Genomic DNA, 57,671 nt, shown 5'->3' with positions numbered 1-57,671 from the left:
CCCTGTGAGCGCCACACTCGAACCCCCGCCCCCACGTGACCCCCTGGCGCGCCGGGCGCGTGCGATCACCCTCGGCCCGGTCGCGATCCCCCTCCGCCCCCGCCTGGTCGCCGTCGGAGCGCTCACGGCCCTGGCGATCCTGGCCCTGACCGGGCTCAACCTGTCCGTCGGAGACGTGTTCGTCACCCCCGCCCAGGTGTGGGCCAACGTCGTGGGCACCAGCTACGACGAGTACTTCACCATCTGGCGGGTGCGCATGCCGCGCGTGGTGGTCGGCCTGCTCGCGGGCGCCGCGCTGGCGGCGGCCGGAGCCATCACCCAGGCGATCATGCGCAACCCCCTGGCCAGCCCCGACCTGCTCGGCGTCACCCACGGAGCCAGCGCGGGCGTGGTCGCGGTGATGGCCTTCGGCGGGAGCTACGGGATCGTCAGCGGTCCGCTCGCCCAGATCGGGGTCCCCGCCCTCGCCCTGATCGGCGGACTGGCCGCCGGGGTGCTCTGCTACGGGCTCGCCTGGCGCAACGGGATCGACGGCTTCCGACTCCTACTGGTGGGCGTGGGCGTGTCCACGGTCCTGATGAACGTCACCATCTGGATGCTCACCCTCGGCGAGGTCAACGACAGCGGCCGGGCCATGGTCTGGATCGCGGGCAGCCTGTCCATGCGCACCTGGGCCCACGCGCTGCCGGTGGCGCTCGCCCTCGCCGTCCTCCTGCCGCTGGCACTGGTGGGCGCTCGCACCCTGGACGCCCTGTCCTTCGGCGACGACGTCACCCGAGGTCTGGGTGTGCGCGTGGAGACCGCCCGCACCGGCATGCTCGTCCTGGCCGTGCTCCTCGCCGCGTTCGGCACCTCCGCGGCCGGGCCGATCCTCTTCGTGTCGCTGGCCGCCCCACAGATCGCCCTGCGCCTCGGCCGTGCCGCACGGCCGCCGGTGCTGCTCTCCGCCCTGGTCGGGGCCGCTCTGGTGGCCGCCGCCGACCTCCTCGCCCGCAACCTCTTCGGCACCGTCCAGCTCCCGGTCGGCATCGTCACCGGCTGTCTGGGCGCCCTCTACCTCGTGTACCTGCTCGTCCGCGGCAACCGAAAGGTCCAGGCGTGACCACCGAACAGACCCACCCGGGCCCGCTCCTGCCCGTCCCGGCCGACACGAACACGCCCCGGACCCGGCTGAGCGCGCGCGGCCTCACCCTGGCCTACGACGAACGCACCATCGTGGACGGCCTGGACGCCGACATCGTCGAGGGCACCGTCACCTGCGTGATCGGCCCCAACGGCTGCGGGAAGTCCACCATGCTGCGCGCCCTGGGCCGCCTCATGCGCCCGCGCTCCGGAGTGGTGGAGCTCGACGGCCGCGACATCCACCGGGTGCCCACACGAGAGGTCGCCCAGGTACTGGGGGTCCTCCCACAGCAGCCGACAGCCCCCGACGGCCTCACCGTCGCCGACCTGGTCGCGCGGGGTCGCCATCCGTCCCAGCGGTGGTACCGGCAGTGGTCGGGCGACGACCACCAGGCAGTCTCCGCCGCCCTGGACCGGACCGGCCTGCTGGAGCTGGCCGACACCCCGCTCCAGGAACTGTCCGGCGGCCAGCGCCAGCGCGCGTGGATCTCGATGGTCCTGGCCCAGGGCACGGACCTGCTGCTGTTGGACGAACCCACGACCTTCCTGGACCTGGTCCACCAGGTCGACGTCCTGGATCTGGTCCGTGACCTGCACCGGCAGGGCGGCCGCACCATCGTCATGGTCCTGCACGACCTCAACCTGGCCGCCCGTTACGCCGACACCATCATCACCATGCGCGACGGCAGGGTGGTGGCCAGCGGAACGCCCGCCGAGGTGCTCACCCCGGAGCTTTTGCGCGAGGCCTTCGATCTGGAGGCCGTGGTCACCGAGGACCCCGTCTCCGGCGGCCCGCTGGTGGTCCCCGTGGGCCGCGCGGGGCGGTGAACCGCCGCCACGAGGAGGTTCCGCGCCTGGGGGAGGGACCGGGGACAAACGGACACTCCCACCTGGGCGAGGCTTCTGGACGTGATCGAGTGGGTAGGCGAGGATCACCACAAAGGTCCGACGGAACGTGTTCGTACGACTTTGCAGAGTGATGCCCCCGGCCGTGTCAGGGGAGTTGTCGGCGCGTTCACCCGGGTTTCACCACGGCGTGTGAAACCTCGGCCAAGGTCGTGAGCGACCAGGCAGGACCTCCTGCACGATCGCTGGCGCGCCGCTGAGAGGCACCCCGCAGCCGCACGGGGCGTGTGAGCGATCACGATCCCCGAGGAGAACGTGTGACCCCATCCGCGCCCCGCCGCCGCCTCCTGCCCCTGCTAGGAGTCGGAGGAGGACGATCCCCCAAGACCTGCGAGTACCGGTGCGGCAATGCCTGCTTCCACCCCGCTCCCAACAGGAGCGACAACGCGTACTTCGGTGACATCTTCCAGGGCGTGCTCTCGCGGCGCACCGCGCTCAAGGGAGCCGCGGTGGGCGCCGGGGCCGGTGCCCTCGGCCTGGCAGCGCTGAGCCCCGCGTCGGCGGACAGAGGGCCCGACCGCCCGCACCCCTCGCCCCGTCCCACCTTCAGGAGCGTCCAGCCCAACAACCGCGACGCGGTCACCGTCCCCGAGGGCTACGACCACCACGTGATCGTCCGCTGGGGCGACCCGGTGCTGCCCGACGCCCCGGAGTTCGACTTCGACAACCAGACCGCCGAGGCGCAGGCCCGGCAGTTCGGCTACAACTGCGACTACGTCGGCTTCCTGCCACTGGGCGACGACAGCGGCCTGCTGTGGGTCAACCACGAGTACACCAACGAGGAACTGATGTTTCGCGGGTACTCCGACGGCGCGGACGCCGACCCCGAGTGGATCCGCGTGGCGATGGCCGCACACGGCGGATCCGTGGTGGAGCTGGACCGGGTGGACGACACCGGCCAGTGGGTGCTCGCCGACGGCGACCGCCCCTTCAACCGGCGCGTCACCCTCGACACGGAGTTCCGGCTCACCGGCCCCGCCGCCGGGGACGAGCTGCTGCGCACCGAGGCCGATCCCGAGGGCACACGGGTCCTGGGCATGCTCAACAACTGTGCGGGCGGCACGACACCCTGGGGCACCATCCTCAGTGGCGAGGAGAACTACAACCAGTACTTCGTCGCAGCCCCCGACACCGAGCCCTACGCCCGCTACGGCTTCTCCACCGGCCGCGACGGTCGCCGGTGGGACCGCGTGGACGAGCGCTTCGACCTGGGCAGGCACCCCAACGAGGCGCACCGCTTCGGCTACATCGTGGAGATCGACCCGCACGACCCCGACTCCACCCCCGCCAAGCGCACCATGCTGGGCCGCTTCAAGCACGAGGGCGCCAACGTCAACCTCACCGAGGACGGCCGTGTCGCCGCGTACATGGGTGACGACGAGCGCTTCGACTACATCTACAAGTTCGTCAGCGCCAAGAGGTACGTCGAGGGCTCCCGCAGGCACAACATGACGCTGCTCGACTCCGGCACGCTCTACGTGGCACGCCTGGAGGGCAACAGCCCCGCCGAGGAGATCGACGGCACCGGCGCGCTGCCCTCGGACGGTGAGTTCGACGGCACCGGCGAGTGGATTGCGCTGTGCACCGACACCGAGAGCTTCGTCGAGGGCTTCACCGTTGCGGAGGTGCTGATCCACACCCGCCTGGCCGCCGACAGGGTCGGCCCCACCAAGATGGACCGTCCCGAGGACTTCGAGCCCAGCCCGGTGACCGGCAAGGTCTACTGCGCGCTGACCAACAACAGCGCACGCGAGCCCGGCCAGGCCGACGAGCCCAATCCGCGCGGCCCCAACAAGTTCGGGCACATCCTGGAGATCATCGAGGACGGTTCGGACTCCGCGTCCACCACCTTCACCTGGGTCGTGCCGATCGTCTGCGGTGACCCCGAGGACGAGTCCACCTACTTCGCCGGGTACGACAAGTCCAAGGTGATGCCGATCTCCGCGCCCGACAACGTGGCCTTCGACAAGCACGGCAACCTGTGGATCTCCACCGACGGCCAGCCGGGCAGCCTGGGCATCAACGACGCCCTGCACGTGGTCCCGGTCGAGGGCCGCTTCCGTGGCGAGCTGCGCACCTTCGCCACCGTCCCGGTCGAGGCCGAGGCATGCGGTCCGCTGATCACCGACGACCAGAAGACCGTCTTCCTCGCCCCCCAGCACCCGGGCGAGAACGGCACGGTCGAGCAGCCGACCAGCCTCTGGCCCGACGGGGACTTCCCGCGCCCGTCCGTGGTGTGCGCCTGGCACAAGGGCGGACGCGACATCGGCAGCTGACCACTACCCGGGGCCGTGACGCTCCGGACCGCAACCACCGGCCCCGGTTCCCTCCGTCGTGGGGGAGGAACCGGGGCCGGTTTCCGCCTCACTGGCGGCCGTGTCACAGGACCCGCTCGAAACAGAGCGCCCCGGGCGCGTCCACGTACCCACCGAAGGCCGGAGCGGGACCGTAGCCCGCCTTCGTGTAGAAGCGCACGGCGTCCGGCTGGCGCTCACCGGTCTCCAGGCGCAGGCACTGCCAGCCCCGTTCGCGAGCCCAGTCCTCCAGAGCGTGGAGGAGGGTGGAGGCGGCGCCCGAACCCCGGTTCTCCGGCAGCACGAACATGCGTTTGACCTCGCCGAACCCCTCTCCCAGGTCCCTCAGTCCGCCGCAGCCCACGGCGGTGCCCTCGTGGTCGCGCACCACGGCGAACACGGCGATGTCGTCGGCGGAGGGCGGGGTACCCGGCTCGGAGTCCGGGGTCCCGTAGCGTTCGGCGATCTCCCGCCGCTGACACGCGCGCAGCTCCGCGGCGTCGGGGTCGTCCCAGGGGACCAGTTCGACGTTCATGCCGTGATCCTGCCGTAACCGCGTTTCGTGTGTGTGAACCGCGGTTCCGCGCTCCTTGAACGCCGTGAACACGCCCAGTGGGAGCGGCGCTAGGTCAGCGCCCGGGAACGGCCTCCGGGCCTTCGGCGACCGCCCTCGGGCCCCGGGGCCTCAGCCCTCGGGGTCGGTGAGGGCCTCGCGCATCACGCGGAACTTCGACTCGGCCTCGGCCACCTCCGACGCCGGGTCCGAACCCGCCACGATCCCGCCGCCCGCGTACAGGCGTGCGTGGGCGCCGTCCACGTGGGCGCAGCGCAGCGCGATACCCCACTCGGAGTTGCCCGCGCCGTCCAGCCAGCCCACCGGGCCGGCGTACCCGCCCCGGTCCATGCCCTCCACCTCGGCGATGAGGCGCATCGCCGTCGCGGTGGGGGTGCCGCCCACGGCGGCCGTGGGGTGCAGGGCCGCCACCGCGTCCAGGGCGGACACCCCGGCGGAGAGGCGGGCGTGCGCCCGGGTGGCCAGGTGCTGCACGTTGGCGAGCTTGAGCAGGTGCGGCCAGGCGGGCACCACCAGTTCCTCGGCGAGGGGCTCCAGAGCGTCGCGCAGCGAGTCCACGGCCAGTCCGTGCTCCTCGATGTCCTTCGCGGAGGCCAGCATCTGCTGCCCCAGGAGCTGGTCGGACTCGGGGTCCTCGCCACGGGGGCGGGTTCCGGCCAGGACCAACGAGGTGAGCTGGTCGCCCTCGCGGCGCAGCAGGAGTTCGGGGGTCGCGCCGACCATACCGCCCACGGAGAAGGTGAAGCAGGCGGGGAAGCGGGTGCGCAGCCTCTCCAACAGCACCCGGACGTCTACGGGGGCGTCGGCGTCGGCGAAGGAGTCCCGGGCCAGCACGGCCTTCTCCAGTTCACCGGCGCGGATGCGCTCGACCGTTCCGGCCACCGCGCCCATCCACTCCTCGCGGGTCAGGGACCCCGGGCGCCACCGCACCGGTCCGACCGGTCGTGGCGCGGAGCCGGGGCGCAGCAGTTCCTCGGGGTGGGCGCCGGGCTCGTCGGTGACGGTGGTCAACCAGGTGCGGCCCTCGCGTCGGCCCACCACCACACGCGGCACGATCAGCGTCGAACCGGCCGAGGTGGGGGCGAACGTGAACGTGCCGAAGGTGACCAGCCCCGTGCCGGGCAGGTCGACCTCGTCCTCGACCTCGGCGTGCTCCAACAGGGCGTCGAACCAGCGCGCCGCCTCGTCGAACCGGGTGGTGTCGGTGGGCTCTGTGCCCTCCGGCAGCGGCGCGCACTCCAGCCGGGCCGCCTCGCCCCAGCCCACGACGCCGTCGTCTCCGGTCAACCAGGCGAGCGGGACCCCGGCGGGAAGGCGCCGCACCAGACTGCTGCCGACGCGGTCACGCAGGGCGACGGTACGGACGAACAGCTTCCTGGCGTCGCTGTTCGGGTGGCTCGGATCCTGGGGGTGCGGCACGGCGTTCACGGGACTCGATTCTAGGACCTGGCCTGGGACGTTGTGTCCCGGGTCGGTCCCGTCGGGGCGATTCGCGCCGGGGCCGCACCTGGGCGCGGGCCCGGCTCCGGAGGCGAACTTTGCCCGAACGGGGGTGTGACGAGCCGGAGGCGCTTCTGGGGCGGTGCTTCGTTGACCTGGCAAAAGATTCCCGTAGAGCACCCTGTGCGACGATATCCACACCTTGCCCGAATCGTGTCCGAAAATTGACATCTTGCTCTACTCTGGTTCGCGGCGTGGCGCCAAGGGGACGGCGGCGCGCGGACCTCCCGAAGGAGATCTGTTGTTGATGCGTTCGAACGCACGGAACGTGAGTACTCCGCGCGCCGGAGCCCGGTGGGCGGCGGCCGCTGCGGCGGCCACGGTACTGCTGGCCGGTTGCTCCGCGAAGGACGGCGCCCCGGAGACGGGGGCCGAGGCCGCCGTTCCCGGCGGTGAGGGCATCGCCGCCCCCGCCCAGTGCGGGACCGACGGCGACAAGCGCGAGATGCGCGGCGCCTGGCTCACCACGGTCCGCAACATCGACTGGCCCTCGGAACCGGGTCTGTCCGCCGACGAGCAGAAGGCCGAACTCGACGAGTGGCTCGACGAGTCCGTCGACATGGGCCTCAACGCCGTGTTCCTGCACGCCCGGCCCACCGCCGACGCCGTGTACGACTCCGACCTCGAACCCTGGGCCCGTTACCTCACCGGCGAGCAGGGCGGGGACCCCGGCTACGACCCGCTCGAGTACGCGGTGGAGGAGGCGCACAAGCGCGGCCTGGAGATGCACGCCTGGTTCAACCCGTACCGGGTCGGCCTCCAGGACCCCGACATCGAGAACCTCACCGACGACCACCCCGTCAAGCAGAATCCCGACTGGCTGGTGGACTTCGGCAAGGAGGCCTACGTGGACCCGGGCAACCCCGAGGTCCGTGAGTGGGTCACCTCCGTCATCATGGACGTCGTCGAGCGCTACGACGTCGACGGCATGCACTTCGACGACTTCTTCTACCCGTACCCGCAGGACGGCGCGACCTTCGACGACGACGCCACCTGGGAGGAGCACGGCGGGGACTTCGACGACCGTGGCGACTGGCGGCGGGACAACGTCGACCAGCTCATGCGTGACGTGCACGGCCAGATCCAGGAGACCAAGCCGTGGGTGAGCTTCGGCGTCTCCCCGTTCGGCATCTGGCGCAACGACAGCACGGACTCCTCCGGTTCGCCCAGCTCGGGCCTGCAGTCCTACGACGCGCAGTACGCGGACACCCGCACCTGGATCCAGGAGGGGACCGTGGACTACGTCGCTCCCCAGCTGTACTGGGAGCGGGGCTTCTCCACCGCCGACTACGAGGCCATGACCGACTGGTGGGCCGACGAGGTCGAGGGCACCGACGTGGACCTGTACGTGGGCCAGGGCGCCTACCGTCTGGGGGAGAGCGGCTGGACCGGCGACGACGCGCTGAGCACCCAGCTCGACTACTCGGGTGAGCTCGACCAGGTCTCCGGCGACATCTACTTCTCCATCAAGAGCATGCGCGACAACCCGGACGCCGTGGACCACCTGAAGGAGTCCCATTACGCCCAGCCCGCGCTGCCCCCGGTGATCGACTCGCCCGAGGGCGACGGCCCCCGGGTCGGTGCGCCCACCGGTGTCACCGCCGAGGGCGGCGATGACGAGGTGGAGGTGGAGTGGCAGGCCATCGAGGACGCCCGCTTCTACGCGGTCTACCGTCTGCCCGCCGACGCCGCCCAGGCCCTGGAGTCCGGTGACGACGAGGCCTACTGCGCCGCGCTCGCCCCGGAGAACCTGGTCGGCATGACCGGTGAGCCCGGCCTGACCGACACCGAGCCGCTGGACGACGGCGCCGGATACGTGGTCACCGCACTGGACGACTACCGGGCCGAGGGGCCGGTCAGCGAGATCGCCGACCCGCGCGGCTGACGACCGACCCGGCAGGACCGACGGGCCCGCTCCCTACACGGGGGCGGGCCCGTTCTGTGTCCGGCGGGGCCTCGACCCTCAGCCGCGCACCCCACCCACTCGTGCCCCATCCGGCACATTCGCCAGAATCCACGGTCCAAAGCTATGATTTGCCAGCCTGAAGTCCGTGAAATCCTCGTAAGTGCGAGTAGTAGGTTACTGCCATGCCGACCTTCCAGATCAGCGAGGCCGCCGACCTGCTCGGTGTCAGCGCCGACACCGTGCGCCGATGGGTCGACTCCGGCCGACTGGTCGCCACCCGCGACCCCTCCGGGCGCCGCCACCTGGACGGGGCCGAACTCGCCGCGTTCATGCGGGCCGGGGCCGACGAGGACCCTGCCCGCCGCGTCTCCTCCGCGCGCAACCGCTTCCACGGCCTGGTCACCCACGTGATCCGAGACAGGGTCATGGCCAGCGTCGAGATCCAGGCCGGACCGCACCGGGTGGTCTCCCTGATGAGCCGTGAGGCCGCCGACGAGCTCGGCCTGGAGGTCGGGGCCGTGGCCACGGCCGTCGTGAAGTCCACCAACGTCATCATCGAGACCACCGGAGAACGACATGCGTGACAGTTCCCCCCGACGAGCCGTGCGTCGCGGCCACCGGCCGGTCACCGGGCTCGCCGCCGTCGCGGCCCTCAGCGTCGCGCTGACCGCCTGTGGAGCCGAGGAGACCGGCCCCGGCGACGAAACCTCCGGGGACGCGCTCTCCGGTGAACTCACCGTCTTCGCCGCGGCCTCCCTCACCGACGTCTTCGCCGAGATCGCCGAGGACTTCCGGGAACGCCACCCCGAGGTCGAGGTCACCTTCAACTTCGCCGGCAGCAGCGAGCTGGCCCAGCAGATCAACTCCGGGGCGCCCGCCGACGTGTTCGCCGCCGCCAACACCGCCACCATGGAACAGGTGGTGGAGGGGGAGGGCCTGGACGCCGACTGGGCGGGCGAACACGGTGAGGACGGCCTCGTCTTCGTCACCAACACCCTGCGCATCGCGGTGCCGCCGGACAACCCCGCCGGGATCGAGGACCTGTCCGACCTCGCCGACGACGGCGTACAGGCGGCCTTCTGCGCCGAGGAGGTGCCCTGCGGGGCCGCCACCACGACCGCCGTGGACGCCTCCGGCCTGGAGATCACCCCGGTCACCTACGAGGAGGACGTCCGCGCCGTCCTCACCAAGGTCGAACTGGGTGAGGTGGACGCGGGCCTGGTCTACTCCACGGACGTCATCTCCGCCGAGGGCCGGGTCGAGGGGCTGGAGTTCCCCGAGGCCGAGGAGGCCGTGAACGACTACCCGATCGGCGTGCTGGCGAACTCCGCCGACTCCGCCCTCGCCTCCGCGTGGATCGAGGCGGTCACCTCAGCCGAGGGCGCCGCGGTCCTCAGGGACGCGGGGTTCGGTACACCGTGACCGCGCGGACCCCCGACCACTCCACGTCCCGACCGCGTACACCCGTGCCACGCGGCCGGGTCCGGCGCCCCCGGTCCGGGCGCGTGCCCTGGATCCTGGTCGTTCCGGCCGTCGCGGGTGTGCTCTTCCTCGTCCTGCCCTTCGCCGGGATGCTCGTCCGCGCGCCCTGGTCGACCATGGGCGCCCGCGTCACCGACCCCGCCGTGCTCGCCGCCCTGTGGCTCTCGCTGTCCACCGCCACTGTGGCCACCGTGGTCTCGCTCCTGCTCGGCGTCCCCCTGGCATGGCTGCTGGCCCGCACCGAGTTTCCCGGACGCCGGCTCGTCCGGGCCCTGGTCACCGTGCCGTTGGTGATCCCGCCCGTGGTGGGCGGCGTGGCCCTGCTGCTGGTCCTGGGCCGCAACGGTCTGGTGGGCCAGTACCTGGACGCCTGGTTCGGGCTCACCCTGCCCTTCACCCCCGCCGCAGTGGTCATCGCCCAGGTATTCGTGGCCATGCCCTTCCTCGTGATCAGCGTGGAGGGGGCGCTGCGCGGCGCGGACCGGCGCTACGAGGAGGCCGCCGCCACCCTGGGCGCCAACCGCGTCACCGTCTTCACCCGTGTGACCCTGCCGATGGTGCTGCCCGGCATCGGCGCGGGTGCCGTGCTCTGCTGGGCGCGCGCCCTCGGCGAGTTCGGCGCGACCATCACCTTCGCCGGGAACTTCCCCGGCACCACCCAGACCATGCCGCTGGCCGTGTACATGGCCATGCAACGCGACCCCGAGGCCGCCATCGTGCTCAGCCTGGTCCTTCTCCTGGTGTCCCTGGTGGTCCTGGCCACCCTGCGCGAAAGGTGGGTGAACGCCTCGTGAGGCCCACCGCCCCAGCCCCCACCGCCGGACTCGACGCCGAGCTGCGCCTGACGCGGGGCGACTTCACCCTGGACGTCGCCCTGAGCGCTCAGCCGGGGGAGATCATCGCCCTGCTGGGCCCCAACGGGGCGGGCAAGTCGTCCGCCCTGCGGGCCCTGGCCGGGCTGGTACCGCTCACCGGCGGCCACGTACGAGTGGACGGCGCCGACGAGACCACCACCGCCGTCGAGCACCGGCCCATCGGCATGGTCTTCCAGGACTACCTGCTCTTCGAGCACCTGAGCGCCCTGGACAACGTCGCCTTCGGGCCGCGCTGCCAGGGCGCCAGCAGGGCGGAGGCACGCTCACGCGCCGCCGAACTGCTCGACCACATGGACCTGACGGCCCACGCCCACTCGCGGCCCCGGCAGCTGTCCGGGGGCCAGGCACAGCGGGTGGCGCTGGCCCGGGCCCTCGCGGTTCGTCCGCGCCTGCTCCTGCTGGACGAACCGATGGCGGCGCTGGACGCCAGCACCCGGATCGACGTCCGGGCGCGCCTGCGCCACCTGCTCGAGGACTTCGACGGTGTGACCGTGCTGGTCACCCACGACCCGCTGGACGCCATGGTGCTGGCCGACCGCATCGCGGTGGTCGAGTCCGGCCGCGTCGTGCAGCGCGGCGCACCCGCCGAGGTGGCCCGGCGACCGCGCACCTCCTACGTGGCGCGCCTGGTGGGGCTCAACCTCTTCCGGGGACGGGGCGAGGGGGAGACGGTGGCCCTGGACAGCGCCCCGGGGAAGGACGGCTCGGACGAGACGGCGCGGGTGACACCGCGCGAACCGCAGGAGGGTCCCGCCCTGGTGGCCTTCCCACCGCGTGCCGTGGCCCTGTACCCGGAGCACCCGCACGGCAGTACCCGCAACGTGTGGCGACTGACGGTGGAGGGGATCGAACGCTTCGGCGACCAGGTCCGCGTGCACCTGGCGGGACCGCTTTCCCTGGCGGCGGACATCACCCCCGCCGCCCTGGCCGAGCTGGAGCTGTCACGGGGCGACACGGTCTGGGCGGGAGTCAAGGCCGCCGAGGTGGAGTGCTACCCGGGCTGAGCGGTCGCCCGCCTGGTGGCGGCCCCGTGGGGTCCCGTGGCGGCACACCCCGCCCGCCCGGGCGCGAAACGCGGTTCTCACATCATGAAACAAACCATCCCATTGGTACTCAACAGTGAAAAACCGGTACGGAATTACCGTGGAGCCTTGGATATCCGGACGCCACCCGGGGGAGACTCTAGGACATCCGGTGACGAAAGTCCTTCCCTCATGGCCGAGGAGGGTTTCATGTCCCTGCGAGAGCACGAACGACGCATCCTCGCGGAAATAGAGCGACAACTCAGCGAGGAGGCTCCGGCGTTGGCCGGACGCCTGGAGGCGTTCGGGAGCGATGATCCCGACGCCCCCATCGACCCCGGGTTGCGAAGTTGGAGGCCCTGGGTCGCCTGCGGGCTGATCGCCGCGGTCACCGCCGGGCTGCTCGTCCTGCTGTTCGTGCTCACTCCGAGCGCACCGCAGCCGGACACACCACGCCCCGCCGAGACCTCACAGGGCGTCGATCCGGCACCGGAGGGCGGCACAGTGGACCGAGTGCCCGCGCCTGCCGACTGACCACTCGTGCCCCGCGGGGTTCGATGCAGAGGGAGGACGACGACGGCCGGCGACCCCCGGAGGGGCCACCGGCCGTCGTGTGTCGTTGCCGCGCTCAGCGAGCCGCGCTGCGCACATGGGACACCGTTGCCCCGTCGGGCCCGGCCGTGATGGTGACCGTCACGAAGTAGACGGAACCGTCGTCCCTGGCGACGCTGTGCGTCACGGTGTGTGAGGCGCCCCCGGGCCCGGCCCAGGAGTCCTCGCTGTGGAAGAACGCGTCAGCGGCGGCGAGCGCGGGTGTGCCCAGGGCGAACCCCAGCGCCAGGACCGCTGTGGTGATCATGCGACGTGAATGAGCCATGGTGCTGTCCTTCGTCTGAGTACCGGAGAGGGGCCGACGCTTCGCGCGTCGGCCCCTCGACACTGCTGGGGTGTGTTCGGCGGGCACTCACCCCGGCGCGTCACCCGGTGCCCCCAGGGCTCCGGCCGTGACGGTCACCGCCCGTCGAACACCGCCTCGTCGGCTAGTTGGTGCCGCTGATGACGCCACCCTGGGCGGCGCCCCACGGGCCAGCGGTCTCGAAGCCCTTGATGTAGATGGTGCTGGGGCCCTTCTTGTCGTGGCCGTGGTCGTGGTCGTGGCCGTGACCCGACTTGACGGCGGAGAAGACGCCGCCCTGGCCGGCGCCCTTGGGGCCGGCGTAGCTGCCACCGGCGCCGTAGAAGGTGTCGGCCATGGCCACCGCAGGAGCTCCGAAGGCGAGGGCGGGGGCGATGACGGCGGCGAAGGCGATACGGGTCACGGTCTTGCGGTTCATCGTCTGATTTCCTCTCAGTGCGATCGGTCCGGGAATCCGCCCCTTTGGTTGGACTCTGGTCCGGTCGCTCTTGTTTCGTTCCGGGAAGCTGGTGTCCGGCTCCCGCAGTTTAGATGTCCGCTGGGTCGGTCGATCAATCGCCGAATTCTCCGTCATTTCTTAAACAAAAAAGTGGTCTCCGTGACTGGAAGATTGCAGAAGAACGGCGTTTCCGTGCTTCGGATCCGCGCTCTGTTGGGGGATGCTGGTGGGTATGCCCAATGTCCGGGGTGGCTATGTCGGAAATATGTGCCAGTCCCGGCCGGTGTGCGAGGCGCGCTACGCGCGAGGTTCGAGTTCCGTTTACTCGGCTCGAGTAAATATCCTTACCGAAATTTCTTCCGGGAGAGTTCGTGCAATTCCTTGAATAGGTTGGATTCCGGTGTTGATCGAAATATGGGCGTCTTTTATCGCGAGTGTCGGTCATAGGCGTATGAACGTGGCCTCGGATGGCTTGTCGCACTACGTCCATGCGAGAGGCCCCGCCCGGAGCGAACCGGGCGGGGCCTCTCTTCCTGCTTACGCCTAGAGGGCGTTGGTGAACTTGGCGGCCAGCGGACCGGCGACCGACCCACCGCCGCCTCCGCCGTCCACCACGAGGGCGAAGGCCACGTCACCCTTGTAACCGACCATCCACGCGTGGGTGGGCAGTTCGTCGTCCTCGTCGGCTTCCTCAGCGGTCCCGAACTCGGCGGAGCCGGTCTTGCCGAACACCTCACCCTGGAAGCCGGCGTCCTTGGCCGTGCCGTCCGTGATCACCTCGCGCATCATCGGGCGCAGGGCCTCGGCGTTGCCGATGGTCTGCGGATCGCGCAGGTCGTCCCGGGCGGGCTCGGTGACCAGCACCGGCTGCCGCCACGCACCGTCCGCGACGGCGGCGGGCACCGTGGCCATGTGCAGCGGCGAGGTGAGGATCTGACCCTGGCCGATGCCCTGGGCGCCCATCATGGTGGTGCTGTCCACGGCCGGGAAGCTCGGCTCCTGGGTGCTCACACCGATGTCCAGCGGCGCGTTCATCCCGAACTGCTCGGCACTGGCCTGGAGGGTCTCCGGGTTCAGGATCTGGCCGATCTCGTGCACCAGAGCGGTGTTGCAGGAGGTCGCGAAGGCCTCCGTCACCGACTGCTGCCCGTACTCGGCGCCGCCCGCGTTGCGGAAGGGCCACCCGCCCAGCTCGTACTCCTCCGGGCAGTCCATGGAGGCGTCCACCGACAGACCGTTGTCCAGGAGCGCGCTGTAGGTGACGATCTTGAAGGACGAACCCGGCGGGTACTGCCCCTCGAAGGCCCGGTTGAAGCCGCCGGGCACGTTCACCGCCGCCAGGATCTCACCGCTGGAGGGACGGACCGCCACCAGACCGGCGGGGTCGTCCGCGTCGATGATCGCGTTGGCGGCCGCGCTCTGGATGCCCATGTCGAAACTGGTGGTGACGGACTCGCCGTCGGAGCCGTCCAGGGACGCGACGGTGTTCTCCTCGGTGACCTCCGGAGCCTGGCCGTCCTCGATCTCGGCGGCGTCCACCATCACGATGGTCGCGGCGGCCTCACCGGCCAGCCGCTCCTCGTAGGTGCGCTGGAGGCCGGTCTTACCGACGGTGTCGCCGACCTTGTAGGCCGGACCCAGCCGCTCGACGTCCTCCTCGTCGGCCTCGCCCAGTTCGCCCACGATCATCTGGATCGAACCGGAGACGTCCGGGGCGTCCAGACGGGTGCCGTCGGCGGCCAGGACCTGGCCGCGCTCGCCCCACACCGCCGTGCGGGTCAGGGTCTGGCCCTCACCCAGCCCGGGGTAGGCGACCTCGGGGGAGAACTCGACCAGCCACTCGCCGTCCTCGCGCAACAGCGGGAGCTCGCCCTCCCAACCGAAGTCACTGGCGTTGGTCAGCGAGAGCGTCACCTCGTAGGGGGCGCTGCCGGTGCCGCCGTCCGTGGTGGGGGAGCCGACCTCGACGTCGACACCGTCCACCCCCAGACCGGAGTCGATCCCGCCGAGGATCGCCTCGGCGTCGTCGCCGGTGGTGACGGCTGCCAGACGGGTGAAGTCCTGCTCCTCCCAAGCGGCCTCGAACTCGGTCGTGGCCTCCTCGGGCTGGGGGAGCGTGTACACGTACCAACCGGCGCCCGCGCCGACCAGGGCCAGGACGACCACGGTCGCCACCACACCGATGACGAGCCCGCGCCGGGACTTCCGGGGCGGTGGACCCGGGTCGTAGTCGTCGTAACCGTCGTAGTCGTCCGGACCACCGGGACCCCTCGGCCCCTCGGGGCCACCGGAACCGTCCGGTCCCCCGGCTCCGCCGTAGAGGTACTCGTAGCTCTCTGCCCGGCCGTCCCGCTCCTGGCCCTCGCGCCCGGCGGGCTGCTCCGGGCCGGAACCCGGATAGGGGGTGTCGCCCTGGTAGGCGGGCTGACCCGCGTACGGGGTCTCCCAGGCCTCGTGGGCGGCCCCGACACTCTCGTGCCCCTGGGCCGTCTGGGCCCACCCGTTCTTCTCGGGTGCGTGCCCGGGGGTGTCCTGCGGACTGGGCGCCACCGGGGTGCCCCACGGTTCGTAGGGCTCCTCTCCGTGGGCGGGCGGGCCTGCCTGCGAACCCGGAGGCGGGCCGGGCGTGCCCCAGCTCTCCGAGGAGGTCTGCGCGCCCGAGGGGTCGTTCCAGCCGTACTGCGGGGAGTGCGGCTCCGAGGTGGAACCCCAGCCCTCGGTGGAGGTCTGCGAAGGGGAACCCCAGCTGTCGGCTGGGGCCTGCGGTCCCGAGGGGTCGTTCCACTCCTCGCGTGTGGCCTGCGGCTCCGGGGTCGAACCCCAGCCCTCAGGGGCCCGCGGCGTGACCGGAGTACCCCAGCTGTCGGCCGGTGCCTGCGGGCCGGAGGGGTCGTTCCAGCCGTGCTGTGTGGACTGCGGCTCCGAGGCGGAACCCCAGCCCTCGGTGGAGGCCTGCGAAGGGGAACCCCAGCTGTCGGCTGGTGCCTGCGGTCCCGAGGGGGTGTTCCACTCCTCGCGTGTGCCCTGCGGCTCCGGGGTCGAACCCCAGCCCTCAGAGGCCCGCGGGGCGACGGGGGTGCCCCACGGCTCCTGCGGCTCGGCCGAGCCGGTCCAGCTCTCCGAGGAGGACCGGGGCTCCGAGGGAGCGTCCCACTCGTCCTTGGATGCCGGGGACGCGACGGGGGAGTCCCAACCGTCGGACGGGGGCTCGGGGGCGGCGGGGGTGCCCCAGTCCTCGGAGGGGGTCCGCGACTCGGACGGTGCGTCCCAGCTCTCCGTCGAGGACTTGGGCGCGCCGGGGGAGCCCCACGGCTCGAAGGGTTCCGGGGCGGCGGGCGCCGACTCCGGCTCGGACTCCTGCCGCGAACCCCTGTACGGGGAGCCCCAGGATTCGTCCGTTCCGTCGAGACCACCGGAGGTCGGAGCGGACTCGCCGCCGTACTGGCCGTTGCCGGTGCCCCACGACTCCGGCTCCGACACCGGCGGGTCAGCCGGGCGAGGGTGCTCGAACCCGAAGTTCCCGGTGTCCGAGGGGCGGGCACCTGAGGGTCGTTCCGGAATGCGGTAGGGGTTCTCCGGGCGCGGTCGACGCGCCTCTGTACCGTCCGAATCCTCGGGCGGCCCGGAGGAATCCGGCTGCCGGGGGGACCGTTCGTCCACGCCTGACCGTCCTTCGTTGCGTTTTCCTGGAGATACCACGATGCCCCGCTCCCACCTCGGTGGGAGCGGGGCACGAGGATGAGGTCGGCATGGCGGTCGCCTCTCGGCGCGGGGCACAACGGGGCTCCTGACCGTCCGATCAGCCCACCCGCGAGGGGGCGGGTGCCGGACACGGTATTCCGCGAAGGCAATAGTTGAGGCCCGGGGGACACTTGCTACCACACCGACCAACAGTGACTCTAACCCATACGTCCGAGGAGTTGTTCCACGAACCCGGGGAGAGCTCCATGCGCAATCTCACGGTGACACACGGGCCGGATCGGGGAAAGACGAAGGGCCGGTCCCGCAAAGGGGTACGGGACCGGCCGGGAAGCTCACACGCGGCTACGCCTGGCGTGCGACGCTGGTCTGTTCCTGGCGAGTGAGCAGCTTGAGGCGCTTGCGGCCGCGCTCGGCGCCCAGCTCCTCCTCGCGGGCCTCGATGCGCTTCCAGCCCTCCCAGGTGGTGAACTCGACACCGCGCTCGGCAAGCAGCGACTGGAAGGCCACCGGGTCCGGCTCGGCGGCGGGGGTGAAGGCCTCACGGTCGGCGACGAGGTTGGTGACGGTCTCCAGGGCGTCGCCCTTGGTGTGGCCGATCAGGCCGACCGGGCCGCGCTTGATCCAGCCGGTGGCGTAGACGCCGTCCACGTGCCTGTCGTCCAGGTCCAGGACGCGGCCCTCGGAGTTGGGGACGACGCCCCGCTCCTCGTCGAAGGGCAGGTCGGTCAGGGGCGAGCCCAGGTAGCCGATGGCCCGGTAGACGGCCTGGACCTCGGTGTCCACGTACTCGCCGGTGCCCTTGACGTTGCCGTCGCCGGTCAGCTCCATGCGCTCGGTGCGGATGCCGGACACCCGGTCCTCGCCGAGGATCTCCACGGGGGAGTGCAGGAAGTGCAGGTGCAGGCGGCGCTCGGCACCGCGCTCGTCGCGGATCGCCCAGTTCTGGAGGACCTTGACGTTGGTCTTGACCTGGTTGGACTCGTCGCAGGCCCGGAGGCTGCCCTCGTCCATCTCGAAGTCCTCGGCGTACACCAGGACCTCGACGCCGGGCTGCTTGTCCAGCTCGCGCAGTTCCATCGGGGTGGCCTTGCACTGGGCGATGCCCCGGCGGGCGAACACGTGCACGTCGGTGATCTGCTTGGCGCGCAGACCCTCGTAGACGTTGTCGGTGATGTCGGTGGAGAGCAGGTCGTCGGCGTCCTTGGCCAGGATGCGCGCGACGTCCACGGCCACGTTGCCCGCGCCGATCACGGCGACGCTGGTGCCGTCGACGTGCCAGGACGGGGCGACGTCCGGGTGGGAGTCGTACCAGAAGACGAAGTCGGCGGCGCCGTGGCTCCCGGGCAGGTCCACGCCGGGGATGTCCAGGGGGCGGTCGCGGTCGCTGCCGGTGGCGAAGATGACCGCGTCGTAGTGGTGGCGCAGGTCCTCCAGCTTGAGGTCCACGCCGTACTCGACGTTGCCGTAGAAGGTGATCTCCGGCTTGTCGAGGATCTTGTGGAGGGCACCCTGGATCTGCTTGATCCGGGGGTGGTCCGGGGCCACGCCGTAGCGGACCAGGCCGTAGGGGGACGGCAGCTTGTCGAGGATGTCGATGCTGACGGACGTGCCGCACGAGGACAGGGTCTCGTCCTTGGTGAGCAGGTCCGCGGCGTAGATTCCCGCGGGGCCCGCACCAACGATTCCCACTCGCAGTGGTCGCGTCATCGCACAGCTCCAAGTCTTCGCGCCAGGGTCGGACGCCATAGGTAAGGCTTGCCTAATCTATCCGATGTCGCCACCGGAAAAACCTACTATAAGGGTAGGGAATTCTTCTCACCCCGCCAGGGAGGGGGGAAGGCTCCGGACCGCCGCCCCGTGGCCGCGATCCAGGCGGGAGGCCGGGTCCGGCCTCGCCGAAAGGGCCTTCAGTCTGGGGTCAACGCCTCGTCAAGGAGGATTCAGCCCCGTCAGGACTGTGGGGAAGGTCACTGTTCCAGCTCCGCCTTGACGGAGGCAGCGTATCGGGAGATCTGCTCCTGGCCGGACAGCTTGGCGATCGCGCCCATGATCGCGTCCGTCGCCTCCCTGCGCGACCTGGCCCTGTCCGCCGCGCCCTCCCAGGGTGACAGGTCGACGGGCTCCCCGAAACGCACTCCCACGCGGTTGAACGACGGGAGCCTGCTGCCGGGAGGAAGGATGCGCTGGGTTCCCGTGAGCGCGACCGGGACCACGGGTGCCCCCGTGCTCAGGGCCAGCCACGCCAGGCCGGTCTGCCCCTTGTACAGGCGACCGTCGGGGGAGCGCGAGCCCTCGGGGAAGATGCCGAACACCTCGCCGCCCTTGATGACCTCCACGCTGTTGTTCATCGCCTCCTGGGAGCTCTGCCCCGGGCGGCGGTCCACCGAGACCGGCCCCAGCATCTTCAGGGCGCGGGAGAGCAGTCTCCGGAAGAACGTGCTCTCGTTGAAGAGTTCCTTCTTCGCGATGAAGCGCACCTGCCGTGGACAGGCCAGTCCGAGGAAGAGGGGGTCGATGTTCGACAGGTGGTTGGCGGCCAGGATCACCGGGCCGCTCTCCGGCACCAGGTGCGCGCCCTCCACCTTCTGGGGCCACACCACACGGGTGACGGGTGCGACGACGGCCTTGGCCGCTCCGTACGGTGACACAGGTAGCCCCTTCTCGGTGGGTCGCGGAGTACGCGCGGGAAACGCGGGTGTGCGGGCTCGAGGGGAGTCGGCCGCCCACGACCGCGCCACCAGAGCTTATCCGGGTTCGGGACGGGCCGCCGGGGCCAGGTCCGCCGAAGTCGGTGCCGTGGAACACTGCCGTGACCTGGGACACGCGCGCTAGGCTGATGGTCTAGACCTCTGATCCAGGTCGGAGGTCCCCTCCGGACGCGAACGAGGAAGACAGCCATGGCGAAACTGGTCGATGTCAGCCACCAGATCACCGACGGGATGAACACCTGTCCCGGCCTGCCGCGACCGGCGATCGAGGAGAGCACCACCGTCGCGGGGGCCGTCCCCGGACACGGTGACAGCAGCGGCCGCGTCAACATGGTGGGAGCGACCGGGACCCACCTCGAGATCCCCGCCCACCGCTACCGGGACGGGGCCGACCCCGCTGACCTCGACCTGGAGCGCGTCGCCGACCTCCCCGGAGTGGTGGTCACCGCCACGGAGGGCCACCAGATCGGACCCGAGGCCTTCGCCGGACTCGACCTGCGGGGCCGGGCCGTCCTGGTCCGCACCGGCTGGGACCGGCACTGGCGCACCGAGGCCTACGGCTCGTTCGATCACCCGCACCTGACCGAGACCGCGGCCAAGGCCCTGGTGGAGTCCGGCGCGACCCTGGTCGGCATCGACTCGGTCAGCGTCGACGACACCGCTCCCCACACCGAGGGGGCCCGCCCCGCCCAGGCCACCCTCCTGGCCGCGGGCGTCCCCATCGTCACCCACCTGTGCCTCCTCGACGGGCTGCCGCAGGAGGGGTTCCGGTTCCACGCGGTCCCCGCCAAGGTGAGGGGGATGGCCGCGTTCCCGGTCCGGGCCTTCGCGGTGGTCGCCTAGGTTCGGGGCCCGCACCGGACGGGAGGGTGCCCCGACCCTCCCGTGACTACAGGTCGGCGTCGACGTCCTTCTGGGCGCGGCGCCGCTCGCGCTGGGCCCGGCGCTCGGCCTCCTGCTGAGCGGAACGCTCGTCCTGGGCGACGGCGCTGGTCATCGAGTTGGCCAGCGCCCGCAGCTCCATGTTGATCCTCGGATAGGCGGGCAGGCGCGGCAGCGCGCCCAGCCTCGGGGTGCGGCGTTCCTCCATCGCGGAGATGAGTTCGTGGAAGGCCAGGTCCACCCGTTGGAGGGTGATGGTGCCCGCGGGGTTCGGGCTGCGGTCCTGCGACAGCGCGGCCAGGGCCAGGTAGCCGATCCTCTGGGTGGCCACCACCACGGGCCACAGCGGGCGCGTGGAGGCGGCCCGGGGGACGTCGCCGATCGCGCTGTCGTACACCCCGCGCAGGCTGACGAGGGCGGCCCTCATGTCGCGGCGCAGGCGGTAGCGGCGCTCCTCGGTGATCTCCACGTCCTGGTCCAGCACCGCCATCATGCACTGGCGGGTGCTCGCCAGGACGTTCGCGATGGCCTGCGGCAACCGGGTGGCCGAGGCCCGCCGCCACAGCACCAGCGCACCCACCAGGCCGAAGGCCGAACCCACCAGGGTGTCGATGATCCTGGAGCCCGCGAGTTCGGTGACGGGGTACGGGTTGGCGGTGTACGACAGCAACAGCGCCATCGGGGTCAGCAGCACCGAGCCGTAGAAGAAGTTGCGCCCCACCACGAGCTGGGTGGCGCCCTGGAGCAGACCGGCCGCGAGGATGACCGCGACCAGGGGCAGGTCCAACGTGAGCAGTGCGACGCCGCCCAGCACGCCCAGCAGGGTGCCCAGCGAACGCTGCACCGAGCGGTTCAGGGTCAGCACCACGTTGCCGCCCTGGAGGACCGCCGTGGTGGTCAGAGCGACCCAGTAGTAGTGGTCCAGACCCATCGAGAGGCCGAACGCGCCCGCGAGCGTCACCGTCAGCCACATGCGCAGCGCGGTCGGTCGGATCAGGGAGTCGCCGCTCAGGCTGGAGCGCAGCGAGCTCCACAGCGCTGGGTAGCGGTCGTCGTGGAGGTCGGCGGTGCGCCGGTCGTCGTCGTTCTCCTCCTCATCGGAACCGCGCCGCGCGGACTGGGCCGCCCGCGACAGGAGGTTGTACAGGCGCGCCTCGAGGGAGCGGGGGCGCATGCCGCGGCGCAGGTCGTCCAGGGAGTCCGGATCGGGGGCGCTGGTCGGGTCGGCGACGGCCAGGGCCATCTGGTCGGCGAAGTCCGCCGCCTGCTCGGGCAGCGCGGTGGGCCGGGCCATGCACACCTGGGTCGCGGCCAGGTGGATGTCGGAGACCCACCGCAGCAGAGCCCGCAGGCGCGCGGCCTCGGTCGTGGTGCGGTAGCCGCGTGTCTGGCCGAGCAGCACGATCCGCCACGCCTCGGCGAGCGCCACCGACGCCGCGTGCTGCGCGTGGTCGAGCTCGGCCGTGCCCACCGCCCGCAGCAGGGTGGCCAGCCCCCGGTAGGCCGCTGCCACCGCCCTGTATTCGGGGTGGCGGGCACGCAGCGGGGCGCCGGACATCGAGACCGTCCACCCCACGGCGGCACCGAGGGCGGCGACCAGCGCGTGCAGGGGCACCTCGGCCAGGCCGCCGGGAGCGATGGTGGAGATGGTGGCGACCAGCACGAAGAACATCGTTCCGGGCTTGTCCACCCGCCAGGCGGCACACACCCAGGTGGCGACCCCGGCCGTCAGCCCGATGGAGGCCACCGCCGCCCATGGGGAGAGCGAGGCGGCCAACGAGTTGACGGTCACGGCCGCGACGAACCCCAGCCCGACCAGGGCCAGGGCCGCGGCGCGGTAGGCGTAGGGGGTCTTCTTCTCGTACAGGACGGTCATGGAGCCCAGGGCGGCGAGGGTGCCGATCTGGGGTCCGAAGATGACCGAGGCCAGGGCGAAGGAGACGGTCATCGCGATGGCCGCCTGGAGTGCGGTGGTCCAGGCCCAGGGGCCCGCCTCCAGGCCGAAGATCGCCTTGATGTCGACGCGCGGTCGCGGACGCTCACCCACCGTGACGCGCTCCGGGGTCTTGGCGGACTCCTCCCCGCCCAGGTTCATCGGGCCGGTCTCGCCAGTGGTTCCCAGATCTCGCACGTGGCCATCCTAAGCCGAAATACCGTGACGAAAGGGCACGTAGGTCGCAGATGTGCTCGATCAGGCACTCTGGGCGGCGGCCTCCCTGGCCCCTCTGAGGTCGGTCTCCGCCCTCTCGGCCCGCTCCAGCGCGCGGTCCCGCGCCTCCTCCGCCACGGACAGGCGAGCCGCCGCCGCCTCCCGCGCCTCGGTGAGGGTGAGCTCGGAGTTGCGTCGCTGGGCGTCCAGCTCGGTGGTCAGGCGCTCCAGCTCGGCGGTGAGGCGGGCGCGCTCGGCCTCCGCGGCGACCCGGTCGGACTCCAGCCTCTGGTGGGCGCGCTCCAGCTCGGTGCCGAACCGGGCGCGCTCGGTCTCCAGGGCCGCGGCGTTGCGGGCGGCCTGCTCCTCAGCGTGCTCGGCCCGCGCCAGTGCGCCGCGCTCGGCCAGCTCCGCCTCGTCCCGACGACGGGACTGCTCGGCCAGGTCGGTGCGCAGGCGCTCGGCCTCCACCTGCACCCGTTCCAGGCGTTCGGCGGATTCGGCCCTCTCCCGCAGGAGTTCGGTGCGGGCCCGTTCAGCGGTCTCGGTGATCCGGTGCTCGGCGGCGGCCAGCCCGGCGTTGGCCTCGGCCACGGCCGCGTCGCGCTCGGCCACGGCGGTGCGGGCCAGTTCGGCCTGGTGTTCGCGTTCGCCCTCGGCGGTGTCCCTGCGGAGCAGGGCCTCCTCGGCCATGCGTTCGGCCTCCTGGGTGGCGGACACGGCGGCGGCGGTGGTCTCCTCCGCCGAGCGGCGGGCCGCCTCGGCCTCACGGCGCCGGTTCTCCGCCTCCAACCGGGCGGAGTCGGCCTCCGACACCTGGCGGGCGGCGGCGAGCCGGGCCGCCTCCACCTGGGCCTCGGCGGCGGCCGGGTCGGACATCGTCGAGAAGGCCTCGGTCGCGGAGTCGAGGGTGGCACTGAGCTGTTCGGCCTGGACGGCGAACCTGGTGAGGAGGTCGTCCGCGCGCAGTCGCGCGGCGGTCACGGGCTCCCCGCCCTGCGCGGGCGCCGTGGCCGCCGTCTTCTCGTCCGTCTCGGCGCGGGCCGCCTCCTCGGCGTTCTCGGCCTCCTGGGCCAGTCGCTGCCGTTCCTTCCACGCCCGCCAGCGGGTGTGTTCGGGCAGGTCGCAGTACTGCGGAGGGCGACCGGGGGAGGAGCCCCGGGGAACCGGGCGGGTACAGCCGGGGAAGATGCAGGTGCTGGAGTCGGAGGAGGCCACGGGCCCGAGCGTAGCGCTTCGCGGTCCCCCCACGCCGGGGTGTGTCGCGGGGTGTCGCGGGACGGGGCGGGAGCCGTACCGCTCGTGGGCGCGGTGGGGGACGGGAGCCACGGGGGCGGGCCCGTCCCGGGCAGGGAGAAGCCCCCGCGCGGGACGTGGGTATGACCGCGCGGGGGCTCGTTCGTGGAGCCGTCACCGCTGCACCGACCGACGGTGAGGGGGACGGGTGGGCGTCAGTCGTGGGCGCCGAAGCCGTCCACGCGGCAGACCATCGTGGTGACGAAGGGGCGGAACCCCTCCTGCTCCAGGAAGCTGATGTCCTCGGACGCGGTGGCCAGAGCGGAGAACTCGACGTCACGGATGCCCGAGGCGGCGAGCTGGCGGCGGACCTCCTCCAGGAGCTTGGAACCCACCCCGGTCCCGGTGTAGTCGGGGTCGATGGCGAAGGTCTGCACGACGGCGACCCGCTCACCCCGGTCCCAACTGCCCTGCGCGTTCTCGCGGACGGTGACCATCGCGTACCCGGCCAGGTCTCCGTCGTGCTCGGCGAGGATCGCCATGGTGTCGGGGTCGCGCAGCCAGGCCAGGTACTGGGCGCGGCGGCGCCGCCAGGACTCGTCCAGGCTCACCGCGCTGATGATGCCCTCCAGGTGCGGGGCCGTCACCGTGTGCTGCTGGTGCAGGGCGCCCCACAGGTCGGCGAGCTCCTCCACCTCGTGGGCGCCGAGGTAGCGGAAGCCGAGAACGTCGACGTTCCTTGAACGAGGTTTGGTCATCAGCGAAGTTTGCATTTTCTTCTCACCCGTTCCACCAGCTTGGGGTGCTGTTCCTGGGAAGGTGCGCTCCGCACCTCCTTGGTTGAGCTGTGGGTCTGACTGTACGTGCCGGTATCAACCGGAACAGGGCCGACACGAGGGAAAAGCGTGCACGACATCCCTGACAGAGAAAAAAGTGAAATCTTTCTTCAGGATGTTCAGGCAGGGCGGGAAGCGGATGGAAGCGGACACTGGTGGACGATGTGTAAGGAATCACCCTCAAAGAGTGGGTAATCAGACCGGAACATCATCGAAACCTGTTCGTTCTGTCCTAAATTAGGCAGCATGATCGACGTTCGGCGGTTGCAGCTCCTTCAGGCCCTTGACCACCACCGCACGGTGGCAGCCACCGCGGAGGCGCTCAACGTCACCCCGTCGGCGGTCTCCCAACAGCTCGCCGCCCTGGCCAAGGAGGCCGGGGTCCCCCTCGTCGAACGCCAGGGCCGTCGCTTCCTGCTCACCGGTGCCGCCCGGGTCCTGCTCAAGCGCGCGCACGTCATCTTCGCGGAGATGGAGCGCGCCGCCGCGGACCTGGCCGAGTACTCCGACGGCGACCGCGGGGTCGTGAGGGTGGGCTCCTTCTCCACCGGCATCAGCGACCTCGTCGCCCCGGCTCTGGCCCGCCTGCGCACCAGCCACCCCGGCTGGAGCTTCGAGGTCGTGCAGGCCGAACCCGAGGAGAGCGCCGAGATGGTGCGCTCCGGCCACCTGGACGTGGCCGTCACCATGTCCACCAGTCACCTGCCCGCGGCGGGCGACCCGGACTTTCGCAGCGACCCGGTCATGGTCGAGCTCTTCGACGCGATCCTGCCCTACCAGCACCCCCTGGCCACACGGACCAGCCTGCACCTGGCCGAGGACCTGGCCGACCAGGACTGGATCATGTCCGGTCCGGGCACGGCGTGGAACTCCTGCGTGACGGCCGCCGCCAACCAGGCCGGGTTCCAGCCCCGGGTCGTGCACACGGTCGACGACTTCAGTGCCGTCTTCTCCATGGTCCAGGCGGGTCTGGGGGTCGCCCTCATGCCGAGGCTGGCCTGGACCGGGCTCAACCACCCCCAGATCGTCGTACGCGGGGTGCGCGAGACCGCGCGCCGCCACATCGTCGTCCTGTCCCGGGCCGGGTCCACCCCCGAGCCGCTGCTCACCGCGATCCGCGAGGCCGCCAGCAAGGTCCCGGTCCCCTCGGTGGGTCCCTTCGCCATCGCGGGCTGATCCGGAGGCTCCCGGGTGCCCCCTTCCTGACGGCCGCGGTCAGAAGGTGAGCGGCGCGACATCCTCCAGCACGTCCTCGGCGGCCTGGTGCAGGTAGGAGGCCACCACGCGGATCGGCCGCCAGGCCCAACCGCCGGTGCGCCCGGCGAGGTACACCTGGCGGAAACCGCCCAGCTCTCCCAGGGGAGCGTGCGCGACCCCGCGCCGGGTCGAGGTCGACAGCCGGGGCACCACGCCCACGCCCGCGCCGGTCGCCACTAGTTCCTCGAACAGCTCCAGGGTGTCCACGCGGTGCCGGATCCGCGGGGTGAACCCGGCCTCGGCGCACATCCGTTGCAGGAGCGCCTCCTCGTCCCCCCGGAAGGGGCTGGCGATCCAGGAGGCGTCGGCGAGTTCGCGCAGGCGGCGCCGGGTCAGTGTCCGGCTGTCCGCCCCCTCGGAGGGTTGGGAGAGCAGGAGCGCCTCCGTCCCCACCGGATACACCGTGAGCGTGCCCGGGAATTCTCGGGGGAGAAGACTGTACTGGTACACGACCCCCAGGTCCGCCCCTCCGTCCTGGAGCAGATCCAGCGCCTGGTCGGACTCGTACTCGGTCAGGCGGATGTCGATCCCGGGGTGGTCGCGCCGCAGACGGCGCACGGCGGGGAGCACGATCGGCGCAGCCGACGTGTACATCACCAGGTCGACGCGACCGACGGGGTCGGTGTCGCCGTCGAACTCGGCCTGGGCCGCCTCCACCCGGGCGAGGATGTCCACGGCGTGCTCCGCGAGTCGGCGCCCGGCGGGGGTGAGCCGCACCCGCCGCCCGTCCGGCACGAGGAGGGGAACCCCGGCCTCCTTCTCCAGGACGGCGAAGTGCTTCGAGACGGCCGACGTGCTCATGCCTGTGACCTCGGACACGGCGGCCATCGTCCCGAGTCGTTCCAGTTCGACGAGCAGGCGGAGTCGCGTGAAATCCATCAACCGAAACTACATGGTTCGTCAACCATCAGTCCGTGGACAGAAACGAATGAAATGAGTCCAATGGTCGGGTGATCCCCTCCTTCCTCTCCTCGCCCCGCCGTGCCCGGATCCAGGTCCCGGCGCCGTTGATGCTGCTCGTCGCCATGTTCACGTTGCACACGGGCAGCGCCCTGGCCGTGACCGCCTTCGCCCACGCGAGTCCGGCGACGGTCACCTGGCTCCGGCTGACGTGGGCCGCGCTCCTTCTCCTGGCGCTCGGCGGCCCCTCCCTGTGGCGGGCCGTGCGCGCGGCGACACCGCGCGAGCTGGGTGCCGTGGTGATCCTGGGCACAGCGAGCGCGGGGATGATGCTGTTCTACTCCGAGGCGACGGCGCGGATCGAGCTCGGCACCGCCACCTCCATCGAGTTCCTCGGCACCCTCGTGGTCGCCGTCGCGGCCATGCGCCGCCGCCGCGAGCTCGTGTGGATCGTCGCGGCCGTGGCCGGCGTGGTGTGCCTGACGCGCCCATGGCAGAGCGAACTCGACCTCGCGGGTATCGGCTTCGCGCTGGCCGGTGCGGTCTGCGTGGTCGGCTACATCGTGCTCACCCAGCGGGTCGGTGCCGGGTTCGGCGCCGTGCACGGCCTCGCCCTGGCGATGACCGTGGGCGCGCTGGTCACCGCGCCCCTGGGGGCTCCGGCCGCCATCGCCGAGCCCAACCTCGAACTCGTCGTGTTCACACTCCTGATCGCGCTGCTCTTCCCGATGGTGCCGTTCCTGCTGGAGATGATCGCCCTCCAGAGGATGAGCCGGACCGGGTACAGCACCTTCTCCAGCCTCGAACCCGCCGTGGCCCTGGTGATGGGCATGATCGTCATCGGCCAGGCACCCGTCACCGTGCAACTGGTGGGCATGGCGCTGGTGGTGGTCGCGGGTATCGGCGCCGCCCGGGGGGACCGCAGTCCCAGGCCCGCCGTGCCCCGGAGAGAGACCGTGCGGACGCGTCGCGACGGCACCGGTCCGGCGGCCCTCCCGAGCGGCGTGCCAACCGGACCGTCCCTCCCGGAGATCGTGGACGAAGTACGGTTCTCCTCGGCGCCCATCGAGGAGAACCCGCCCGAGCGCCAGCCCGAGCGGGCCGCCTGAACCCGGTCCCTCGCCGCGTGCCCCCGTGAGGGTGGACGCGGCGCGGCGGGGGACCGTCACCGTGCCGACCCGTCACCCAAGGGAGGGCGGGTCAGTGTCCGTCCCTCTTCCCGTGGTGAGACCACCGGAACGAAAGGCGGTCGCCGTGGAACGGGAACGACGGTGGCCACGCCCGGCCACCGGGCGTGGGGCGCCCGGCATACGGTGACGGTCGCCGGTCCGGGCGCGGGGTGACGGGGTCCGCGGGCGCGACGCCGCCGCAGTTCACCCACGACCAGCGCCGCGGGCACGACCAGCAAGAAGGCCGGATCGGCCACGCCCCGGCCTCGGTGCCGGGGCCGTGATCGGGCGGGCCTGGACCGATCGGCGGCATGACACGTCCCACTCCGCCGCACCGCGTCCCGGGGCGCGCACGCTCCTTTCCATGCACTAACTTGGTCCGAATCATGGCGGCCAAATCTGACCTCGAACTCCTGCGCGCCCACGAACCGGTGCTCATGTGCACCAAGGGGGAGTTGTTCTTCCCCACCGAAGTGGACGCCTACGTACGCAGCTGCAGCCTCTGGATCGAGGAACCCGGCGGACGCGAAAGCGTCCTCGTCCCCGCCGGTGAGCTCACCCTCGACCGCCTCTCCCAGGCCGAGGAGGAGTGGCCGGGCCGCCACAAGCACCTCCGCTTCGTCCAGGAGGAGTCGCTGCGCGAGGAGGCCCGGCGCTTCAAGGGCATCGCCCGCTCAGTGATCCCCAAGAGCGGCCGCCTGGCCGCCGTGGGCGTGCTCGGCCGCGTCCTCGACATCCTGATGAAGATCTCCCTGCTCATCCGGGGCGCCGTCCCCGGCGGCGTCACCTTCGCCGCGGTCACCCGCTACCGCGAGCGCGTGGACAACGGCGGCGCCACCTACTACGGGCGCGTCACGCGCGAGGGCGGCTACATCGTCCTCCAGTACTGGTTCTTCTACGCCATGAACGACTGGCGCACCATCTACGGCGGGGTCAACGACCACGAGGCCGACTGGGAGCGCGTCACCGTCTACGTGGTGGAGAACCCCGACGGCACCACCCGGCCGGCCTGGGTCGGCGCCTCCTCGCACGAGTACCACGGCGACGACCTGCGCCGTTCCTGGGCCGACCCCGACCTGCACCGCGACGGCGTCCACCCCGTCATATACGTCGGAGCGGGCTCGCACTCGCACCAGATGCTCCCCGGCGACTACCTCATCCAGGTGGATCCCGCCTTCCTGCGCGGCCTCGTGCGCGGCTGGCGCCGGTTCACGCAGCGGCTGTTCCGCGCCGACGCCGCCATCAACCGGCACGGCATCGGGGTGCCCTTCGTCGACTACGCGCGCGGCGACGGCGAACGGCTCGGCCCCGGCGGCGACCGCGAGTGGAACGCCGTCCTGATCGACGAGGACACCCCCTGGGTGGACGGCTTCCGTGGCCTGTGGGGACGTGACACCCGGGACTTCTTCGAGGGCGAGCGCGCCCCCAGCGGCCCGCGGTACGAGCGGGACGGCACCATCCGCCGGTCCTGGGCCGATCCGCTGGCATGGGTCGGACTCCAGAAGGTCGCGCCCACCGAGAGCGCCGCGCGCGCCGAACTGCGCGCCCACGTGCGCGGCCTGGAGTCGCGCCTGCGCCGCCTGGACGGCGACGTCGTCAGCCGCCGCGACAGCCTCCGCCAGCTCGACTCGGCGCGTATGGCCCTGGACCGGGAGGCCGCCTCCCGGCCGCGCGCCCGTGAGTACGGCCAGCGGATCGAGGGACTGGAGAAGGAGCTGGCGGAGATCTACGAGAAGCGGGCCCTGCTCGCCGACGAGCGCGACACCCTCCTGCGTTCCCTGGACAGTGAGACCCCGCTGGTCCCGTCCCCGACCGGGCACCTCAAGGCGCCCCACATGCCCTACGCCTCCGGCGAGCAGCGCGCCAACCGCTTCCTGCACCTGTGGGTCGCCCTGAGCACACCGCTGCTGCTCATCTCGCTGGCGCTGACGCTGTTCATGCTCCACGGACAGATGACCCTCTGGGCCATGCTCGGAGTGGTCCTGGCCTTCGCCGCGATCGACTCCGTCGCTCGCCGCAAGTTCGTCCAGTACCTGACCGGGATCGCGATCGCCGCGGTCGTCATCGGGTTGATCGTGGGTGTGGTCGCCGCCTTCATCGCGGACTGGCGCATCGCCATCACCGTCCCGATCGTGCTGATCGTGGTCGTGCTGCTGGTGGTCAACATCCGCGACCTCATGCGCCGCTGACCCTGCCCGACCGGGCACCGGGCGGCGCGGTGTCCGCCCGGAGCGCCTTCCCGGGCGGACACCGCGAGGGCCGTGCATGATGGACCCATGGACGAAGCGCTGTTCGGACGACCACTCGTTCACGTCGCCCCGGGGGCGGTTCACCTGCCCGGTTGGCTCACCCCGCAAACCCAGGCCGCCCTGGTCCGCAGGTGCCGCGAATGGGCCCGGGGTCCGGCCGGAACACGCCACCACCCCATGCCGCGTGGTGGCGTCATGAGCGTCTCCATGACCTCACTCGGCTGGCAATGGGTCCCCTACTCCTATTCACGGACCCTGCCCGACGGCACCCCCGTCCAGCCCTTCCCCGACCTCCTCGGCGAACTGGCTGCCCGCGCCGTCGAGGCCGCCTACGAGGCCCCCTACGAGGGTGACCCCTACGACGTGGCCCTGGTCAACTTCTACGACGCCGACGCCCGCATGGGCATGCACCAGGACCGCGACGAACGCTCCCCGGCTCCGGTGGTCTCCCTCAGCCTCGGTGACACCTGCGTCTTCCGGTTCGGCAACACCGAGACCCGCACCCGCCCCTACACCGACGTCGAACTCCGCAGCGGGGACCTGTTCGTCTTCGGCGGACCCTCCCGCATGGCCTACCACGGGGTCCCCCGCACCCGACCGGGTACCGCAGACCCCGCCCTCGGACTGAACGGCAGGCTCAACATCACCATCCGGGCCTCCGGCCTGCCCGACTGACCCCGGCTCACCACCGGGTTCCCGGCCTCCACCCCGGCCGCCCCGGCGTGTCGGGGCGCGCCCACGCCGACCACCGCGTCAGGATCGGGCAGGTCAGGCCAGGCAGGGAAGGGCACACCATGACCGAATCCGCGCCCGAACGCACCATGGCGCTGGGCCGGGCGGAGGCCGCGCTCCCCGCCGACGCGCCCCCGGGGGAGTGCCGGATCGTCCTGTACTGCTCCGGTGAGCGACAGCGCGAGGCGGCCACCCTCGCCGAGGCGCACGCGGCGGTGCGCGCCGACCCCTCCCTCGGGGCCTGGGTGAGCCTCACCGAGCCCAACCGGGGCCAGCTCCTGGAGGCCGCCCACGAGTTCCACCTGCCCCGCCTGGCGGTGGAGGACGCGATCGTCGCCCACCAGCGGCCCAAGGCCGAGACCTATGGTGACGTCTTCTTCCTGGTGCTGCGCCCGGCCACCTACGACGAGGACAAGGAGACGATCCGTGTGGGTGAGGTGCACGTCTTCGGCACCCGGGACGTCGTCATCACCGTCCGCCACGACTCCTCGGTGGACTTCGAGCGGATCCGCGCGCGCCTGGAGGCCAAACCCCACATGATGGGCCACGGCGCCCTCGGAGTGATCTACGCGGTCCTGGATCGGGTCGTGGACGACTACGCGCCGGTCGTCGCGGCCCTCCAGGAGGACATCGACGAGGTGGAGAGCGCCGTCTTCGCGGGGGCTCGGGACGCCTCCCAGCGGACCTACCGGCTGGCCCGGCAGATCATCCTTCTGCAACGGGCGGTCGACCCGCTCGGCCGCGTCCTGGAGGAGATCATGGAACCCCTGGACAGCCCGGAGCGGTTCGGTCCCAACATGCCCCGGCCGGGCGAACACCACAGGGGCGAACTGAGGGAGCACCTGCGCGACGTGGCCGATCACGTGGCGGCCGCCAGGGATCACGTCGAGGGGTTCCGCCAGTTGTTGAGCAACATCATGACCGTGGAGAGCAACCTGGTCGACCAGGCCCAGAACGAGGCGATGAAGAAGGTCTCGTCCTGGGGCGGAATCCTGGTCGTCCCCACGCTGATCGCGTCGATCTTCGGCATGAACATCGCCCCCCAGCCCGGCTTCCACTGGGTGTTCAACTGGCCGCTCGTCCTGGTCTTCATGTTCCTCTCGTCGCTGCTGCTCTACCTGCTCTTCCGCCGCAACGACTGGCTCTGACCGGGGCGTGCGGGCTCAGGAGGCGAGCAGGGAACGGATCGCCTCCAGGTCGTGCCGGGCCGCGACCGCGTGCTCCTCGGTCTCCGTCCGCGTCCGGCGCCACTCCCTGACCGCCGTGTCCACCTGCTGGTCAAGCTGGCGGCTCTGGTGCCGGACCATGCCCTCGGCGTCCGCCTTCTCCCGTTCGGCCAGGAAGAAGGCGTATCCGGCGGAGGCCGCCCCTGCCAGGGTCAGGACCCACAGAAGGCCGTTGGCGGTGAGCACCGAGAGCAACAGCAGGACTCCGGTGACGGCGGAGGCGCCCCAGAAGTACCGGCGGGGGCCGCTCTCGGGGACGGCCCGCCGACGCAGCCGCTCGCGTGCGCCCTCGACCTGCTGGCGGTCCGCTCCGGAGGGCGTCAGCCGGATCGCCACCCCGTGCACTCTCAGGCTCGCCGTCTCGGGGAACGGTTCGGCGGCCCGGCCCGCCAGGGCCTCGGCGGCGTCCAGGACAGCGGAGCGAACGAGGACCAGCGAGAACGTGCGGCGGTGAGGGGGCGCGTCCTCACGGGTCAGATCCTGTTGGAGGAGTGAGCCCACCGTTCCCACGTCCTCGCTCCACGCCGGAGGGGCACCGTCCTGGCCGCTGTTCTCGATCACCGCGCGCAGCCGGTTGGCGTCGGCCAACAGGGGAGCCTCCTCCGGGCTGCCCTCCTCCACGAGCAGACGCAGGGAGTCCTGGAGGAAGTCGGAGCTGGCGCGGTCCGGGCCGAGCACCTCGGCGGGGGTGTCCTCCCCGCCCACGTCGGTGATCTCGGTGACGCGTTCGCGCAGCTGGGCGAGGTCGGAGACGGCCTGGCGCCACGGATCGGCCATGGCGGAGACTTGGAAGGCACCCGAGTCGCGCAGTCCGCGGGGCCGGGAGCCCCGGCCGTTGACGGGAGCGCCGGAACCGAACCATCCGTCCACCAGCGGACCGCGGACCCCGTCCTCGGACCAGCCGCGCAGGGTGGACAGCAGCAGGTGCTCCCGGGCGTCGTCCCCGAAGGAGCCGTCGGCGGTGAGGATCCACAGCGCGCGCTCGCACCGGGTCACCTCGGAGTCGGGCTCGGGGAGCCGGGGCAGCAGTTCCGCGGACACGCCCTCGCCCAGAGTACGGGCGTGCTCGGCGCCGGTGAGCGCACTTGTCAGCGCCGCGAACCCGCGAGCGCGCAGCGGGTCGACGCGGGCGGCCTCGTCGAAGTGCAGGCGGGCGCGGGGGAGGTCGTCGCCCAACAGGGAGTGCAGGCCCCGGGCGGCAGGGACCAGCCAGTATCCGGGGACGTCTTGGAGTTCCAAGCTGGGGAGCGCGGTTCCGTTCAGCATCTGGAGCGTGCGGTGGCGGGCGATGGCGGCGTGGTCGAACATCGCCAGCGTGGCGCGCACGTCACTGAGCTCGATGAAGGCGTCCAGGGTCGTGGACACCCGGTCCAGCCGCTGCTCCAGCGTGCCCCTGAGCCGGCTCAGCTCGGACCGCACACGGCTGCGGTCGCGGGCCATCTGCGAGTACGCGACGTCCAGGTTCTCCTGGAGTTCGCGGATCCTCCGGTCCTGGGACCCGTCCCTGGAGAGGAAGACCTGTGAGTAGTCGGTGTGGCTCAATCCGGTTCCCTTTCCCTGTGTGCCCGGCGATCGCGGGGCGCGCTCACGACTGTGACGGATCCGGATCGCCTCTGGTTCGGGGGTTGCCCGGAACCGGTTCACCGGGCAGGCTTGGGAGCGCTCCCAAGAGAAAGGCCCCCATGAGCGCACCGCAACTCCCCCCGAACCTGCTGTTCGGTACTGCCACCGCCGCCTACCAGGTCGAGGGCGCCGCCACGGAGGGCGGCCGCGGGCCGTCCATCTGGGACACCTACTGCCGCACCCCCGGGAGAGTGGCCCGGGGGGAGTCCGGCGACGTCGCCTGCGACCACTACCACCGCTACGCCGAGGACGTCGCCCTGATCGCCGGGCTCGGCGTGGACCTGTACCGGTTCTCGGTCTCCTGGCCCCGTGTCCAGCCCGACGGCCGCGGAGCCCCCAACCCCGAGGGTCTGGCCTTCTACGACCGGCTCGTCGACACCCTCCTCGACGCCGGGGTCGAGCCCGCCCTCACCCTCTACCACTGGGACCTGCCCCAGGCCCTGGAGGACGAGGGCGGATGGCGGGTCCGCGACACCGCGCACCGCTTCGCCGAGTACGCGAGGATCGTCGCCGACCACCTCGGCGACCGGGTCGACCGCTGGATCACCCTCAACGAGCCCTTCTGCAGCGCCTTCGTCGGGCACGCGGTCGGTCGCCACGCCCCCGGAACCCGGGAGGGCGCGGGCGCCCTCGCCGCCGCCCACCACCTGCTCCTCGCCCACGGCCAGGCCGTCGGGGAGTTGCGCGCCGCCGGGGCCGGGGAGGTCGGCATCACGCTCAACCCCGACCACCTGGTACCCGCGACGGACTCCGAGGCCGACCGCGCCGCCGTCGAACGCGTCCGTACCCTGCACAACCGGACCTGGTTCGACCCGCTCTTCACCGGCGCCTACCCGGACAACGAGCACGAGGTCTGGGGGCCGCTGGCCGACGCGCCCCACCGCAGGCAGGGGGACCTGGAGATCATCGGCCGTCCCCTCGACTTCCTCGGCGTCAACTTCTACCGCCCCCTGATGTTCCGCGACGCCCCGCACACCGAACCGGACCCGGCCCTGCGCACCGCCGTTGACGTCCGTGCCGAGCAGGTGGAGTTCACCGGTTCGTGGCGGCACACCACCATGGGATGGCCGGTGGTCCCGGAGACCTTCGAGGAGCTGCTGGTGGACCTGGACCGGCGCTACCCGGGTCTCCCACCCATCCTCATCACCGAGAACGGGGCGGCCGAGCCGGACGAGCCCGACGAGGACGGCCGGGTCCACGACGCGGACCGCGTCACCTACCTGCGCGATCACCTGGCCGCGCTGGGGCGGGCCATCGAGGCGGGAGTGGACGTCCGGGGCTACTTCGTGTGGTCGCTGCTGGACAACTTCGAGTGGGCCTTCGGGTACGAGCGCAGGTTCGGACTGGTTCGCGTGGACTACGAGAGCCTGGAGCGCCACCCCAAGGACAGCTACCACTGGTACCGGGAGTATCTGGCCGAGCACCGGGCCCGCCGGGGATAGGAGACGGCGGGGACACGGACCCCCTGCCCACAGGTTTCCCTGGCGGACCAACGGCGTGTTGGCATACGTTCCGATCTGGGGCAAGCTGGAGGGTGTAGGCACACGAGGGCCGTGGGGGCTCATGACGGACGGATCGGGTATGACGGCGCCGCGGGATGCGAGTTCGGGGACCAGCGGAAGCCTCCGCGCCGCACAGCGCATGCTCCAGTTGCAGAACAGCCTGGTGGAGCTGCTGCGGACCAAGCCCTTCAGCCAGATCACCTACAAGGAGATCACCGAGGGCGTCGACATCGACCGCTCCACCGTCTACCGGTACTACAACCACAAGAACCAGGTGCTCCAGGCCGCCGTGGACGTGCGGCTGACCGCCTTCGCCTCCCAGGTGGACCTCACCTTCGGCCGGATGGAGTCCATCGACGGGTACATGGGTCGCCTCGTGAACGCCTGGATGGCGCTGTGGCTGGAGTCGGGCGCGCTGCTCGCGGCCGCCTCCGGCCTCGGCGCGGAGCCGGGCGAGCAGCGCCGGTGGTGGCGCGAACGGACCGAACCGTGGATCGAGGCGGTCCGCGAGTCGATCGAGGTCGCCCGCTTCGTCGAGGAGCTGCCCCAGGACGGGCGTCCGGCGCTGCCGCTGGCCGAGATGACGGTGGGGATGTGCCTGTCCACCTTCAACAACGAGCTCACCGTTGCGCACACCCCCGAGCATCGTGAGATGCTCCGGGACCTGCTGCTCGACGCCGTTCTGCGGACGATGGGCCGCAGCTAGCCCCCTTCCGGGGGCCACCACGGACGGTCATCTCCGTAAGGAGGCGGGCCCGCGCCTGCGGCGCCCGGGGGTCAGGCCGGCTGCCGGGCCAGCTTGCCGAAGGAGCCGACGACCGCCCCGAACGCGAACATGGACGCCTCGTCCTCGTCCATGTGCACGATCCCGGCGGGGATGCGCACACGGTAGGGCTTCTCCTCGGCGGGCAGGAAGTCCAACCCGTCGATGATCCCCTGACCCTCCAACAACAGGAGGGCCTCTCCGACCCGCCCCGTACGGTCTCCCCGCGCCCAAATCGACATACGTTCACCCTAACTACAGCGCGTGGCCGAAAGCGGAGCCGGTCCGCGTTCCGGGCGGCCGCGCCGTGGCATCGCGGGAGGTTCGCGGCAAAGCGAACCCGACCTGGAACGCCCGGTTCACGGCGCCCCGGCTGCCCCGCCCGGATTGGGGGAGTCAGTTCCCAGTGATATCACCGGCGGTGCAGTTGCACGTGCACGCGCACGTGAGTATGGCCGGAAACGGCCATGAGCAGGGCACGGGACTCTCGGCCCGTTGGCCGGAGCCGAATCGGGGTAGGGGCGGCGCTCGACCTCAGGGCGACAGGACGGTCATCGGTTCCCCCTCCGCGTCCAGGGCGGTCAGGTCGACCTCCGTCGCCGGAGGCATCTCCGAGCGCGGTCCGGTCACCGCCAGCGCACTCTCGCCGCCCTCGGCGGAACCCTCGGCACCACCCGCCACGGTGAGGGAGGTGACCTCCCGGGAGGCGGCCGCGAGGTAGTGCCACCGGCTGTCGTCGTCGCGCCACCACGTGCCCGCGGCCACCTGACGGTTGAGGTTGCTGCAGTCCCAGCCGCCCTCACGTTCCCCGGCCAGCACGGTCCCGGTCCCCGCCTCGGTTCGCGTGACCAGCACCGCGCGAGCCAGCCCTCCGCCGTCGTGCCCGCCGAAGCGCACGCAGGTCCAGCGACCCTCGCCGCCGCCGGGCAGCTCCTGGACCGCGAACTCCCACGCGGTCACGGTACGCACCGGCTCCTCCGGGGTGTCTCCGGCGCAGGCCAGGTCGCCCCACAGGTCGAATCCGCGCTCGGAGTCCAGGACCTCGTGCGGGCCCAGTCGCCTGATCTCCGAGGGCGGGGGCGGCATGTACCCCAGGTGGGCGGTGTCCAGCCCGCCGAGGTCGATGGCCGAGTACGGCTCCCCGTGCGCCACCTCGGGGGCGCGCAGGCGCAACACCGGGCCCACGTCGCAGTGGCGACCGGTGGGCAGGTGCTCGGTCACCCCGTCCCGGACGCCCACCTCCGACCAGTCGGCGTCAGGCTGCCCGAGCGGGGCGGTGGCGGCCTCCGTCACCCACGGCGGCAGCAGGTAGTGGGTCCCCTCGTCGGTGTCGGTCAGGCGCAGGGCGGGCCAGTTGGCCACGCCGTTGACGGGTTCGGCGAAGACCTCCACCAGTTCCGTTCCCGACCCGGTGCCGTCGTCCCCACGGGTGTAGCGGGCGACCCGCGGACCGTCGTGCAGCAGGACGACCTCACGCTCGGCCACCGTGCCTGCGAACAGCACTCGGGGCGCGCCCGGGGGTTGGCCCTCCTGCTCGGACCAGGCCGCCAGCGCACGCCGGGTGAGCGCGTCGTCGTCCACCGCGTCGCCCCGGGGGTGCCAGGCGGTCAGGTCCAGGCGGAAGCTCTCCCGCCAGGCCTCCGGGGCGGTGGCCCCGGCCAGGCGCGGCGGCGAGGAGGCCAGCATCGCCGTGCTCGTCCCACCGCCCGTGTCCGCGGTGGTCATCCCCACGGCTGCCACCACGAGGACCAGGGCGCCGGTCGCCGCCACCAGTCCGCGCCGGTGCACCCAGGACCCCCGGCCGCTCACCCGGACCACCGTGGGGTCCGGCAGAGGCAGGTCGGTCGCAACCTCCCGGGCGCGCTCCACCACCGCTGCGGCGTCGCGGACCCCGACCGAGCCGAGGAGCGCGGCGGTGGCCCGCGCGTCCAGGGACTCCAGCCGCATGAGCGTGTACGCGGCGCGGGCGGGCGCGTCCAGCCCGTCGAGCGCCTCCAGGGCCCGTGCCTCGCCGCCGATCCCGTCCACGGGTGAGACCCGCAGCCCGGCCTGGCCGCGCGGATGCCAGCTCCGGGGGTGCAGTGCTCTGCGCAGGACCCGACGCCGCGTCCTCGCGTACTCGTGCGGGCGCGGATGGCGGCGCCCACGGGGGAGCGCACCGGTCACGAGCCGGTGGGCGTCCTCCAACAGGCCGGGGGAGTCCCGGTGCCCGGAGAGCGTGGTCAGGGCGAGCAGGACCAGGTTCCGGTAGGGGTTGGGCGGAAGGCGTTGCTCCAGGGGGGCGGGCATTGTGTCTCCTTCGGATCTTTCCGAGCGAGACTAGGGAAACCGGTGCACACACACCCGGCGAACGCCGATACCCGCCCCCTATGTCCAGAAAGTCCTGCACAGCGGGCGTTTCCGGCCTCCGGAGAAGACCCGTGGCGGACTCGCGTAGCGCCGGTGATCACCTCGCCGAGGAGGCGCCTCGTACTCACCCGGTCCCGTCGTCGGAGGTTCCACCGAGGCGCCTCGGGCCGACCCGAAGCGGTCGCGGGAGGTTCCCGTCTCCCCCGGCAACAGTGAGGAAACAGCCGCCGAACGTCGCGGGCTCAGATCGATCGAGAGGGGATCTCCGGCGGCGGCCCGGGGGCTGCCTCGACCACGGCCAGGAAGCGATCCGCGTCGCCGCCCGGCCACTCGGCATTCGGCCGGGCGAGACGGGGTCAAATCGCGGTGTGCGGTGTTTACGAGGTCGTCTCGTCGGTCATGGCGTGGCGGGACGGGCAGTGCCCGCTACGACCAGGACCCGACGGGGGAGTTCGACATGACCGACCACGAGCAGGACGCCAAGGACCGGCTTCTGGAACAGAACCGCACTGACTCCCAGGGCCCGCTCACCACCGAGACCGGTGTACGGGTCGAGGACACGGACAACTCCCTCAGCGTCGGCGAACGAGGCCCCACGCTCCTGGAGGACTTCCATGCCCGGGAGAAGATCACCCACTTCGACCACGAACGCATCCCCGAACGTGTCGTGCACGCCAGGGGAGCGGGGGCCTACGGCCACTTCACGCCCTACGAGGACCTCTCCGAGGTGACCGCGGCCCACTTCCTCAGCGGCCCCGACGTCACCACCCCCGTCTTCGTCCGCTTCTCCACGGTGGCCGGGTCCCGGGGTTCGGCGGACACCGTTCGCGACGTGCGCGGCTTCGCGGTCAAGTTCTATACCGAACAGGGCAACTACGACCTGGTCGGCAACAACATGCCCGTCTTCTTCATCCAGGACGGCATCAAGTTCCCCGACTTCGTGCACGCGGTCAAGCCCGAGCCGCACAACGAGATTCCGCAGGCCCAGTCCGCGCACGACACCCTGTGGGACTTCGTCGGACTCCAGCCGGAGACCACGCACATGATGATGTGGCTGATGTCGGACCGGGCGATCCCGCGCAGTTACCGCACCATGCAGGGCTTCGGCGTGCACACCTTCCGGTTCGTCAACGCCCAGGGCCGGGGGACCTTCGTCAAGTTCCACTGGAAGCCGCTCCTGGGCACGCACTCGCTGGTGTGGGACGAGGCCCAGCGCATCCAGGGCAAGGACCCCGACTACAACCGGCGTGACCTGTGGGAGGCCATCGAGCGCGGCCAGTTCCCCGAGTGGGAGCTGGGGGTGCAGCTGATCCCGGAGGAGGACGAGCACGCGTTCGACTTCGACCTCCTGGACGCCACCAAGATCGTCCCCGAGGAGCAGGTGCCGGTACGCCCCATCGGACGCATGGTGCTGGACCGCAACCCGGACAACTTCTTCGCCGAGACCGAGCAGGTCGCCTTCCACACCGCGAACGTCGTCCCGGGGATCGATTTCACCAACGATCCGCTGCTCCAGGCCCGCAACTTCTCCTACCTGGACACGCAGCTGCTGCGGCTGGGCGGATCCAACTTCCAGCAGATCCCGGTCAACCGGCCGGTGGCCGAGGTGAGCAACAACCAGCGCGACGGGTTCGCCCAGCACCGGGTCCACCGCGGCCAGACCTCCTACTACCCGAACTCCCTGGGCGGGGGATGCCCCGCGCTGGCTGACGAGAGCGTCTACCGGCACTACACGGAGAAGGTCGAAGGGAACAAGGTTCGCAAGCGGGCGGAGAGCTTCAAGGACCACTACACCCAGGCCAGGTTGTTCCTGAACAGCCTCGCCGACTGGGAGCGCGAACACCTGGTGGCCGCGTTCCGCTTCGAGCTGGGCAAGTGCGAGGAGTTGGCGGTGCGCCAGCGGGCGGTGGCCAACCTGGCCCACGTGGACCACGTCCTGGCCGTCGAGGTCGCCGAGGGCGTGGGAGTGGAACCACCGCAGGACCCCGGCACCGCCCGACACTCCCGGACCTCACCCGCGCTCAGCCAGGCCAACACCGCCTTCGGAGACCTGACCGGACGCCAGGTCGCGGTGCTGGTCGACCACGGAGTGGACGGCTCCGACGTCGAGGCCCTGCGCCGGGCCCTGGTGGCCGAGGGCGCCGTAGTGGAGGCGCTCGCCCGGCTGGACGGCTCGGTGCGCACCCGTGAGGGCGCCACCCTGCCGGTGGACCGCGCCTACACGACCGTCTCCTCGGTCCTCTACGACGCGGTGGCCCTCCCGGGCGGCGGCGACGCGGCGGCCTCGCTCGCCCGAGACGGTGAGGCCCGGCACTTCGTGCTGGAGGCCTACAAGCACGCCAAGGCCATCGCAGCGGTCGGAGCGGCGACCTCTCTGCTCGACGCCCCGGGGCTGCCCGGCCCTCTCGGCCATCCGCCCACGGTCACCGAGACCACACACGGTGTGGTCCGGGCCCCCGCGGTGGACGAGGGTCTGGTCCGGGAGTTCGCACGCCTGATCGGGCAGCATCGCGACTGGACCCGGCCGACCGCGGCCGTCTCTGCCTGAGGCGGCCTGGCCACCAGGATCCAGGAGTGCCTGCCGCACGGCCGCTGACCGGCCCTCCCACAACGCACGGACCGCGCACCTGATCGCCGACCATCGGGGATCGACGATCAGGTGCGCAGACGTGCGTGGCCTCCCGCAGCGGGCAGGGGCCGGTGCCGCCAACCGGCACCGGCCCCCGTCCGCCGGAGGGTCAGGCGCGCTGCCGTAGGCGCTCCCTCTGGGGCACGACGGTGTACTTGGGGTCCTCGGCCGACTGCACACCGGCCTGGAAGACCCCCAGCCGGGTCAGCGCGGACCCTCCCACCAGAGCGGCTCCGCTCAGCGCCGACACCACCCGGTTGCGCCGACCCAGCACCGCGCCCACCGCGCCCGCCAGGGTGAGGGTCTTGGCCGTACGCGTGAGCGCCCCCGCCAGCCCCCGGCCGTAGGGCTCACCGACCAGGCCCATCCGCTTCTCCATGAAGGTGGACACCGCGAGTTCGGTCAGCGCCCCGCCCACGGCCGCCCGCCGGAAGGGGCCCGCGTGCCCCGTCGGTGTCGCGACCAGTCCCACGCCCCCCGCCGCCGCGACCGCGGAGGAGGCGAAGACGTAGGGCATCTCCCGGTGTCCCTCGTGCCAGGCGGGCACCGCCGTGTCGCAGATCAGCGGGGCCGTGTAGGTGGCGACCAGCGGCCCGAGGACCCCGGCGCCCATGGTCGCGGCCGTCCCGATCCGTGGGAACCACCCGGTGGCGGCGGTCACGGCGGCCGTCCCGGCCAGGGGTCCGTAGCCCGCGAGGAGCCAGGACCCCACGCTCATCGGTGAGGTCGGCTTGAACACCCGCAGCATGTTGAGGAAGCGCTCGGGCCGCCCGAGGTCGTGGACGAGCGCGACCAGCGACCCGGAGACCGCCACCAGCGCCGTGTACTTGAGCGGCCGGGCCAGATCGGCGCGACCATGGACCTCCGCCCCCGCTGCCAGGACCGAGGACGCCCCGGCCAACCCGCCCAGGAAGAGGTAGCCGCCGATGTCGCGGGCCTCCCACACGACCCCGTTGAGCACCGGCCTGCCGTGGTAGGTGCGAAAGTCGGCGTCGGGTACGCGTGTGGGCTCACCTCCGCGGCGGCCCCGGCGTCGGCCGCTCGGCCGTCCGGGCGGCCGGACCGCCTCCCGGGCCTGGTCACGTTCGTTGCGCTGCGCCTCGGAGACCACGTCCGCCGCGCCGGTGACCGCGTCACGCCCGCGTTCGCCGGGTCCCATGCCGTCGAGTTCCGGATTGCTCATGACCGCCTCCCCGCGAACGCCGCGAGCGCACCGGCGAACAGGACCCCCGCCGCCGCACCCGCGTGACGCCACATGGACGGCAGGTCCCGGGTGGTCACCACCGGGTCCGGCGGCAGACCGTACACCTCGGGTTCGTCCAGCAGCAGGAAGAACGCGCCCGCGCCGCCCACGCCGTCCTCCGGATCCTCTCCGTACAGCCGAGCGGAGGACACACCCGCCCCCTGGAGGTCCTCCACACGCCTCTGGGCCCGTTCCCGCAGCTCGTCCAGGTCACCGAACTGGATGGAGTCGGTGGGGCACGCCTTCGCGCACGCGGGCTCCAGACCATCGCCGATCCGGTCGTAGCACAGCGTGCACTTCCAGGCCCGACCGTCGACCTCACGACGGTCGATCACCCCGTACGGGCAGGCGGACACGCAGTACCCGCACCCGTTGCAGATGTCCTCCTGCACCACCACCGTGTCGAACTCCGTGCGGAAGAGCGACCCCGTGGGACACACGTCCAGGCAGGCCGCGCTCGTGCAGTGCTTACACACGTCGGACGACATCAACCACCGGAACTCGCCCCGGTCCGTCCCCTCGCCGTCCTCGCCCGTGCGCTGTCCCGGGAGGTCGAACGAGGGCATGCCGAGGTCGACCGTCCCGGGCCCCGAACCGGCGCGGGCGCCTCCGTCGCCGCCCGCGGGCCTGCCCACCCCGGACTCCTGGTATCCGAGCGGTAGCCGCTGCTCGACGAAGGCCACGTGGCGCCAGGTGTCGGCGCTCAGGCGACCGCTGTTGTCGAAGGACGAGGCCAGGAAGTCCAGCCCGTCCTCCGGGACCATGTTCCACTCCTTGCACGCCACCTCGCAGGCCTTGCATCCGATGCACACGCTGGTGTCGGTGAAGAACCCCTTGCGTGAGGGCCGTTCGTCCGCGGTCATCAGTCCTCCGTTCCGGTCCGCTCGGTGACGCCCGCCCTGCGCCGGTACTCCTCGACCAGGGCCACGCGTTCGGGGCCCCGTGGACGCCGCCCCGGACGGATGTCGGCGGTCAGCGCCTTCACCTCCTGGATGTGCACGTTGGGGTCCAACGCCATGGACATCAGCTCGTTGGCCGAGTCACCCGTCGAGTACCCGTTGGGCCCCCAGTGGTAGGGCATGCCGATCTGGTGCACGACGCGCCCCTGCACGCGCAAGGGCCTCATGCGGTCGGTGACCAGCACCCTGGCCTCGATGGCGTTGCGCGCCGTGACGACGGTCGCCCAGCCGCCGTGCTCCAGCTCCCGTTCCGCCGCCAGCTCCGGGCCCACCTCGCAGAAGAACTCCGGTTGGAGTTCGGACAGGTAGGGCGTCCACCGGCTCATTCCCCCGGCGGTGAAGTGCTCGGTGAGCCGGTAGGTCGTCACCACGTACGGGAACACCCCGGAACCCGGCGTGCCAGGGGCCGGGTGGTAGCGGTTGAGCTCGTGCTGGAAGAGCAGGCGGGTGGGGTTGCGCTGCTGCCCGTACAGCGGGTTGCCGAACGGGGTGTCCTGCGGCTCGTAGTGCGTGGGCATCGGGCCGTCGTGCAGACCGGCCGGGGCATAGAGCCATCCCTTGCCGTCCGCCTGCATGATGAACGGGTCCACCCCGCTCAGGGCCTCGACACCGGTCGCCTCCTTCGAGGGCCGGTAGCCGGGCGCCTTGTCGTACTCGAAGTCCGCGACGTCGTACCCCGTCCAGTGCCCAGCCTCCTCGTCCCACCACACCAGGGCCTTGCGATCGCTCCACGGGCGGCCCTGGGGGTCGGCCGAGGCGCGGTTGTACAGCACGCGCCGGTTGTCCGGCCACGACCACGCCCACTCGGCGGCGATCCAGTCCTGCTCGTTTCCCGGCTTCTTGCGCGCGGCCTGGTTGACCCCGTCCGCGAACACCCCGCAGTAGATCCAGCAGCCGCAGCTGGTGGACCCGTCATCCCTCAGCTGGGTGTACCCGTCCAGCGGACGGCCCTGCGCGTCGTACCCGTTGATCTCACGTAGCACCGCCTCCGCGCTCGGCTCCCCGTCCGGTTCCAACGGGTAGTCCCAGGTGAGTTCGAGGACCGGCAGGTCCTTGGGGTCCCGTGACCCGGCCAGCCGCTCCCGTACCAGCCGTCCCAGGTGGTACATGAACCACAGGTCGCTGCGCTGGTCGCCGCTGGGCTCCACCGCGCGGTCGTGCCACTGGAGGGTCCGGTTGGTGTTGGTGAACGTGCCCGACTTCTCCGTGTGCGCCGCCGCCGGGAAGAAGAAGACCTCCGTGCCGATGTCCTCCGTACGCATCTCCCCGGACTCGATCTCCGGGCCGTCCTTCCACCAGGTGGCGCTCTCGATCAGCGAGAAGTCGCGCACCACAAGCCAGTCCAGCTCGGCCATGCCGAAGCGCTGCGCCCGGCTGTTGGCCGACCCCACCGCGGGGTTCTCGCCCATGAGGAAGTAGCCCCTGCACTCGCCCTCCATCTGGGCCATCACGGTGTCGTACGTGCTGTGCGACCCGGTCAGCCGGGGCAGGTGCCCGAAGCGGAAGTCGTTGTCCGCCGTGGCGTGCTCGCCGAACCAGGCCTTGAGCAGGCTCACCGTGTACGACTCCATGCCCGACCAGAACCCCTTGCGGGGATGCCCGGCCGCCAGCACGTACCCCTCCAGGTCCTGCTCCTCGTGGGCGTGCGGCATCGGCAGGTAGCCGGGCAGCAGGTCGAACAGCGTGGGCACGTCACTGGAGCCCTGGATGCTGGCGTGCCCGCGCAGCGCCTGGATGCCTCCGCCGGGTCGGCCCACGTTGCCCAGCAGCAGCTGGAGGATCGACGCGGTGCGGATGTACTGCGAACCCACGGTGTGCTGCGTCCAGCCGACCGCGTAGCAGAACGCGCTGGTGCGGTCCGGCCCCGAGTTCTCGGTGAGGTGGTCGCACACCCGCAGGAACACGTCCTTCGGGATACCGCACACCTCCTCGACCAACTCGGGCGTGTACCGCGAGTAGTGGCGCCGGAGGACCTGGAACACGCACCGGGGGTCCGTGAGAGTGCGGTCCTCCTCGGGGCGCTCCCGGATCACCGCGCCGCCCGAGCCCTGTTGTTCCGGGCGCCCCGAGCGACTGGTGTCGCCCTTGACACCCTCACGGGTCCGGGGGAGCTGGTTGCGGTCGCCCGCCGCGGCCGCCACCGTCGCTCCCTCGTAGGTCCAGGTGGAGACGTCGTAGGAGCGGTCCTTCTCGGAGAACCCGGAGAACACCCCGTCCAGGTCCTCGGTGTCCCGGAAGGCCTCGCCGACGATGGTCGCGGCGTTCGTGTACTCCAGGACGTAGTCGTGGAAGTACTTCCCCTCCGACAGCACGTGGTTGATGATGGCGCCCAGGAAGGCGATGTCGGTGCCCGCCCGGATCGGCACGTGCAGGTCCGCCAGGGCGCTGGTCCGGCTGAACCGCGGGTCGACGTGGATGACGACGGCGCCGCGCGCCTTCGCCTCCATCACCCACTGGAATCCCACGGGGTGCGCCTCGGCGAAGTTGGAGCCCTCGATCACGATGCAGTCGGAGTTCTGAAGGTCCTGGAGGAACATGGTGGCCCCGCCGCGCCCGAAGGAGGTCCCCAGCCCCGCGACCGTGGAGCTGTGGCACACCCGGGCCTGGTTCTCCACCTGGATCACCCCCAGGGCGGTGAGGAGCTTCTTGATCAGGTAGTTCTCCTCGTTGTCGAGGGTCGCCCCGCCCAGACTCGCGATGCCGAGCGTGCGTGCCACGCGCCGCCCTTCGCTCTCCTCCTCCCAGGTCTGCTCCCGCGTTGCCACCACACGGTCGGCCACCATGCGCATGGCCGTGTCCAGGTCCAGCTCCTCCCAGTCGGCTCCATGTGGGGGCCGGTACAGGACCCGGTCCCGCCGGGACGGTCCCGTGGTGAGCTGGAGGCTCGCCGAACCCTTGGGGCACAGGCGTCCCCTGCTGACGGGGGAGTCGGGGTCCCCCTCGATCTGGATGACCCGTTCTTCACGGACGTACACGTTCTGCCCGCAGCCCACCGCGCAGTACGGACAGACCGACTTGACCACCCGGTCCGCCCGCGCGGTGCGCGGGCGCAACCCCTCGGTGCGCTCCGACCTGGCCGCGTCCCCGAGTCCGATCCGGTCGTCGCCGGTGACCTGCCTCAGCACGGGCCACGAACGGAACCATCTCCACACGCTCATGGAACTCCTCTCGGGCCCGGGGGCATCTTCGCCCGCGGGTCCGTTTCCTCGCCTGACGTCAGCTGCCCTGGATCTCTCCGCCGGTGGGTGTGAGGGTCTCGCCGGTGTAGTAGGACGAGAGTCTGTTGCTGGCGAAGAACACGTAGGAGGGGGCGATCTCGTCCGGTTGGGCGGCTCGTCCCATGGGCGCCTGCTCGCCGAACCCCTCGGATCCCTTCTTGCCGAGGGTCGATGGGATCAGCGGTGTCCACACCGGCCCCGGCGCCACGCAGTTGACCCTGATGCCCTGGTCCATGAGCACCTGGGACAGAGACACGGACAGGTTCATGACGGCTGACTTGCTCGACGCGTAGTCGATCAGCGACTTGTTGCCCCGTAGGCCGTTGATCGATCCGGTGATGATGATGGAACCGCCCTGGGACATGTGCGGCAGTGCCTCGCGAAGGGTCCAGAACACTCCCATCACATTCACGTCGAAGGTGCGGCGCAGCTGTTCCGTGGTCAGGTCCGTGAAGTTCTCGACCGGGGTCTGGGTGGCGGCGTGCTCCACGAGGACGTCGATCCCGCCGAGCTCCTGCGCGGCCCGGTTGACCAGGTGCGCGCACGCGGACTCGTCGGCCAGGTCACCGCGCACGCCCACGGCGCGGCGGCCCTGGGCCTGGACCAGGTCGACGGTGTGTTGGGCCTCGGCGTCCTCGCTGAGGTAGCCGAAGACGATGTCGGCGCCCTCCTTGGCGAAGGCCACCACGACGGCCCTGCCGATGCCGGAGTCGCCTCCGGTGACCAGGGCGCGTTTTCCCTCGAGGAGTCCTCTGCCCTGGTAGTCGCGCATCTCGTCCCGGGGCTGGGGTTCCATCGGTTCGGTGCGGCCCGGGTGGGGCTGGCTCTGCGCGGGTGGTCGGGTCTCGTTCACGGGGGTCCTCCCTCCGGTCGGCCTTCCTGGACCGCCCTGCCCGACCGGCGGGAGCCGCACACCTGTCCCGCCGCCACGGAGCACCATCCTTTGCCCGGGCCTGCGAGTGGAGGGGGACGTCTTTCCGGTTGAGGGAGTTTCCGTAGAGGTCGTACGGGTCCGGGCCACAGCTGGAACCGGACTCGAAGGGGCGGGTTCGCCAGTGCCTTCGGGCTGAGCGCGGGCGCGGTCGTGACCAGTCGGGCCTGGTCGATGACCGCGCCTGCGCGTGACCCTAAGCCCGAAGCCGAGGCCGAGTCCGTTCGCCCCAGTCCGACTCTCCGGGAAGCTACCGGATCGCCTCGGGCCGGGTGCTCAGGAGTGGCCGCTGGCCGTGCCGGGGAGCATGACGGCGACCTGACCGCGGATGTCCCCGGCGATCGTCTCCACGCTGGACGTCGCGTTCGCCGACGCCGCCATGCTGAGGAACATGACGGCCGACACGATGTGCGCCAGTGCCGCCGCGTCGTTCGCATCGGTTTCGGTGTCGCGACCGATCACGGCGGCGATGGCCGCCTCCGTCCGGGCCGTGATCATGAGGGCGTCGCGGTGGCGGGGCTCCTCGGGGTCGCCGAACACCATCTCGCGCAGGTAGGTGCGTCCGTTCTCGACCTGTCTGCGGTTGCACTCCACGATCGGGCGCACGATGGCCATCACGGCGTCCAGGGTGTCAGCGGTGCCCTCGGCGTCCCTGATCCCTCGGTCCAGGGACTCGGAGTAGTGGGAGTTCTGAACCAGCAGCAGTAGTTCGCCCTTGCTCTTGGCGTAGAGGAAGAGGGTGCCGGTGCCGATGTCGGCGCGTTCGGCGATCTGCTGGGTGGTGACCTCGTCGACCCCGTGCTCGGCGAAGAGCTCACTGGCCGCCGCGGTGATGCGTTCGAGCTTCTGCTGCTTGTTGCGCTCGCGTCGCCCCGGCGCCCGGGAGGCGGATGACATCGAGCCCTCCTTGGGGAATAGGTGTTGACCAAGCTCAGTTATGAGCGTAGTCATTAATGCCTGGATTCGGGTACGCCCGGGGGAACATTCTTCCACGCGGGAGCGGGGACCCCCGGGGCGGTCCCAGGCGGAGCTCACGACCGACCGGACCCCGGGCACACCCACCACGCACAGCGCGCGGCCAACAACTAGGAGAGCCACCATGCCCACACTCGACGGATCCGTCGTCCTGGTCACCGGAGCCAACGGAGGCATCGGCACACAGTTCGTCAGGCAGGCCCTGGCGCGCGGCGCGAGCAAGGTCTACGCCTCCGCGCGCAACCCCCGGACCTGGGACGACGAGCGCATCGTTCCCCTGCGTCTCGACATCACCGACCAAGCTTCCGTCCGGGAGGCCGTCGAAGCGGCCGGTGACGTGACCGTACTGGTCAACAACGCCGGAGCCTCGGTGTCCAGCCCGGGCATCCTGTCGCACACCGAGGAGGAGATTCGCACCAACGTCGAGACCAACTTCGTGGGTCCGCTCCTTCTCACCCGTGCCTTCGCCCCGGCCCTGTCGGCGAAGAAGCGGTCCGTCATCATCGACATTCACTCGTTGCTGAGCTGGTACGCCGTGGCCGGTATCTACAGCGCCACCAAGGCAGCCCTGTGGTCGGCGACCAACTCCCTGCGACTGGAACTCGCCCCGGAGGGAGTGCACGTCGTCGGAGTGCACGTGGGATACGTCGACACCCCGATGGCCGCCCACTCCACCGACCCCAAGGTCGACCCCGCGGACCTGGTGCGCGCGGTGTTCGACGCCACCGAGGCCGGGCAGTACGAAGTCCTCGCGGACGAGGACTCCGTTCGGGTCAAGGCGGGGCTCAGCGCCCCGATCGAGGCTCTGTACCCGCAGCTCAACGCGACGACCACCTGAGTCGGCGCCGCAGCCGTGAAGCGCGGTCGCGGCACCCTCGTCACGGGGCCGAAGGGCCTCGTCGTGGCTGGCCGCTCTTTGCTCCCGCACTCCGACTGTCCCGGGTCGGAGTGCGGGCCGCGTGTTGTCAGCGGGTGAGGAACTCCACCGCGACGGGGGCGAACTCCCGGTGGTACTGGAAGATGCCTCCGTGGCCGGAGTCGGGATAGACGACCAGTTCCGAGCCGGGGATGCGACGGTGCAGGTCCTCGGAGAGCACCGAGGGCACCATGCGGTCGTTGTCCCCGTTGGCGATCAGGGTGGGCTGGGTGATCTCCGACAGGTCGGTCGGTTCCGAACGCCCCCACCGTTTGATCGCCTTCAGTTGGGTCCGCAGGGCCCTGACACTGATCGGCCTGTCACGGTCCGTGGTGCGTTCCCCGAGCCGCTCGACGAAGGCCCTGCCCGCACTCCTGCCGGTGGTGTCGCGGTTGAAGAACAGGTACTCCTTGGGGTCCGACCGGGTCAGGGCCGCCCGTGCCATGTCGTAGTAGGTGGTTCTGGCAACCCTGTCGATGCCCTCGCCCCCTTCGGGCCCCGTGCCGGTCAGGACGAGCCTGCGGACCAGTTCGGGGTACTCGCGCGCCAGCACCTGGGCGACCATGCCGCCGAGGGAGAAGGAGAAGACGTCGATCTCCCGGAACCCGAGCGCCCTGACGAAGGTGACGGCGTCAGCGGCCATCGCCTCGACCGTGTCGGGGACCTCGCCCGTCGACGCCCCGACCCCCCGGTTGTCGAACGCGATGACGTGGCGCTCCCTGGCGATGGGGTCGACGATGCGCGGGTCCCAGTTGTCCAGAGTCGCGGCAAGGTGCACGAAGAACACGACGGGGACGCCCCCTCTCGGCCCGAGTTCCCGGTAGGCAAAGGTCACCCCGCCCGCAGTGACCGCGAGGGTCGGCGCCTTCGCGTACGAGGTGTTGACCGGTTCGCTGCTGGTGTCGCTCATGATGGCCTCCCTTGGGGGCTCGGGCGAAGATGTGCCTCGACGGTGACGCGAGTTGTCTTGGCGGAGGAGTCAGGTGAGGCTGATGACGGCCTTGCCACGGATACCTCCCCGTGCCAGTGCCCGTAGGGCCTGCGGTGTCTGTTCGAAGGGGAACACCTTCCCCACGACGGGGCGCAGTTCCCCTGCGTCGACGAGGGCGCCGATCCGGCGTAGCTGGTCACCGTCGGCGCGCATGAACAGGAACTCGTACGTCACCCCGAGTTTCCTGGCCTGGCGTCGAACCCCCGCGCTCATCATGGTGATCACGAGGCGCAGCAGCGGGTTCAGGCCGGCTCCCCGGGCGAAGTCGGGATCGGGCGGCCCGGAGATCCCGATGGCCTTACCTCCTGGTCTGAGTACCCGCAACGACCTCTTCAGATTCGTGCCGCCCAGGCTGTCCAGGACCAGGTCGTAGTCGTCCAACACCTTCTCGAAGTCCTGACTCCGGTAGTCGATGACCGTGTCGGCTCCCAGTTCGCGGACGAAGTCGGCGTTGGCGGCGCTGGCAGTGGTGGCGACGCTCGCTCCGAGGTGTTTGGCGAGCTGGATGGCGATCGACCCGACACCACCCGCGCCAGCGTGGATGAGGACCTTCTGCCCCGGCCCCACCTTGCCGCGTTCGACGAGCGCCTGCCAGGCGGTGAGCGCGACCAGAGGCAGCGAGCCCGCCTCCACGGAGGAGATCGACGCTGGTTTGTGGGCCAGATCGGACTCAGCGACGGCGATGCGTTCGGCGAAGGTACCGATCCGGTCCTTGCGGGGCCTGGCGTACACCTGGTCGCCGGGTGCGAAGCCCCGGACTCCGGAACCGACGCTGATGACGGTCCCGGCGACGTCGTGTCCCAGGATCAGCGGGAACCCGTAGGGCAGGATCTGCCTGAACTCACCGACACGGATCTTTTCGTCCAGCTGGTTCAGCCCGGCGGCCTCCACCCGAACGAGGACGTCACGTTCCCCGACGACCGGCTCGGAGACCTCGGCCTCTCGCGGCTCCTCCTTGTACTTGGTGATGACGAACGCTCTCATGGGCTGTCGCCCCTTCTCCGTGATGAGTGTGGTGGCGCACCCCCGGCGCGCTGCGGAGGGGCCGACGCGCGGCGATGAACACGCTGCGTTTGCGAAGCCAGCACCTCCTCCGTCGGTGCGGTGGCAACGGACGGCGGAGGCCACGAGACCGGCTGTCCGGAGCGTTGTGGGCGCTCCCGACCTCGCCATACCCCGATTCGCTGAACATAGTCAATAATGAGTGTACTCATGTTTAAGGGGGGCGTGCCCGTCCGAGCCGCACGCACCGCCCGGTCCCGAGCGTCGGGGTCGGCGAGGGGGCCTGCGGCTCGCCGGGCTCACAGGCCGGGCGAGCCGGGTCGTTTGCGGCGGCCGGTCGTCCGTGCGGGGCTCGGGCATCCAGGTCAGGGGAGTCGCGGGGCCACCGTCCGCGTGCCTGCGCAAGAACGGGGCCGCCTGGCACTCCTCGAACCGACGTGGTGGGCCATGGATTTGCCCCTGACACTGGTGTCAGGTCCTAGCGTGGCTGATGTAGTCCGTTCGCGCGTGAGCGAACGGACGCCGCACGGCCACCACAAGGAAGAGGAACGGGCGATGTCGACTCTGGGGATCATCGGAAGCGGGAACATCGGAACCGCGGTCGCGCGGTTGGCAGTGGCGGCGGGGATCGATGTGGTGATCGCCAACTCACGCGGTCCGCGGAGCCTGGCCGGGCTGGTCGAAGAGCTGGGACCGCGCGCCACCGCGGCCACTGTGGAACAGGCCGCCCGGGCTGGGGAAGCCACTCTGCTCAGCATCCCGCTGACGGCCTACGACGCCCTGCCCGAGGGGCTGCTGAGGGGGCGGACCGTGTTGGACACCGGCAACTACTACCCGTTCCGCGACGGACGGATCACCGAACTCGACTCCGAGCAGGAGACCACGACCGAACTCGCCCAACGGCTCCTGCCCGGCGCCCTGCTGGTCAAGACGTTCAACAACATCATGGCCCACCACATCCCCCAGCTCGCCCGCCCGGCCGGGGCCGACGACCGCAGCGCCCTGCCCATCGCCGGTGAGGACCCCGCGGCGAAGGCCCGGGCCGCGGACCTGATCGACAGGCTCGGCTTCGACACCGTCGACGCAGGGGCCCCGGCCGAAAGCTGGCGTTTCGAGCCCGAGTCCGATGCGTACACCAGGATCTACCTCGCCGACCCCGGCGTACCGGTTGACCAGATGATGCAGGCCCCCGCCGCCCCGGTCCCGGCCAGCGAGCTGGCTGACCTGCTGGAATCGAGTCGGCGGGTGAAGGTGGCCGAACGCACCTTCTGAGCACGCTCGAAGGGGGCCTCCACCGCGGGACCGGTGGAGGCCCCCTCTCGTTCCTAGGACACCTCGTCCAGGACGCCGGGCGTGTCATGCGCCACGACGCTCTCGGCCAGCGGCACCCGCCCCATCCGGAATGTGCTCGCAGGCCCTTCGGGGTCGGCCAGGCCGAAGGAGATGCCGAACAACAGCTTCATCTCCGGATCGACGCCCAGGGACTCGCGCACGACGTCGGCGTAGAAGCCCAGCATCGTCTGCGGAATGCCCGACAGTCCGCGTGCCTCCAGCGCGAGCAGGAAGGTCTGCGCGTACATGCCCAGGTCACCGGCCACGCGCACACCGTCGCCGAACTGGGGCATGAACAGCAGCGCGACGTGGGGGGCGTCGAAGAACTCCAGGTTGCGCAGCGCGGCCTCGTGGCGTGCCCGGGTGTCGGAGCGCTCCACACCCAGGGACTGGTAGTAGGCCGCCCCCTGTTCCCGGGCGCGCTGGAGGTAGTAGCCGTCACCGAAGTCCGCGTAGTCGAAGCTGAAGTCCGGGGAGGTCCGGCCGTCCCGGTCAGCTTCCAGCAGTCGGGCGCTCAGCTCGTCGCGGCGGGCGCCCGAGACGACGTGCACCTGCCAGGGCTGGGTGTTGCAGTTGGAGGGCGCACGCTGGGCGTCCTCCAGAACCGCACGGATGTCGGACGCGGCCACCGGTTCGGGGAGAAAGCCCCGGACCGAGCGGCGTGAGCGCACGATATCGGCGAAGGAGCGGGAACTGTGGGGCACAACGATTCCTCTCAGGCGGTGTCGGCTCGTGCACACCAGGCGATCGAGTCCCGGTCCCTGGTGGACGCGCGGCTACACTAGGACCTGACACCGGTGTCAGAGGCAAATCAGATCGGAGGTCGCGTGCGGATCGGAGACCTGGCCGAACGAACTGGGGCCAGCGTGCGCTCTCTGCGCTACTACGAGAAGCAGGGCATGCTCTCCAGCGAACGCAGCGCCAGCGGGCAGCGCCACTACGGCGAGGACGCGGTGAGCCGCGTGGTGTTGATCCGGCAGTTCTTCGCCGCCGGGATGAACAGCAGGACCATCGCCGAACTGCTGCCGCACATCAAGAGCAACGGGGAGCGTTGCCCGCCGCAGGTCCTGCGCCAGCTCGTCTCCGAACTCGACCGCATCGACGCGCAGGCGGACGAGCTCGCGCGCGTACGCCAGACCCTGAACGACATGGTCGAGGCCACGAAGGAGGCCATGCGGGCCACCTGAGGGCGCTCTCCCGCGACGCGCGAAGAAGGGCACCCGCATGGCGGATGCCCTCGGACCTGCCCTGGGGCGGTCAGATCTTCTTCGGGGTCCTACCGCCCAGAAGGAGGGCGCTCACGACCAGCGCCGCGCTGGGAACGGTCATCAGGGGCGTTCGCGACGAGGGCATGGGGTCCTCGAACCTGGTCAGCGTCAGGACCCGGGTCCGCGATGGCGGAGGACGGCAAGCCGAAGACCTTGTCGAAGGCCCAGTTGTAGCCGAAGGTGTAGAACGGGATGTAGACGATGAACACCAGGTCCAGCAGCAGCGCCTGAAGCAGCGTGATCTCCAGCCACCACGCGATGAGCGGGATCAGGAAACACACCAGCGTCAGCTGGAACGAGACCGCGTGCAGGACCCGCCTCCCCACGGTGCGCTCGCGGCTGGCCTGCCGTCTCTCCCACGCCTCGAACAGGTAGTTGAAGGCCATGTTCCACAGCGACGCCACCGTGGCGATCATGATCGCGAGCGGGGCCGTCGTCGCCGGGCCGCTGCCGGTCAGGGCCGTCATCACCGCGGTACCGACCAGGAATCCGATGACCTCGTAGCCGCCCACGTAGACCAGCTTGCGCTTCAGACCTTGCACTTCGCACTCTTTCCAGCGTTTTCGGATGCAGCAGAGGCCGACGTTAGCGTCAGCTAGGGTGATGGAAAAAGTCAGCTTCTTTCAGTTGGGTTGATAGACCGATGGGCCTGTCCAGCGACAACATCGAGCTGTTCCTCGCCGTGGTCGACCACGGCTCCTTCTCGGCCGCGGCACGGGCGCTGAACCGGGTCCCCTCGGCGGTCAGCATGGGGATCGCCAATATCGAGGCCGAACTCGGCTACCCGCTGTTCGACCGCTCCAGACGCGAGCCCGCGCCCACCGCGCAGGCGCACGCCCTCATCCCGCACGCCCGGCAGATCGCCAGCAGGCTGCGCCTCCTCCAGGCGCACGCGATCGAGCTCTCCGACGACCTGGAGAGCACGCTCACTGTGGGTGTGGCGGCTGGGGTTGACCGGGGGCCCCTCCTGGACGCGGTGGCGGAGATCGCCGAACGCCACCCCCTGCTTCCCGTCGAGATCGCCGACGCCCCGCAGGACGACGTCCGCGAGATGCTGCACGGCGGAGCCGTGGACCTGGCGCTGATGTTCGCCAAGACCCGGAACGACCGGGAGGAGGTGTTCCTGAACGTGGCGGAGGAGACGTTCGTGGCGGTGGCGTCCGCGACGGTGGAGACCTTTGGCCTGCCCGCGGACCTGCGGCGCCTGGAGGACCTCGCCGGCGCCCGCCAGATCACGGTGTCCAGCCTAGAGCAGGAACTCACGGAGCGGCGATTGGTGGTCTCGGACGCCTACTGGCGCACGAACTCCGCGGAGACCGCCCTCGGGCTGGTGGAGCGCGGGGTCGGCTGGGCCAACCTGCCGCTTTCCGTGGTGCGGGGGAAGGTCGCCCAGGGGACCGTACGCGTGATGGAGTTCGAGAACCTCCGGAACGGGCTGGCCATGGCCGTGCAGCTGGTGTGGCTGCGCGGCCGTCCCCTACGCAAGGCGGCGGGGCAGTTGGTCGCCCGGATGGGCCCGGACCGGCGGGTCGGGGGCTGACGGGGGAGCTGAAGCACGAGAAGGGTCCTGGGTGAGAAGGCCCACGCCAGCCGGGCCGATCGGGAGCACTCGAGCGCCCCAGGACCAAGGGCGACGGTCACTCAGCCCCGTGACCGGCGTGAGCACCGCGAGGGCGAGGGCCCCGTGGGGCGGCGGGCCTTCGGCCCTCGACCGGGTGGCCCACCGTGACCGTGGTGCGGCGGATCAACCCGCTCAAGCAGAACCGGACGGCCGCGACCCGTTAGGACAAGGGGCCGCGATCTTCGAGGGAACCGAGCGGGTGGCCGCGATCCGGACCTGCCCCGGACCTGCCCGTTCGAAGAGCAGTGCCTGGGTCTGTTGGTCGCCCCACCCGGCACAGCGCCTGACAACACGAACTCGGACGAGCCCGCCAGCCACCGAAGAGCTGCGAGCGCCCGTGAAGGCCGTGGCGATGGAACTGCCCGCAGCCGCGATGCTGGCCCAGGTCGATGCCCTCGTCGCTCACGCCACTCATGCCTGCCGACGCACCCGAGGAAACTCGTGGCTCCGGGGGTCCACCGGGGCCACGTGTTCGGATCGGCTGCTTGAGCGCCTGCGGACTGTGGACCGAAGCACTCTCACACTCCTGTGTGACGGTCCCGGGACTGCGCTCCGACCACTCACCGGCCACCTACTCACTGGCCACGTGTTCCGCGGCCGGGCGTTCAGGGGCACGCTCCTTCTTCGGCGGCGGGGTGGACGGGTGCTTCGCGGAAGCGAACTGCCCTGTGGCGATGAGGACCACCACGAGCACCAGCGGCACGATCCACCCGCTCCAGCCCAGGATCGTCGCCTGCGTGGTGTCGACGTGCTCACCCGCCCTGGCGAAGAGAAGAAAGGTCGCACCCGCCCCGTTGAACGCGGCGTGAGCCAGGGCCGCGGGCCACACGGATCCCGATCGGAGCCGAAGCCAGCCAAAGACCACGCCGACCAGAACGCACATGGCGACCATCGCGCTCAGGCCGAGCCAGCCCGGTGCGTCGGGGTAGTTGTAACCCAGCAGGATGAGCGGAGCGTGCCACAGGCCCCAGATCACGCCGGAGACCAGCAGCGCCGGGAGCGTTCCCAGCGGCATCAGCTTCGGGAGCAGCCACCCTCGCCACCCGAGCTCCTCACCCAGCGCGGGAACGAGGTTGATCAACGCCGCGAGGGGAAGCGTGACCAACTGGAGGACGATGAGCGCTCCGATCGGTATCGGGATCTCGGCGGCTCCCGTCTGCTCGTCGAGGACCTGCTGGAACGCGGAGAAGTTCGCGAAGTCGGCCGGATAGACCCCCAGCAGCGCACCGACCGGGAGCGCCACCAGGACCAGTGCGATGGACACGAAGATCCCCAGCACCCCGTAGCCGAGCACCCTGCGAACGGGTCTGAGCGGCCACAGCCCGAGTGCCCAGGCCTTCTGTCGCGGCCGCTCCACGAAGAACACCACGACGAGGGCGGCGATCGCGGGGGTCATCATCGTGGCGGTGGCCACGAGCGTGAACCACGGGCTGGCGAGTCCGTCACCGAGCCAGAGCGGGAGTGCGAGGAGCCAGGCGAGCGCGAACGCCAGGATGGTGAACACACCGATGGAACGCAGGTCGTGCCCGTTCATGCGGGGTTCGCCTCGGGTGGTAGGCGGCTTCGAGCCGTCCGGGGATTGGATGGTCACGACGTCTGTCCTTCGAGGATGTGCAGACCGGTGATGGTGCGGTCGTCGCGGAACGCGATCCGTGCCGTGTAGTCGCCCGCCTCGAACGCGAGCGGCGTGTTCGTGATCGTCAGGTCGCCGGCTCGGGTGACCTCTGGCTCCCCACGACTCTCGAAGGCTCCCGACAGGCCGACGAGCTGTGCCCAGGCGGCCGCGAGCGCGTCCTCCGAGAGGCCGTCACGCATGGCCGGATCGAGCTGCTCGGTGACCCGCGCCCACTGCCCGGAGGCGAGGTTCTCGATCACCGTGGCGGCCAGTTCCACGACACCGGGGAGTGGTGTGGTGTTCATGGGTTCTCCTGTTCTGGGGTCGATCGGTTTGCCATAGCGCTGAAACGCCGCCTGCCTGCTCACGCCGAGAGCGTCGCCGATGACCTGCCACGTGGCGCCGTGCTGGCGCGCCTGTTGCACGACAGCGCGCACGACGTCGTCGGCGGCCGTTTGCATGCTCACGGCACCGGCTATCGATCCGGCCCAGTCCTCGTCCCGGTTCAGGACACGTGAGGCGAGGAACGCATCCATGCGCGTCTTCAAAGCGCGCAACGCATCAGTCAATCGTTCTTGCACATGTAAAGTATAGCTTTACAAACAGGCTGTGTGTCAAGAGAGCGTGCGCTCCCTCGGTCGGCGGAGGGAGT

At 71.0% G+C, this 57,671-nt stretch carries 48 protein-coding genes (1 of these 48 cut by a window edge); 23 read left to right on the top strand and 25 right to left on the bottom strand.

What is annotated here, in order from left to right:
* From KBX21_RS06300 to KBX21_RS06285, 4 genes are all read left to right on the top strand, one after another.
* A protein-coding gene (locus KBX21_RS06300) for an iron ABC transporter permease (protein ID WP_049578985.1) crosses the window boundary here: on the top strand, positions 1-8 show its 3' end. Its footprint begins 1,069 nt before the window's first position; 8 of the gene's 1,077 nt are visible here — the last part of the coding sequence; its start codon lies off the left edge, out of view; it ends in the stop codon at positions 6-8.
* Complete coding sequence (locus KBX21_RS06295) at positions 5-1,102, top strand: iron chelate uptake ABC transporter family permease subunit (protein WP_210841303.1); 1,098 nt, start codon at positions 5-7, stop codon at positions 1,100-1,102. Before KBX21_RS06300 ends, KBX21_RS06295 begins: the two co-directional genes overlap by 4 nt.
* The gene (locus KBX21_RS06290) at positions 1,099-1,950 is read left to right on the top strand and encodes an ABC transporter ATP-binding protein (protein ID WP_374225701.1); all 852 of its coding nucleotides are present in this window, start codon (positions 1,099-1,101) and stop codon (positions 1,948-1,950) included. Before KBX21_RS06295 ends, KBX21_RS06290 begins: the two co-directional genes overlap by 4 nt.
* A gap of 335 nt (positions 1,951-2,285) precedes the next feature.
* Entirely contained in the window at positions 2,286-4,304 is a 2,019-nt protein-coding gene (locus tag KBX21_RS06285; protein WP_210841302.1) for a PhoX family phosphatase, read from the top strand.
* A 103-nt stretch (positions 4,305-4,407) separates the two neighbouring features.
* Here KBX21_RS06285 and KBX21_RS06280 read toward each other — a convergent pair whose 3' ends face one another.
* Together KBX21_RS06280 and KBX21_RS06275 are read right to left on the bottom strand one after the other, a co-directional pair.
* Entirely contained in the window at positions 4,408-4,857 is a 450-nt protein-coding gene (locus tag KBX21_RS06280) for a GNAT family N-acetyltransferase (protein ID WP_049578993.1), read from the bottom strand.
* 150 nt (positions 4,858-5,007) lie between these two features.
* Positions 5,008-6,324 carry an isochorismate synthase MenF gene (locus KBX21_RS06275; protein ID WP_210841301.1) on the bottom strand — a complete coding sequence of 439 codons (1,317 nt, stop codon included), beginning with the start codon at positions 6,322-6,324 and terminating at the stop codon, positions 5,008-5,010.
* Positions 6,325-6,643: 319 nt separating this feature from the next.
* Here KBX21_RS06275 and KBX21_RS06270 point away from each other — a divergent pair, with 319 nt between their 5' ends.
* From KBX21_RS06270 to KBX21_RS06245, 6 genes are all read left to right on the top strand, one after another.
* A complete protein-coding gene (locus KBX21_RS06270) occupies positions 6,644-8,281 on the top strand; it encodes a glycoside hydrolase family 10 protein (RefSeq protein ID WP_049578998.1) in 1,638 nt (545 codons plus the stop codon).
* Between the two features lie 203 nt (positions 8,282-8,484).
* Positions 8,485-8,886 (top strand): molybdopterin-binding protein, encoded by a 402-nt coding sequence (locus tag KBX21_RS06265; protein ID WP_049579000.1) that lies wholly within the window; start codon positions 8,485-8,487, stop codon positions 8,884-8,886.
* Positions 8,879-9,724: a molybdate ABC transporter substrate-binding protein gene (gene modA, locus KBX21_RS06260; protein WP_210841300.1), complete on the top strand. Its 846-nt coding sequence runs from the start codon at positions 8,879-8,881 to the stop codon at positions 9,722-9,724. Before KBX21_RS06265 ends, modA begins: the two co-directional genes overlap by 8 nt.
* A 44-nt stretch (positions 9,725-9,768) precedes the next feature.
* On the top strand, positions 9,769-10,578 hold the full coding sequence (locus tag KBX21_RS06255; protein ID WP_049579014.1) for an ABC transporter permease: 810 nt from the start codon (positions 9,769-9,771) through the stop codon (positions 10,576-10,578).
* Positions 10,575-11,663, top strand: coding sequence for an ABC transporter ATP-binding protein (locus KBX21_RS06250; RefSeq protein WP_049579002.1), 1,089 nt, complete (start codon positions 10,575-10,577; stop codon positions 11,661-11,663). Before KBX21_RS06255 ends, KBX21_RS06250 begins: the two co-directional genes overlap by 4 nt.
* 228 nt (positions 11,664-11,891) lie before the next feature.
* Entirely contained in the window at positions 11,892-12,215 is a 324-nt protein-coding gene (locus tag KBX21_RS06245; RefSeq protein WP_049579017.1) for a DUF3040 domain-containing protein, read from the top strand.
* A gap of 94 nt (positions 12,216-12,309) precedes the next feature.
* Here the strand turns inward: KBX21_RS06245 and KBX21_RS06240 are convergent, their stop codons facing one another.
* The 5 genes from KBX21_RS06240 to KBX21_RS06220 all read right to left on the bottom strand — a co-directional run bounded on the left by KBX21_RS06240 (position 12,310) and on the right by KBX21_RS06220 (position 19,386).
* Positions 12,310-12,558, bottom strand: coding sequence for a hypothetical protein (locus KBX21_RS06240; protein ID WP_247665325.1), 249 nt, complete (start codon positions 12,556-12,558; stop codon positions 12,310-12,312).
* Between the two features lie 163 nt (positions 12,559-12,721).
* The gene (locus tag KBX21_RS06235; protein WP_210841299.1) at positions 12,722-13,015 is read right to left on the bottom strand and encodes a hypothetical protein; all 294 of its coding nucleotides are present in this window, start codon (positions 13,013-13,015) and stop codon (positions 12,722-12,724) included.
* Positions 13,016-13,579: 564 nt separating this feature from the next.
* Positions 13,580-16,516: a penicillin-binding transpeptidase domain-containing protein gene (locus KBX21_RS26515; RefSeq protein ID WP_307869165.1), complete on the bottom strand. Its 2,937-nt coding sequence runs from the start codon at positions 16,514-16,516 to the stop codon at positions 13,580-13,582.
* A gap of 564 nt (positions 16,517-17,080) precedes the next feature.
* The gene (locus KBX21_RS06225) at positions 17,081-18,427 is read right to left on the bottom strand and encodes an FAD-dependent oxidoreductase (protein WP_210841426.1); all 1,347 of its coding nucleotides are present in this window, start codon (positions 18,425-18,427) and stop codon (positions 17,081-17,083) included.
* Positions 18,428-18,705: 278 nt separating this feature from the next.
* The gene (locus tag KBX21_RS06220; RefSeq protein ID WP_049579740.1) at positions 18,706-19,386 is read right to left on the bottom strand and encodes a 1-acyl-sn-glycerol-3-phosphate acyltransferase; all 681 of its coding nucleotides are present in this window, start codon (positions 19,384-19,386) and stop codon (positions 18,706-18,708) included.
* A 249-nt stretch (positions 19,387-19,635) separates the two neighbouring features.
* On the opposite strand from KBX21_RS06220, the gene KBX21_RS06215 reads away from it, so the two are divergent.
* Positions 19,636-20,289, top strand: a complete 654-nt coding sequence (locus KBX21_RS06215) for a cyclase family protein (protein WP_049579738.1) — start codon at positions 19,636-19,638, stop codon at positions 20,287-20,289.
* 46 nt (positions 20,290-20,335) lie between these two features.
* On the opposite strand, the gene KBX21_RS06210 is transcribed toward KBX21_RS06215, so the two are convergent.
* The 3 genes from KBX21_RS06210 to KBX21_RS06200 all read right to left on the bottom strand — a co-directional run bounded on the left by KBX21_RS06210 (position 20,336) and on the right by KBX21_RS06200 (position 24,471).
* A complete protein-coding gene (locus KBX21_RS06210; protein ID WP_210841425.1) occupies positions 20,336-22,423 on the bottom strand; it encodes an FUSC family protein in 2,088 nt (695 codons plus the stop codon).
* Between the two features lie 96 nt (positions 22,424-22,519).
* Positions 22,520-23,695, bottom strand: a complete 1,176-nt coding sequence (locus tag KBX21_RS06205) for a hypothetical protein (protein ID WP_049579733.1) — start codon at positions 23,693-23,695, stop codon at positions 22,520-22,522.
* Between the two features lie 233 nt (positions 23,696-23,928).
* Positions 23,929-24,471, bottom strand: coding sequence for a GNAT family N-acetyltransferase (locus KBX21_RS06200; RefSeq protein ID WP_049573929.1), 543 nt, complete (start codon positions 24,469-24,471; stop codon positions 23,929-23,931).
* Between the two features lie 324 nt (positions 24,472-24,795).
* Between KBX21_RS06200 and KBX21_RS06195 the strand changes: the two genes are divergently transcribed.
* Positions 24,796-25,725, top strand: a complete 930-nt coding sequence (locus KBX21_RS06195; protein ID WP_210841297.1) for a LysR family transcriptional regulator — start codon at positions 24,796-24,798, stop codon at positions 25,723-25,725.
* Positions 25,726-25,764: 39 nt separating this feature from the next.
* On the opposite strand, the gene KBX21_RS06190 is transcribed toward KBX21_RS06195, so the two are convergent.
* Positions 25,765-26,685, bottom strand: coding sequence for a LysR family transcriptional regulator (locus KBX21_RS06190; RefSeq protein ID WP_049573921.1), 921 nt, complete (start codon positions 26,683-26,685; stop codon positions 25,765-25,767).
* 71 nt (positions 26,686-26,756) lie between these two features.
* On the opposite strand from KBX21_RS06190, the gene KBX21_RS06185 reads away from it, so the two are divergent.
* The 4 genes from KBX21_RS06185 (at position 26,757) to KBX21_RS06170 (ending at position 32,004) form a co-directional block, all read left to right on the top strand.
* The gene (locus KBX21_RS06185; RefSeq protein WP_049573918.1) at positions 26,757-27,815 is read left to right on the top strand and encodes a DMT family transporter; all 1,059 of its coding nucleotides are present in this window, start codon (positions 26,757-26,759) and stop codon (positions 27,813-27,815) included.
* Positions 27,816-28,261: 446 nt separating this feature from the next.
* On the top strand, positions 28,262-30,064 hold the full coding sequence (locus tag KBX21_RS06180; protein ID WP_049573914.1) for a hypothetical protein: 1,803 nt from the start codon (positions 28,262-28,264) through the stop codon (positions 30,062-30,064).
* Positions 30,065-30,151: 87 nt separating this feature from the next.
* The gene (locus KBX21_RS06175; protein ID WP_210841296.1) at positions 30,152-30,799 is read left to right on the top strand and encodes an alpha-ketoglutarate-dependent dioxygenase AlkB; all 648 of its coding nucleotides are present in this window, start codon (positions 30,152-30,154) and stop codon (positions 30,797-30,799) included.
* 119 nt (positions 30,800-30,918) lie between these two features.
* Positions 30,919-32,004: a magnesium and cobalt transport protein CorA gene (locus KBX21_RS06170; RefSeq protein WP_210841295.1), complete on the top strand. Its 1,086-nt coding sequence runs from the start codon at positions 30,919-30,921 to the stop codon at positions 32,002-32,004.
* A 15-nt stretch (positions 32,005-32,019) separates the two neighbouring features.
* Here KBX21_RS06170 and KBX21_RS06165 read toward each other — a convergent pair whose 3' ends face one another.
* Positions 32,020-33,624, bottom strand: coding sequence for a hypothetical protein (locus tag KBX21_RS06165; protein ID WP_210841294.1), 1,605 nt, complete (start codon positions 33,622-33,624; stop codon positions 32,020-32,022).
* Positions 33,625-33,764: 140 nt separating this feature from the next.
* Here KBX21_RS06165 and KBX21_RS06160 point away from each other — a divergent pair, with 140 nt between their 5' ends.
* Together KBX21_RS06160 and KBX21_RS06155 are read left to right on the top strand one after the other, a co-directional pair.
* Positions 33,765-35,147, top strand: a complete 1,383-nt coding sequence (locus KBX21_RS06160) for a GH1 family beta-glucosidase (RefSeq protein ID WP_210841293.1) — start codon at positions 33,765-33,767, stop codon at positions 35,145-35,147.
* A gap of 199 nt (positions 35,148-35,346) precedes the next feature.
* Complete coding sequence (locus tag KBX21_RS06155) at positions 35,347-35,913, top strand: TetR/AcrR family transcriptional regulator (RefSeq protein WP_049573897.1); 567 nt, start codon at positions 35,347-35,349, stop codon at positions 35,911-35,913.
* Between the two features lie 71 nt (positions 35,914-35,984).
* Here KBX21_RS06155 and KBX21_RS06150 read toward each other — a convergent pair whose 3' ends face one another.
* Entirely contained in the window at positions 35,985-36,212 is a 228-nt protein-coding gene (locus KBX21_RS06150) for a hypothetical protein (protein WP_049573893.1), read from the bottom strand.
* A 292-nt stretch (positions 36,213-36,504) separates the two neighbouring features.
* On the bottom strand, positions 36,505-38,259 hold the full coding sequence (locus tag KBX21_RS06145) for a hypothetical protein (RefSeq protein WP_210841292.1): 1,755 nt from the start codon (positions 38,257-38,259) through the stop codon (positions 36,505-36,507).
* A gap of 517 nt (positions 38,260-38,776) precedes the next feature.
* Between KBX21_RS06145 and KBX21_RS06140 the strand changes: the two genes are divergently transcribed.
* Complete coding sequence (locus tag KBX21_RS06140) at positions 38,777-40,867, top strand: catalase (protein WP_210841291.1); 2,091 nt, start codon at positions 38,777-38,779, stop codon at positions 40,865-40,867.
* 190 nt (positions 40,868-41,057) lie between these two features.
* Here the strand turns inward: KBX21_RS06140 and nrfD are convergent, their stop codons facing one another.
* The 5 genes from nrfD to KBX21_RS06115 form a co-directional block, all read right to left on the bottom strand.
* Positions 41,058-42,131, bottom strand: coding sequence for an NrfD/PsrC family molybdoenzyme membrane anchor subunit (gene nrfD, locus KBX21_RS06135; protein ID WP_210841290.1), 1,074 nt, complete (start codon positions 42,129-42,131; stop codon positions 41,058-41,060).
* The gene (locus tag KBX21_RS06130; RefSeq protein ID WP_049575382.1) at positions 42,128-43,054 is read right to left on the bottom strand and encodes a 4Fe-4S dicluster domain-containing protein; all 927 of its coding nucleotides are present in this window, start codon (positions 43,052-43,054) and stop codon (positions 42,128-42,130) included. Before KBX21_RS06130 ends, nrfD begins: the two co-directional genes overlap by 4 nt.
* The gene (gene fdh / locus KBX21_RS06125) at positions 43,054-46,308 is read right to left on the bottom strand and encodes a formate dehydrogenase (protein WP_210841289.1); all 3,255 of its coding nucleotides are present in this window, start codon (positions 46,306-46,308) and stop codon (positions 43,054-43,056) included. The genes KBX21_RS06130 and fdh overlap by 1 nt, the downstream gene beginning before the upstream one ends.
* Before the next feature lie 58 nt (positions 46,309-46,366).
* A complete protein-coding gene (locus KBX21_RS06120; protein WP_049575375.1) occupies positions 46,367-47,221 on the bottom strand; it encodes an SDR family oxidoreductase in 855 nt (284 codons plus the stop codon).
* Between the two features lie 354 nt (positions 47,222-47,575).
* Entirely contained in the window at positions 47,576-48,196 is a 621-nt protein-coding gene (locus KBX21_RS06115; RefSeq protein ID WP_049575371.1) for a TetR/AcrR family transcriptional regulator, read from the bottom strand.
* A gap of 202 nt (positions 48,197-48,398) precedes the next feature.
* Here KBX21_RS06115 and KBX21_RS06110 point away from each other — a divergent pair, with 202 nt between their 5' ends.
* Positions 48,399-49,112, top strand: a complete 714-nt coding sequence (locus KBX21_RS06110) for an SDR family oxidoreductase (RefSeq protein WP_210841288.1) — start codon at positions 48,399-48,401, stop codon at positions 49,110-49,112.
* Between the two features lie 127 nt (positions 49,113-49,239).
* On the opposite strand, the gene KBX21_RS06105 is transcribed toward KBX21_RS06110, so the two are convergent.
* Positions 49,240-50,100: an alpha/beta fold hydrolase gene (locus KBX21_RS06105; RefSeq protein WP_210841287.1), complete on the bottom strand. Its 861-nt coding sequence runs from the start codon at positions 50,098-50,100 to the stop codon at positions 49,240-49,242.
* Positions 50,101-50,169: 69 nt separating this feature from the next.
* Positions 50,170-51,165, bottom strand: a complete 996-nt coding sequence (locus KBX21_RS06100) for an NADP-dependent oxidoreductase (RefSeq protein ID WP_210841286.1) — start codon at positions 51,163-51,165, stop codon at positions 50,170-50,172.
* Between the two features lie 525 nt (positions 51,166-51,690).
* On the opposite strand from KBX21_RS06100, the gene KBX21_RS06095 reads away from it, so the two are divergent.
* On the top strand, positions 51,691-52,455 hold the full coding sequence (locus KBX21_RS06095) for an NADPH-dependent F420 reductase (RefSeq protein ID WP_307869164.1): 765 nt from the start codon (positions 51,691-51,693) through the stop codon (positions 52,453-52,455).
* A 53-nt stretch (positions 52,456-52,508) separates the two neighbouring features.
* Here the strand turns inward: KBX21_RS06095 and KBX21_RS06090 are convergent, their stop codons facing one another.
* Positions 52,509-53,219, bottom strand: coding sequence for a nitroreductase (locus tag KBX21_RS06090; RefSeq protein ID WP_049575356.1), 711 nt, complete (start codon positions 53,217-53,219; stop codon positions 52,509-52,511).
* 123 nt (positions 53,220-53,342) lie between these two features.
* Between KBX21_RS06090 and KBX21_RS06085 the strand changes: the two genes are divergently transcribed.
* On the top strand, positions 53,343-53,702 hold the full coding sequence (locus KBX21_RS06085) for a MerR family transcriptional regulator (RefSeq protein WP_210841285.1): 360 nt from the start codon (positions 53,343-53,345) through the stop codon (positions 53,700-53,702).
* Between the two features lie 89 nt (positions 53,703-53,791).
* Here KBX21_RS06085 and KBX21_RS06080 read toward each other — a convergent pair whose 3' ends face one another.
* Positions 53,792-54,325, bottom strand: a complete 534-nt coding sequence (locus tag KBX21_RS06080; protein ID WP_049575350.1) for a PACE efflux transporter — start codon at positions 54,323-54,325, stop codon at positions 53,792-53,794.
* Positions 54,326-54,426: 101 nt separating this feature from the next.
* On the opposite strand from KBX21_RS06080, the gene KBX21_RS06075 reads away from it, so the two are divergent.
* The gene (locus tag KBX21_RS06075) at positions 54,427-55,323 is read left to right on the top strand and encodes a LysR family transcriptional regulator (protein ID WP_049575347.1); all 897 of its coding nucleotides are present in this window, start codon (positions 54,427-54,429) and stop codon (positions 55,321-55,323) included.
* A gap of 652 nt (positions 55,324-55,975) precedes the next feature.
* Here KBX21_RS06075 and KBX21_RS06070 read toward each other — a convergent pair.
* A complete protein-coding gene (locus KBX21_RS06070) occupies positions 55,976-56,938 on the bottom strand; it encodes a CPBP family intramembrane glutamic endopeptidase (RefSeq protein ID WP_210841284.1) in 963 nt (320 codons plus the stop codon).
* A 53-nt stretch (positions 56,939-56,991) separates the two neighbouring features.
* Positions 56,992-57,555, bottom strand: a complete 564-nt coding sequence (locus KBX21_RS06065) for a DUF3887 domain-containing protein (protein WP_210841423.1) — start codon at positions 57,553-57,555, stop codon at positions 56,992-56,994.
* Positions 57,556-57,671 lie beyond the last annotated feature (116 nt).

The sequence above is a fragment of the Nocardiopsis sp. B62 genome, assembly GCF_018070675.1.
In the GTDB taxonomy this organism is placed as follows: Bacteria; Actinomycetota; Actinomycetes; order Streptosporangiales; family Streptosporangiaceae; genus Nocardiopsis; species Nocardiopsis prasina.
Note: the sequence above shows the minus strand (reverse complement) of the source record. Positions and strands in the feature narration are given on the sequence as shown.

Bases quoted from the DNA above. Each gene is read 5' to 3' on its own strand.
- KBX21_RS06280 (WP_049578993.1), bottom strand. From the start codon at position 4,857: ATGAACGTCGAACTGGTCCCCTGGGACGACCCCGACGCCGCGGAGCTG.
- KBX21_RS06270 (WP_049578998.1), top strand. From the start codon at position 6,644: ATGCGTTCGAACGCACGGAACGTGAGTACTCCGCGCGCCGGAGCCCGG.
- KBX21_RS06265 (WP_049579000.1), top strand. From the start codon at position 8,485: ATGCCGACCTTCCAGATCAGCGAGGCCGCCGACCTGCTCGGTGTCAGC.
- modA (WP_210841300.1), top strand. From the start codon at position 8,879: ATGCGTGACAGTTCCCCCCGACGAGCCGTGCGTCGCGGCCACCGGCCG.
- KBX21_RS06245 (WP_049579017.1), top strand. From the start codon at position 11,892: ATGTCCCTGCGAGAGCACGAACGACGCATCCTCGCGGAAATAGAGCGA.
- KBX21_RS06240 (WP_247665325.1), bottom strand. From the start codon at position 12,558: ATGGCTCATTCACGTCGCATGATCACCACAGCGGTCCTGGCGCTGGGG.
- KBX21_RS06235 (WP_210841299.1), bottom strand. From the start codon at position 13,015: ATGAACCGCAAGACCGTGACCCGTATCGCCTTCGCCGCCGTCATCGCC.
- KBX21_RS06215 (WP_049579738.1), top strand. From the start codon at position 19,636: ATGGCGAAACTGGTCGATGTCAGCCACCAGATCACCGACGGGATGAAC.
- KBX21_RS06210 (WP_210841425.1), bottom strand. From the start codon at position 22,423: ATGAACCTGGGCGGGGAGGAGTCCGCCAAGACCCCGGAGCGCGTCACG.
- KBX21_RS06200 (WP_049573929.1), bottom strand. From the start codon at position 24,471: ATGACCAAACCTCGTTCAAGGAACGTCGACGTTCTCGGCTTCCGCTAC.
- KBX21_RS06195 (WP_210841297.1), top strand. From the start codon at position 24,796: ATGATCGACGTTCGGCGGTTGCAGCTCCTTCAGGCCCTTGACCACCAC.
- KBX21_RS06190 (WP_049573921.1), bottom strand. From the start codon at position 26,685: ATGGATTTCACGCGACTCCGCCTGCTCGTCGAACTGGAACGACTCGGG.
- KBX21_RS06180 (WP_049573914.1), top strand. From the start codon at position 28,262: ATGGCGGCCAAATCTGACCTCGAACTCCTGCGCGCCCACGAACCGGTG.
- KBX21_RS06175 (WP_210841296.1), top strand. From the start codon at position 30,152: ATGGACGAAGCGCTGTTCGGACGACCACTCGTTCACGTCGCCCCGGGG.
- KBX21_RS06170 (WP_210841295.1), top strand. From the start codon at position 30,919: ATGACCGAATCCGCGCCCGAACGCACCATGGCGCTGGGCCGGGCGGAG.
- KBX21_RS06160 (WP_210841293.1), top strand. From the start codon at position 33,765: ATGAGCGCACCGCAACTCCCCCCGAACCTGCTGTTCGGTACTGCCACC.
- KBX21_RS06155 (WP_049573897.1), top strand. From the start codon at position 35,347: ATGCTCCAGTTGCAGAACAGCCTGGTGGAGCTGCTGCGGACCAAGCCC.
- KBX21_RS06150 (WP_049573893.1), bottom strand. From the start codon at position 36,212: ATGTCGATTTGGGCGCGGGGAGACCGTACGGGGCGGGTCGGAGAGGCC.
- KBX21_RS06145 (WP_210841292.1), bottom strand. From the start codon at position 38,259: ATGCCCGCCCCCCTGGAGCAACGCCTTCCGCCCAACCCCTACCGGAAC.
- KBX21_RS06140 (WP_210841291.1), top strand. From the start codon at position 38,777: ATGACCGACCACGAGCAGGACGCCAAGGACCGGCTTCTGGAACAGAAC.
- nrfD (WP_210841290.1), bottom strand. From the start codon at position 42,131: ATGAGCAATCCGGAACTCGACGGCATGGGACCCGGCGAACGCGGGCGT.
- KBX21_RS06130 (WP_049575382.1), bottom strand. From the start codon at position 43,054: ATGACCGCGGACGAACGGCCCTCACGCAAGGGGTTCTTCACCGACACC.
- fdh (WP_210841289.1), bottom strand. From the start codon at position 46,308: ATGAGCGTGTGGAGATGGTTCCGTTCGTGGCCCGTGCTGAGGCAGGTC.
- KBX21_RS06115 (WP_049575371.1), bottom strand. From the start codon at position 48,196: ATGTCATCCGCCTCCCGGGCGCCGGGGCGACGCGAGCGCAACAAGCAG.
- KBX21_RS06110 (WP_210841288.1), top strand. From the start codon at position 48,399: ATGCCCACACTCGACGGATCCGTCGTCCTGGTCACCGGAGCCAACGGA.
- KBX21_RS06105 (WP_210841287.1), bottom strand. From the start codon at position 50,100: ATGAGCGACACCAGCAGCGAACCGGTCAACACCTCGTACGCGAAGGCG.
- KBX21_RS06100 (WP_210841286.1), bottom strand. From the start codon at position 51,165: ATGAGAGCGTTCGTCATCACCAAGTACAAGGAGGAGCCGCGAGAGGCC.
- KBX21_RS06075 (WP_049575347.1), top strand. From the start codon at position 54,427: ATGGGCCTGTCCAGCGACAACATCGAGCTGTTCCTCGCCGTGGTCGAC.
- KBX21_RS06070 (WP_210841284.1), bottom strand. From the start codon at position 56,938: ATGAACGGGCACGACCTGCGTTCCATCGGTGTGTTCACCATCCTGGCG.
- KBX21_RS06065 (WP_210841423.1), bottom strand. From the start codon at position 57,555: ATGGATGCGTTCCTCGCCTCACGTGTCCTGAACCGGGACGAGGACTGG.